General features: G+C 73.9%; 52 protein-coding genes (2 of these 52 running past the window's edge). 21 read left to right on the forward strand and 31 right to left on the reverse strand.

Annotation, left to right across the window (positions count from 1 at the left end; genetic code table 11):
- Positions 1–145: the 3' end of a nucleoside hydrolase gene (locus tag ACFYWL_RS04825; RefSeq protein WP_386967411.1), read on the forward strand. The gene continues 890 nt to the left of window position 1, outside the view; the window shows 145 of its 1,035 coding nt (coding positions 891–1,035); the start codon falls outside the window, past its left edge; the stop codon is at positions 143–145.
- A gap of 76 nt (positions 146–221) precedes the next feature.
- On the opposite strand, the gene ACFYWL_RS04830 is transcribed toward ACFYWL_RS04825, so the two are convergent.
- The 4 genes from ACFYWL_RS04830 to ACFYWL_RS04845 all read right to left on the reverse strand — a co-directional run bounded on the left by ACFYWL_RS04830 (position 222) and on the right by ACFYWL_RS04845 (position 3,345).
- A complete protein-coding gene (locus ACFYWL_RS04830) occupies positions 222–1,439 on the reverse strand; it encodes an NAD(P)/FAD-dependent oxidoreductase (protein ID WP_386967413.1) in 1,218 nt (405 codons plus the stop codon).
- On the reverse strand, positions 1,436–1,639 hold the full coding sequence (locus tag ACFYWL_RS04835) for a ferredoxin (RefSeq protein WP_386967415.1): 204 nt from the start codon (positions 1,637–1,639) through the stop codon (positions 1,436–1,438). Before ACFYWL_RS04835 ends, ACFYWL_RS04830 begins: the two co-directional genes overlap by 4 nt.
- Positions 1,636–2,331, reverse strand: a complete 696-nt coding sequence (locus ACFYWL_RS04840; RefSeq protein ID WP_386967417.1) for an MOSC domain-containing protein — start codon at positions 2,329–2,331, stop codon at positions 1,636–1,638. The genes ACFYWL_RS04835 and ACFYWL_RS04840 overlap by 4 nt, the downstream gene beginning before the upstream one ends.
- A 255-nt stretch (positions 2,332–2,586) precedes the next feature.
- On the reverse strand, positions 2,587–3,345 hold the full coding sequence (locus tag ACFYWL_RS04845) for an IclR family transcriptional regulator (RefSeq protein ID WP_386967420.1): 759 nt from the start codon (positions 3,343–3,345) through the stop codon (positions 2,587–2,589).
- A gap of 127 nt (positions 3,346–3,472) precedes the next feature.
- Between ACFYWL_RS04845 and ACFYWL_RS04850 the strand changes: the two genes are divergently transcribed.
- The 5 genes from ACFYWL_RS04850 to ACFYWL_RS04870 all read left to right on the forward strand — a co-directional run bounded on the left by ACFYWL_RS04850 (position 3,473) and on the right by ACFYWL_RS04870 (position 13,208).
- Complete coding sequence (locus ACFYWL_RS04850; RefSeq protein WP_386967423.1) at positions 3,473–4,360, forward strand: GNAT family N-acetyltransferase; 888 nt, start codon at positions 3,473–3,475, stop codon at positions 4,358–4,360.
- Positions 4,361–4,550: 190 nt separating this feature from the next.
- Positions 4,551–5,894 carry a LacI family DNA-binding transcriptional regulator gene (locus ACFYWL_RS04855; RefSeq protein WP_386967425.1) on the forward strand — a complete coding sequence of 448 codons (1,344 nt, stop codon included), beginning with the start codon at positions 4,551–4,553 and terminating at the stop codon, positions 5,892–5,894.
- 387 nt (positions 5,895–6,281) lie between these two features.
- Positions 6,282–7,289: a LacI family DNA-binding transcriptional regulator gene (locus tag ACFYWL_RS04860; protein WP_386967427.1), complete on the forward strand. Its 1,008-nt coding sequence runs from the start codon at positions 6,282–6,284 to the stop codon at positions 7,287–7,289.
- A 346-nt stretch (positions 7,290–7,635) separates the two neighbouring features.
- Positions 7,636–9,969, forward strand: coding sequence for a beta-L-arabinofuranosidase domain-containing protein (locus ACFYWL_RS04865; protein ID WP_386967430.1), 2,334 nt, complete (start codon positions 7,636–7,638; stop codon positions 9,967–9,969).
- A gap of 161 nt (positions 9,970–10,130) precedes the next feature.
- The gene (locus tag ACFYWL_RS04870) at positions 10,131–13,208 is read left to right on the forward strand and encodes a BTAD domain-containing putative transcriptional regulator (protein WP_386967792.1); all 3,078 of its coding nucleotides are present in this window, start codon (positions 10,131–10,133) and stop codon (positions 13,206–13,208) included.
- Here the strand turns inward: ACFYWL_RS04870 and ACFYWL_RS04875 are convergent.
- The 3 genes from ACFYWL_RS04875 to ACFYWL_RS04885 all read right to left on the reverse strand — a co-directional run bounded on the left by ACFYWL_RS04875 (position 13,174) and on the right by ACFYWL_RS04885 (position 17,812).
- The gene (locus ACFYWL_RS04875; protein WP_386967432.1) at positions 13,174–13,728 is read right to left on the reverse strand and encodes a dihydrofolate reductase family protein; all 555 of its coding nucleotides are present in this window, start codon (positions 13,726–13,728) and stop codon (positions 13,174–13,176) included. The genes ACFYWL_RS04870 and ACFYWL_RS04875 overlap by 35 nt on opposite strands.
- A gap of 143 nt (positions 13,729–13,871) precedes the next feature.
- Entirely contained in the window at positions 13,872–15,026 is a 1,155-nt protein-coding gene (locus ACFYWL_RS04880; RefSeq protein WP_386967435.1) for a hypothetical protein, read from the reverse strand.
- 356 nt (positions 15,027–15,382) lie between these two features.
- Positions 15,383–17,812 carry an ATP-binding protein gene (locus ACFYWL_RS04885; protein ID WP_386967438.1) on the reverse strand — a complete coding sequence of 810 codons (2,430 nt, stop codon included), beginning with the start codon at positions 17,810–17,812 and terminating at the stop codon, positions 15,383–15,385.
- Positions 17,813–18,032: 220 nt separating this feature from the next.
- Between ACFYWL_RS04885 and ACFYWL_RS04890 the strand changes: the two genes are divergently transcribed.
- A complete protein-coding gene (locus ACFYWL_RS04890) occupies positions 18,033–18,953 on the forward strand; it encodes a transporter substrate-binding domain-containing protein (protein ID WP_386967441.1) in 921 nt (306 codons plus the stop codon).
- Positions 18,938–19,975 carry a hypothetical protein gene (locus tag ACFYWL_RS04895; protein ID WP_386967443.1) on the forward strand — a complete coding sequence of 346 codons (1,038 nt, stop codon included), beginning with the start codon at positions 18,938–18,940 and terminating at the stop codon, positions 19,973–19,975. Before ACFYWL_RS04890 ends, ACFYWL_RS04895 begins: the two co-directional genes overlap by 16 nt.
- Before the next feature lie 111 nt (positions 19,976–20,086).
- On the opposite strand, the gene ACFYWL_RS04900 is transcribed toward ACFYWL_RS04895, so the two are convergent.
- Positions 20,087–21,028: a diacylglycerol kinase family protein gene (locus ACFYWL_RS04900; protein ID WP_386967445.1), complete on the reverse strand. Its 942-nt coding sequence runs from the start codon at positions 21,026–21,028 to the stop codon at positions 20,087–20,089.
- A 154-nt stretch (positions 21,029–21,182) separates the two neighbouring features.
- Between ACFYWL_RS04900 and ACFYWL_RS04905 the strand changes: the two genes are divergently transcribed.
- The 3 genes from ACFYWL_RS04905 to ACFYWL_RS04915 all read left to right on the forward strand — a co-directional run bounded on the left by ACFYWL_RS04905 (position 21,183) and on the right by ACFYWL_RS04915 (position 23,385).
- On the forward strand, positions 21,183–21,911 hold the full coding sequence (locus tag ACFYWL_RS04905) for a hypothetical protein (RefSeq protein ID WP_386967448.1): 729 nt from the start codon (positions 21,183–21,185) through the stop codon (positions 21,909–21,911).
- A gap of 281 nt (positions 21,912–22,192) precedes the next feature.
- Entirely contained in the window at positions 22,193–22,774 is a 582-nt protein-coding gene (locus ACFYWL_RS04910; RefSeq protein WP_386967795.1) for a DUF6529 family protein, read from the forward strand.
- A complete protein-coding gene (locus ACFYWL_RS04915) occupies positions 22,771–23,385 on the forward strand; it encodes a Rieske (2Fe-2S) protein (protein WP_386967450.1) in 615 nt (204 codons plus the stop codon). The genes ACFYWL_RS04910 and ACFYWL_RS04915 overlap by 4 nt, the downstream gene beginning before the upstream one ends.
- Positions 23,386–23,482: 97 nt before the next feature.
- On the opposite strand, the gene tatC is transcribed toward ACFYWL_RS04915, so the two are convergent.
- From tatC to ACFYWL_RS04940, 5 genes are all read right to left on the reverse strand, one after another.
- Positions 23,483–24,436: a twin-arginine translocase subunit TatC gene (gene tatC / locus ACFYWL_RS04920; protein ID WP_386967453.1), complete on the reverse strand. Its 954-nt coding sequence runs from the start codon at positions 24,434–24,436 to the stop codon at positions 23,483–23,485.
- An 18-nt stretch (positions 24,437–24,454) separates the two neighbouring features.
- Complete coding sequence (gene tatA, locus ACFYWL_RS04925) at positions 24,455–24,772, reverse strand: Sec-independent protein translocase subunit TatA (protein ID WP_074477176.1); 318 nt, start codon at positions 24,770–24,772, stop codon at positions 24,455–24,457.
- 219 nt (positions 24,773–24,991) lie between these two features.
- The gene (locus ACFYWL_RS04930; protein WP_386967457.1) at positions 24,992–25,240 is read right to left on the reverse strand and encodes a hypothetical protein; all 249 of its coding nucleotides are present in this window, start codon (positions 25,238–25,240) and stop codon (positions 24,992–24,994) included.
- Positions 25,241–25,250: 10 nt separating this feature from the next.
- The gene (locus ACFYWL_RS04935) at positions 25,251–26,303 is read right to left on the reverse strand and encodes a helix-turn-helix transcriptional regulator (protein WP_386967459.1); all 1,053 of its coding nucleotides are present in this window, start codon (positions 26,301–26,303) and stop codon (positions 25,251–25,253) included.
- Entirely contained in the window at positions 26,300–27,298 is a 999-nt protein-coding gene (locus ACFYWL_RS04940) for a helix-turn-helix transcriptional regulator (protein ID WP_386967461.1), read from the reverse strand. Before ACFYWL_RS04940 ends, ACFYWL_RS04935 begins: the two co-directional genes overlap by 4 nt.
- A 148-nt stretch (positions 27,299–27,446) precedes the next feature.
- Here ACFYWL_RS04940 and ACFYWL_RS04945 point away from each other — a divergent pair, with 148 nt between their 5' ends.
- Positions 27,447–28,424 (forward strand): cation diffusion facilitator family transporter, encoded by a 978-nt coding sequence (locus ACFYWL_RS04945; RefSeq protein WP_386967463.1) that lies wholly within the window; start codon positions 27,447–27,449, stop codon positions 28,422–28,424.
- A gap of 45 nt (positions 28,425–28,469) precedes the next feature.
- Positions 28,470–29,558: a DUF3866 family protein gene (locus ACFYWL_RS04950; protein ID WP_386967465.1), complete on the forward strand. Its 1,089-nt coding sequence runs from the start codon at positions 28,470–28,472 to the stop codon at positions 29,556–29,558.
- 77 nt (positions 29,559–29,635) lie between these two features.
- Here the strand turns inward: ACFYWL_RS04950 and ACFYWL_RS04955 are convergent, their stop codons facing one another.
- The 8 genes from ACFYWL_RS04955 to arc form a co-directional block, all read right to left on the reverse strand.
- A complete protein-coding gene (locus ACFYWL_RS04955) occupies positions 29,636–29,824 on the reverse strand; it encodes a hypothetical protein (protein WP_043968826.1) in 189 nt (62 codons plus the stop codon).
- Positions 29,825–29,892: 68 nt separating this feature from the next.
- Positions 29,893–31,251, reverse strand: a complete 1,359-nt coding sequence (pafA, locus tag ACFYWL_RS04960; RefSeq protein ID WP_074477170.1) for a Pup--protein ligase — start codon at positions 31,249–31,251, stop codon at positions 29,893–29,895.
- A gap of 136 nt (positions 31,252–31,387) precedes the next feature.
- Positions 31,388–32,200, reverse strand: coding sequence for a proteasome subunit alpha (gene prcA, locus ACFYWL_RS04965; RefSeq protein ID WP_043968824.1), 813 nt, complete (start codon positions 32,198–32,200; stop codon positions 31,388–31,390).
- A gap of 64 nt (positions 32,201–32,264) precedes the next feature.
- The gene (prcB, locus tag ACFYWL_RS04970) at positions 32,265–33,104 is read right to left on the reverse strand and encodes a proteasome subunit beta (RefSeq protein ID WP_386967468.1); all 840 of its coding nucleotides are present in this window, start codon (positions 33,102–33,104) and stop codon (positions 32,265–32,267) included.
- Entirely contained in the window at positions 33,023–33,709 is a 687-nt protein-coding gene (locus ACFYWL_RS04975) for an endonuclease VII domain-containing protein (RefSeq protein ID WP_386967470.1), read from the reverse strand. Before ACFYWL_RS04975 ends, prcB begins: the two co-directional genes overlap by 82 nt.
- 22 nt (positions 33,710–33,731) lie before the next feature.
- Positions 33,732–33,947, reverse strand: coding sequence for a ubiquitin-like protein Pup (locus tag ACFYWL_RS04980; protein ID WP_074477166.1), 216 nt, complete (start codon positions 33,945–33,947; stop codon positions 33,732–33,734).
- A 106-nt stretch (positions 33,948–34,053) separates the two neighbouring features.
- Positions 34,054–35,571, reverse strand: coding sequence for a depupylase/deamidase Dop (gene dop / locus ACFYWL_RS04985; RefSeq protein ID WP_386967473.1), 1,518 nt, complete (start codon positions 35,569–35,571; stop codon positions 34,054–34,056).
- Between the two features lie 172 nt (positions 35,572–35,743).
- Positions 35,744–37,525: a proteasome ATPase gene (gene arc / locus ACFYWL_RS04990; protein WP_386967476.1), complete on the reverse strand. Its 1,782-nt coding sequence runs from the start codon at positions 37,523–37,525 to the stop codon at positions 35,744–35,746.
- A 177-nt stretch (positions 37,526–37,702) separates the two neighbouring features.
- On the opposite strand from arc, the gene ACFYWL_RS04995 reads away from it, so the two are divergent.
- Positions 37,703–37,996: a ferredoxin gene (locus tag ACFYWL_RS04995; RefSeq protein ID WP_386967478.1), complete on the forward strand. Its 294-nt coding sequence runs from the start codon at positions 37,703–37,705 to the stop codon at positions 37,994–37,996.
- Between the two features lie 93 nt (positions 37,997–38,089).
- Here ACFYWL_RS04995 and ACFYWL_RS05000 read toward each other — a convergent pair whose 3' ends face one another.
- The 3 genes from ACFYWL_RS05000 to ACFYWL_RS05010 are packed head-to-tail and all read right to left on the reverse strand — an operon-like array spanning position 38,090 to position 40,874.
- On the reverse strand, positions 38,090–38,662 hold the full coding sequence (locus tag ACFYWL_RS05000) for a hypothetical protein (protein ID WP_386967481.1): 573 nt from the start codon (positions 38,660–38,662) through the stop codon (positions 38,090–38,092).
- Entirely contained in the window at positions 38,659–39,720 is a 1,062-nt protein-coding gene (locus ACFYWL_RS05005) for a tRNA (adenine-N1)-methyltransferase (protein WP_386967484.1), read from the reverse strand. The genes ACFYWL_RS05000 and ACFYWL_RS05005 overlap by 4 nt, the downstream gene beginning before the upstream one ends.
- Positions 39,717–40,874, reverse strand: a complete 1,158-nt coding sequence (locus tag ACFYWL_RS05010; protein WP_386967487.1) for a M50 family metallopeptidase — start codon at positions 40,872–40,874, stop codon at positions 39,717–39,719. The genes ACFYWL_RS05005 and ACFYWL_RS05010 overlap by 4 nt, the downstream gene beginning before the upstream one ends.
- Positions 40,875–40,961: 87 nt before the next feature.
- Here ACFYWL_RS05010 and ACFYWL_RS05015 point away from each other — a divergent pair, with 87 nt between their 5' ends.
- From ACFYWL_RS05015 to ACFYWL_RS05035, 5 genes are all read left to right on the forward strand, one after another.
- Positions 40,962–41,879, forward strand: coding sequence for a RecB family exonuclease (locus ACFYWL_RS05015; RefSeq protein WP_386967490.1), 918 nt, complete (start codon positions 40,962–40,964; stop codon positions 41,877–41,879).
- A 76-nt stretch (positions 41,880–41,955) separates the two neighbouring features.
- Positions 41,956–43,152 (forward strand): sensor histidine kinase, encoded by a 1,197-nt coding sequence (locus ACFYWL_RS05020; protein WP_386967492.1) that lies wholly within the window; start codon positions 41,956–41,958, stop codon positions 43,150–43,152.
- Between the two features lie 52 nt (positions 43,153–43,204).
- Positions 43,205–43,894, forward strand: coding sequence for a response regulator (locus ACFYWL_RS05025; protein ID WP_386967495.1), 690 nt, complete (start codon positions 43,205–43,207; stop codon positions 43,892–43,894).
- Positions 43,895–44,105: 211 nt separating this feature from the next.
- On the forward strand, positions 44,106–44,879 hold the full coding sequence (locus ACFYWL_RS05030; RefSeq protein ID WP_386967497.1) for an ABC transporter ATP-binding protein: 774 nt from the start codon (positions 44,106–44,108) through the stop codon (positions 44,877–44,879).
- Positions 44,879–47,437, forward strand: coding sequence for an ABC transporter permease (locus ACFYWL_RS05035; protein WP_386967500.1), 2,559 nt, complete (start codon positions 44,879–44,881; stop codon positions 47,435–47,437). Before ACFYWL_RS05030 ends, ACFYWL_RS05035 begins: the two co-directional genes overlap by 1 nt.
- A gap of 136 nt (positions 47,438–47,573) precedes the next feature.
- Here the strand turns inward: ACFYWL_RS05035 and ACFYWL_RS05040 are convergent, their stop codons facing one another.
- From ACFYWL_RS05040 to ACFYWL_RS05055, 4 genes are all read right to left on the reverse strand, one after another.
- Positions 47,574–48,752: a Cmx/CmrA family chloramphenicol efflux MFS transporter gene (locus tag ACFYWL_RS05040; protein WP_386967503.1), complete on the reverse strand. Its 1,179-nt coding sequence runs from the start codon at positions 48,750–48,752 to the stop codon at positions 47,574–47,576.
- Positions 48,753–49,068: 316 nt separating this feature from the next.
- Entirely contained in the window at positions 49,069–49,734 is a 666-nt protein-coding gene (locus tag ACFYWL_RS05045) for an HAD family hydrolase (RefSeq protein WP_386967505.1), read from the reverse strand.
- 154 nt (positions 49,735–49,888) lie between these two features.
- Positions 49,889–50,719 (reverse strand): neutral zinc metallopeptidase, encoded by an 831-nt coding sequence (locus ACFYWL_RS05050; protein ID WP_386967507.1) that lies wholly within the window; start codon positions 50,717–50,719, stop codon positions 49,889–49,891.
- Between the two features lie 85 nt (positions 50,720–50,804).
- Entirely contained in the window at positions 50,805–51,911 is a 1,107-nt protein-coding gene (locus ACFYWL_RS05055; RefSeq protein WP_386967510.1) for a calcium:proton antiporter, read from the reverse strand.
- A 252-nt stretch (positions 51,912–52,163) separates the two neighbouring features.
- On the opposite strand from ACFYWL_RS05055, the gene ACFYWL_RS05060 reads away from it, so the two are divergent.
- Positions 52,164–53,462, forward strand: a complete 1,299-nt coding sequence (locus ACFYWL_RS05060; RefSeq protein WP_386967512.1) for a glycosyltransferase — start codon at positions 52,164–52,166, stop codon at positions 53,460–53,462.
- Between the two features lie 65 nt (positions 53,463–53,527).
- Here ACFYWL_RS05060 and ACFYWL_RS05065 read toward each other — a convergent pair whose 3' ends face one another.
- Positions 53,528–54,370, reverse strand: coding sequence for a class I SAM-dependent methyltransferase (locus tag ACFYWL_RS05065; RefSeq protein WP_386967515.1), 843 nt, complete (start codon positions 54,368–54,370; stop codon positions 53,528–53,530).
- 104 nt (positions 54,371–54,474) lie between these two features.
- On the reverse strand, positions 54,475–55,074 hold the full coding sequence (locus ACFYWL_RS05070; protein ID WP_386967517.1) for a TetR/AcrR family transcriptional regulator: 600 nt from the start codon (positions 55,072–55,074) through the stop codon (positions 54,475–54,477).
- An 84-nt stretch (positions 55,075–55,158) separates the two neighbouring features.
- On the opposite strand from ACFYWL_RS05070, the gene ACFYWL_RS05075 reads away from it, so the two are divergent.
- Positions 55,159–56,112, forward strand: coding sequence for a ketopantoate reductase family protein (locus tag ACFYWL_RS05075; RefSeq protein ID WP_386967520.1), 954 nt, complete (start codon positions 55,159–55,161; stop codon positions 56,110–56,112).
- Here the strand turns inward: ACFYWL_RS05075 and metH are convergent.
- Positions 56,094–56,697: the 3' end of a methionine synthase gene (gene metH / locus ACFYWL_RS05080; RefSeq protein ID WP_386967522.1), read on the reverse strand. 2,912 nt of this gene lie beyond the right edge of the window; the window shows 604 of its 3,516 coding nt (coding positions 2,913–3,516); its start codon lies off the right edge, out of view; the stop codon is at positions 56,094–56,096. The genes ACFYWL_RS05075 and metH overlap by 19 nt on opposite strands.

Raw genomic sequence — 56,697 nt, forward strand, 5'->3', positions numbered from 1 at the left:
CGAGAACCTGCGGCTGCACGTCGGGCTCGACATCTCCCGGGCCAAACCCGTGCGGATCGTGAAGACGGTCGACAACGATCGGCTCCTGCGGACCATGCTCACGGCGTACCACGGCTGGTCGGAGCAGGTCGGGTCCCGGGCGTAGCGGTCACCGGCCCGGGCTCGACGGCGCTTGCGGTGCAAGGCCGTCGACCCCGGGCCGGCGCGCGTCGCGGGACGCCTCAGGCCGGCGCGGGCCGCAGCCCGCGGGCGACGGGAGCAGACGGCACGGCTGCCCGCTGCAGGGCCCGGCGCAGCTGCCCCGCGCCCCGGGGATCGTCCACGAAGAGCCCGCCCACCACCTCGCCCCGGTCGTCGAGGTAGAGGCAGTGCCGGCGGCCGTCCGTCGGGTGCCAGTTCTCCGACACGACCCGGCCCGGCCGGGCCGTGACCTCGCCGACGGTCTGGAGCTTGCGGCCGTACTGGTCGGACCACGCGTACGGCACGAAGACCCCGGGGTCGAAGGACGCCCCCTCGACCAGGACCCGGGCGACGGTCCTGGCCTGCTCGACGGCGTGCGACCAGTGCTCCGAGCGGCGGCGGCCCCGGCCGGCGGGGCCCGGCCAGGCCGCGACGTCGCCGAGGGCGAGGACCGCCGCGTCGGCCGTCTGCCCGTGCGGCGACACCGGGACCCCGTCGGGCCCGGCGAGGCCGCTGCCGGCCAGCCACTCGACGTTCGGGACCCCGCCGATCCCGACGACGACGACGTCGGCGTCCAGGACCGTCCCGTCGGCGAGGAGGACCGAGGCGGCGTCGTCACCGGCCGGCCCGACCGAGCGGACCTCCGCGCCGAGCACCAGCTCCACGCCGGCGTCGCGGTGCAGACAGGTCAGGTACGTGGAGACGTCCGGACCGAACTGGGGCAGGAGGGCGGGCTCGCGGGACACCAGGGTCACGGCGGTGCCCCTGGCCACGGCGGCGCAGGCGACCTCGCAGCCGATGAAGCCGGCGCCGATCATCACCAGGCGACGTCCCGGGCCGAGCCGCGCCGCGATCAGCCGGGCGTCGTCGAGGGTGCGCAGGGTGTGCACGTGGGGGCCGCCGTTCGGGGCGGGCAACGTGCGTGGCCGAGAACCGGTCGCGACGACGAGGAACTCGTACGGCACCGGGGTGCCGTCGGCGAGCGTGACGAGCTTGCGCTCGCGGTCCAGGCCCGTGGCCGCCGTGCCGAGCCGAACGTCCACCCGCAGCTCGGCGAGCTGCCCCTCGGTCACGAGGTGCGTACGGCTCGCGGGCCACTGCCCCAGCAGCACCTGCTTCGACAGCGGTGGGCGGTCGTACGGCAGGTGCGGCTCCGCGCCGATCAGCGTGACGGGGCCGGCGTAGCCGTGGGCCCGAAGGTGTTGCGCGGTCCGCAGCCCGGCCAGGGACGCGCCGACGATGACGGTTCCGCCCGTCACCGGTCGGTCCGCTCGAGTCGGATCGCGACCGCCGGGCAGGACTCGGCCGCCTCGCGCAGGTCGCCCTCGTCCGCATCGGGGAAGGTCTCCCGCAGCGCCACCGCCTTGCCGTTGGCGTCGAGATCGACGAGTTCCGGCGCGACCATCACGCAGTTGGCGAAGCCCTGACAGAGCTCCAGGTCGACGTGCACGCGGATCATGACAGCTCCTTGCGGTCGGTGGGTGCGGCGGCGATCCGGTCCCGGAGTTCGGCCTTCTTCGCCTCGGCGAGCGAGTCGACCCGCAGGAGGGCGCGGGCACCGTCGACGTCCCTGCGGTCGATGAGGATGCGGTTGGCATCGGCGATCGAGTAGCCGTGCGGCTCGCGGGCGACGAGCCGCATGGTGTCGCCGACGCGGACGGTGCCCTCTTGGAGCACCCGGTAGAGGATTCCCGTCCGGTGGCTGCGGGCGACCTCGATGGTGAACCTGGGCCGGCGGTGGCGGGCCGCCACCTTGTGGCAGGGGGACCGCGGCTGGGCCGCCTGGACGACGGCGTCGCCGACGGCGAAGACGTCACCCACGTGCACCTCGAACTCGGTCAGGCCCGTGGTGGTGAAGTTCTCCCCGAGGGCCGCGTACTCCGGGAAATCGAGCCCGAGCGTGCTGCGCCAGAACTCGTAGTGCTCGGTGGAGTAGCTCAGGACCACCCGGTCCGGGCCGCCGTGCGTCTCGTAGACCTGCTCGTCGCCAGGCAGCCCGGCACGGGACACCCGGACCTCGTCGACCGGGGTCTTGAGGTATCCCGTGCGGATCTCCTGGTCGCCGCTGCGCAGCAGGGACGCGCCGCCCACGCAGAGCCACACGATCCGTCCCGAGAGATCGCCCACCGGGGGGTCAGGACTGTCCGCCACCACGAGCCTCCTTCCATCTCATGGAAGGCATGTTTCCACAGCATCTCGCCCGCACGCCAGTAGTGATGAATCCCCTTCGCCCCGATCCCGCCCCACCTGTCGGCTGATCGGGGCTGTGTCGTCCGACACCGGCACCGACGACATGCCGGGCCGGTCCGGCCCGCGGCGGCGCGCAGAGCGGGACGGAACCGGGACGGCGGCGCACGAGCCTGCGCCACCGGCCACGACAGCCGGGACGCGGCGAGAGCGGCCGGACTATTCCCCCGGGGCCCAGCCGAGGTGCGCCGACATCCGGGCGGCGGCGTCGGTCACGCTCTGGATCGTGGCGGCCCGGCTGCCCTCGGCGGCGAACCGGCCGGACGAACCAGCGAGCGTCACGCTGGCGGTCGCCCGGCCGGTCGAGGTGAAGATCGGGGCGGCCACCGCCCAGACGCCCTCGTCCAGTTCGTCGGCGGCAATGTCGTAGCCGCGTTCCCGGATGACCGGCAGGCGCTCCAGGACGGCGTCGACGGTGTGTGGGCTCGACGGCGTGAACTCGCCGAGCGCGCTCGCGCCGAGCAGCTCCGCGGCGACCGTCGGCGGCAGGTACGCGAGGAGCACCCGGGCCGCCGCGGCGGCGTTCAGCGGCATGACCTGCCCCAGGCGCACGAAGAGCCGGAGCGGATAGGTGCCCTCCACCAACGAGACGCAGACGGCCTCGCTGCCGTGCAACTCGGTCAGGAAGACGGTTTCACCGGTAGCCTGGGACAGCTCGCGCACGACGTTCGTGAGCGACTGCATGCCACCGGCTTCGCTGACGTTCTTCTCGGTGAGATCGCGCACGGCCGGGCCGAGGAAGTAGCGCAGATCGATCGGCGACCGGCTGACGAACCGCTGCTCGCGCAGCACGGCAAGGATGCGGTGCATGCTCCCCAGGGGAATGTCGAGCGCCAGGTGAAGCTCCTGGAGGGTCAATCCGTCAGGCCGGTTGGAGAGCGCCTGGAGGACCTGGAGCGCGCGCACGACGGGTTGCATCCCTCCACCCTATGAAGCACTCCGCGGCGAGCCGTGCGGGGGTGGCGGGGTCCGCCGGCAGGCCGGGAGGCCCGCTTCGGTGGGCGCAGGCGAACCGCCCGACATTTACCTGACTAGAGTCAGGCACATGGACACGGAGCTTGTCGCGACGGTACGGCGGTTCAACCGGACGGTCACCCAACGGGTGGGCGCGCTGGACGACGCGTACATGGCGCGCGGGCGGCCCCTCGCCCAGGCGCGCCTGCTGTGGGAGATCGGCCCGGACGGCGCCGAGGTCGCGGCGCTGCGGAGCCGCCTCGGCCTCGACTCCGGGCACCTCAGCCGGCTCCTGCGTGCCCTGGAGGGCGACGGGCTCGTCACCGTCGCGCCGGCCGGCGGCGACGGCCGCGTCCGGCAGGCCACGCTCACCGACGCCGGCCGCTCCGAGTGGTCCGAGCTCGACAGGCGCTCCGACGCGTTCGCCTGGTCGATCCTCGCGCCGCTCAGCGGGCCACGCCGCAACCGGCTCGCCGCGGCGATGGCCGAGGTCGAGCGGCTGCTCGTCGCGTCGATGGTGACCATCGAGCCGTGCCCGCCCGGCGACCCGCGGGCGCGGGTGTGCGTACGGGCCTACGCCCGCGACGTCGGCCGGCGCTTCGAGGACGGTTTCGACCCGGCGCTGAGCAACCCGCTCGGCGACGACGAGCTGACCCCGCCCGCCGGGGTCTTCCTGCTGGCCACCCTCGACGCCGAGCCCGTCGGCTGCGCCGCGGTGAAGCTGCACCCCGGCGCGCCGGCCGAGATCAAGCGCGTGTGGGTCGCCGAGGCGGTGCGGGGCCTCGGCGTCGGCCGGCGGCTGCTCGACGAGCTGGAGCGGTACGCCGCCGCGCGCGGCTGGACCGCCGTCCGGCTGGACACCAACCGCAACCTCACCGAGGCCCTCGCCCTGTACCGCTCCGCCGGCTACCGGGAGATCGAGCCGTTCAACACCGAGCGCTACGCCCACCACTGGTTCGAGAAGCGCCTCGTCCCCTGACCTGTCCGGCCGACCGGTGGGGATCGGCGTACGGTGGGCGCGGGAACCGGCGGGTGATCCGCCGGAGAACGGGAGCGCGAAGACCGAGGGGAAGGACGCCTGCGCGGCGGCGGTCGAGTCGCGGGACGCCCGCGTGGAGCCGTGGAGCCAGAGCATCCGTCGTGGAGCCAACATGGCGTAGCCTGGCTCCATGCCGGACGAGCCCGGGCCGCGCCGGCGCGCGCGTGGCGAGATCGAGGAGCTGCCCAGCGGATCGCTGCGGGTCCGGGTGTATGCCGGGCTCGACCCCGAGTCGAGGCGACGCCGCTATCTCACCCGAACGATACCGGCCGGGCCGGGTGCGGCCGAGACGGCCGAGACGGTGCGGGCCGAACTGCTCGACACGGCGAGCCGGCAGCCCCGGCCGACCACCCGCGCGCAGGCCGGCCCGGCGGCGGGCGGTTCGACGGCGGCCCGCCCGCCGGCCGCCCCGCCCGCCCAGCAGCGCACGGGCGGCGCGGCGGGCGCCGAACGGCGCGGGCGCAGGCGCGGCGAACACACGCTCACCACCATCGCGCGCCTCGCGGACGTGTCGGTGCCGACGGTCTCGAAGGTGCTCAACGGGCGGTCGGGGGTCGCCGCCCAGACCCGGTCCCGGGTGGAGGCCCTGCTGCGGGAGCACGGCTACCGCCGGCCGGAGCTGGGCACCCCGAGCGCCATCGTGGAGGTGGTCTTCTACGGGATGCAGAGCAACCTGGCGGTGGCGATCATGCACGGCGTGGAGCAGGTCGCCGGGGAGCACCGGCTGGCCGTCGGCTTCACCGACGCCCGGCGGCAGCTGTCGCAGGGCCGCTTCTGGTCCCGCGACCTGCTGGCGCGGCGACCGACCGGGGTGGTCGCGGTGCACCTCGGCTTCACCTCCGAGCAGCACGCCCTGCTGCGGGCGAGCGCGATCCCGCTGGTGGTGCTGGATCCGACGGACGAGCTGCCGTTGCACACCGTTCCCTCGGTGACGGCGACGAACTGGAGCGGTGGCTTCGAGGCCGCCCGGCACCTGCTCGACCTGGGCCATCGCCGGATCGCCGTGATCACCGGCCCGACCGAGCGGCTCTGCGCCAGGGCCAGGCTGGACGGCGCCCGGGCGGCGATGGAGGCCGCCGGGGCCCCGCTGGAGCCGAGGCTGCTGCGCACCGGGGCCTGGTTCTCCTTCGAGGACGGCCTCAGGCTCGGCCAGGATCTGCTGCGCCTCAACCCGACCCCGACGGCGGTGCTGTGCGGCAACGACCTGCAGGCCCTGGGGGTCTACGAGGCCGCCCGGCTGACCGGCCGGAGCATTCCCCGGGATCTCAGCGTCGTGGGCTTCGACGACATCCCGCACACCAGGCTGTGTGGCCCGACGATGACGTCGGTGCAGCAGCCGCTGACGGAGATGGGGGCCACCGCGGCCCGGATGGTGTTGGCCCTGGCCACGAACCAGCGCCTCGCCCAGACCCGGGTCGAGCTGGCGACCACGCTCGTCGTACGGGACAGCACCGCCGCTCCCGCAGCCGGGTGACCGACGCCCCCGGCGGTCCTCCCGGAAACCTCTCCTTGTCGTCACCGACTCGTTTCGGTAGCATCCGACCTGATCGATACCACCCGTCCCACGCGCACGCGCCGCCGGCCACGGCGGCACGGTGAAGAAGGAAGGCGCCGCCGCAGGCCACCCTCGCCGCCGTCGATTCTGCGCCCGCCCGTGATCCGTAATGACGAACATCACGGTCGGCGGTCGCAGTCCGGCCGCTTCCTCCAGCCCAACCGACACCACCGCCGCGTAGACTCTCGCTGATTCGGCGTTGTCCACGGCGGCATGTCTGCGTGCCCCGAGGCCGATGCCTGGTCAGGCATCGGTCCGGCCATCCGGCACCAACGGGCCGCGAGGGCGCACGGAGAGGTGGGTGGGATGACCGCACGCGGTCCTGCGATGAGGGACGTGGCCCGCCTCGCCGGGGTGTCGCACCAGACCGTGTCACGCGTCCTCAACGGCCACCCCAACGTCCGGGAACAGACCCGGCTGCGGGTGCAGGCCGCCATCAGCCAGCTCGGCTACCGCCCGAACCGCGCGGCCCGCGCGTTGGTCACCGGGCGGTCACAGGTCCTGGGCGTGGTGGCGCTCAACACCACGCTCTACGGCCCGGCGTCCCTGCTGTCGGCCTTCGAGCTCGCCGCGGCCGAGGCGGGCTTCGCCGTCAGCGTGGGCAGCGTCCGCAACCTGGACCGCGACTCCATCACCGCCGTCGTCGAGCGACACCTGGCGCACCGGGTCGCCGGGATCGTGGTGATCGCGCCCGTGGAGTCCGCCGGCGAGGCGTTGGACTGCCTGCCCACCGACATTCCGCTGGTCACGGTCGACGGCGACCCCCGCCGCCCGGAGCCGCTGGTCACCATCGACCAGGTGGAGGGGGGCCGGCTGGCCACCCAGCACCTGCTCGACGCGGGCCACCGGACGGTCTGGCACGTCTCGGGCCCGGGCGACTGGTTCGACAGCGCCGGCCGGATCGCGGGGTGGCGGGAGACGTTGCGGGCGGCGGGGGCGGAGGCGCCCCCCGTGTTGCAGGCGGACTGGTCGGCGGCGTCGGGATACCGCTGCGGGCAGATGCTGGCGCGGACGCCGGGGGTGACCGCGATCTTCACCGCCAACGACGATCTCGCCCTGGGCGTCCTGCACGCGCTGCACGAGCACGGCCGGCGGGTGCCGGAGGAGGTCAGCGTGGTCGGCTTCGACGACGTGCCGGACGCGGCATACTTCATCCCGCCGCTGACCACCGTCCGCCCCGACTTCGACACGGTGGCGAAGGCCAGCCTCGCCCTGCTGCTGACACAGATCGAGACCGGCGCCGACCGCACGCTGCGGCACACCGTGTCCCCGACGCTGATCACGCGCAGCAGCGTCGCCCCGCCGCCCGAGTGACCCGACGCAGGCCGCGCCGCGCCGAGGGCCCCGGCCCCCGGTTGATAGCGATAACATTCCTGCCCTCCGACTGTCGACGCTCCGACGGGGCGACCCCAGCCCGTCGACGCGGCGGGCCAACGCCGTCGAGATGGCGTTTCACCGGTGCAAACGCGACCACCTTCCGCTCGTGAGAACCTCGATAGAATCATCGTCTTGAATCCGTACGGGATTCGAACGTAACATGCCGGTCATGAGATGTGAACGCTAACGCGACTCGTCTCGGCCGAGCCCGGCGGCGTGCCGGCCTCCGCAACCCGTCCCCGGGCCGCAGCCCCGTCACCGGCCCGTCCTCTTTGGAGGTCCGATGTCCCTGTCCATCAATCGACGACGGCTGTTGCAGGCCGCCGGCGCGACCGCGGTCGTCTCGGCGACCGGCACGACCCTCGCCGGAGCGCAGCCGGCCGCCGCGGCGCTGGTCGTCCCGCCGGCCCGACCGGACACCGGCGTCTCGGCGTACCCGTTCGAGCTGGGCCAGGTGCGGCTCACCTCCGGCCGCTGGCTGGACAACCAGAACCGCACGCTGAGCTACCTGCGCTTCGTCGACGTCGACCGGCTGCTCTACAACTTCCGCGCCAACCACCGGCTGTCCACCAACGGCGCCGCGTCCAACGGCGGCTGGGACGCCCCGTCGTTCCCGTTCCGCACCCACATGCAGGGGCACTTCCTCACCGCCTGGGCCCAGGCGTACGCGGTCCTCGGCGACACCACCTGCCGCGACAAGGCGAACTACATGGTCGCCGAGCTGGCCAAGTGCCAGGCGAACAACGGCGCGGCCGGGTTCACCGCGGGCTACCTGTCCGGGTTCCCCGAGTCGGACTTCGCGGCGCTGGAGGCGCGCACGCTGTCCAACGGCAACGTGCCCTACTACTGCATCCACAAGACCCTCATCGGGCTGCTGGACGTCTGGCGCTACATCGGCAACACCCAGGCCCGCACGGTGCTGCTGGCGCTGGCCGGCTGGGTCGACACCCGCACGTCCCGGCTGAGCTCCAGCCAGATGCAGGCGATGCTGGGCACCGAGTTCGGCGGCATGAACGAGGCGCTGGCCGACCTCTACCAGTACACCGGCGACGGCCGCTGGCTCACCGTCGCCCAGCGCTTCGACCACGCCGCCGTGTTCAACCCGCTCGCCAGCAACTCCGACCAGCTCAACGGGCTGCACGCCAACACCCAGGTGCCCAAGTGGATCGGCGCGGCGCGCGAGTTCAAGGCGACCGGCACCACGCGGTACCGCGACATCGCCAGCAACGCGTGGAACATGACCGTGAACGCGCACACGTACGTCATCGGCGGCAACAGCCAGGCCGAGCACTTCCGCCCGCCCAACGCGATCTCCGGCTATCTCACCAACGACACCTGCGAGCACTGCAACACGGTCAACATGTTGAAGCTGACCCGGGAGCTGTGGCTGATCGACCCGAACCGGGCGGCATACTTCGACTTCTACGAGCGGGCCCTGGCCAACCACGTGATCGGCGCCCAGAACCCGGCCGACGGCCACGGCCACGTCACGTACTTCACCCCGCTCAAGCCGGGCGGCCGGCGGGGCGTGGGCCCCGCCTGGGGCGGCGGCACCTGGAGCACCGACTACAACTCGTTCTGGTGCTGCCAGGGCACCGGCCTGGAGGTCAACACCAGGCTGGTGGACTCGATCTACTTCTACAACGGCACCACGCTCACCGTGAACCTGTTCGCGCCGTCGACGCTGAACTGGTCCCAGCGCGGCATCACGGTCACCCAGACCACCACCTACCCGGTCGGCGACACCACCACCCTGACCCTGTCCGGCACCATGAGCGGCTCGTGGAGCATCCGGGTGCGCATCCCGGCGTGGGCCACCGGCGCGACGATCGCCGTCAACGGCGCGACGCAGAGCGTGGACACCACCCCCGGCGGCTACGCCACGGTCACCCGCGCCTGGGCCGCGGGCGACACCGTGACCGTGCGGCTGCCGATGCGGGTCGTGCTCTCGCCCGCCAACGACAACGCCGCCGTCGCCGCCGTCACCTACGGCCCGATGGTGCTGGCCGGCAACTACGGCAACACGACCCTGAACGCCCTGCCGTCGCTCAACGCCACGTCGGTCACCCGGACCAGCACCAGCACGCTCGCGTTCACCGCGACCGCGAACGGCGCGACGGTGAACCTCGCGCCGTTCCAGGACGCGCACGGCTACAACTACACCGTCTACTGGAGCGTCAGCGGCGGCACCGGCACCACCACCCACAAGCTGGTCAACGTCGGCAGCGGCCTGGTGCTCGGCATCCAGAACATGTCCACCGCCGACGGCGGGCTCGCCCTCCAGTGGGGCGACACCGGCACCGCCGACCACAACTGGGTGATCGTGACCGAGGGCGGCAACGTCAAGTTCCGCAACGTCAACAGCGGCAAGGTCCTCGGCGTCGAGAACATGTCCACCGCCGACAACGCCCGCGTCCTGCAGTGGGCCGACAACGGCACCGCCGACCACCTCTGGACCCTGCTGAGCCAGGGCGACGGCACCTACAAGATCCGCAACGTCAACAGCGGCAAGCTGCTCGGCATCCTCAACAACTCCACCGCCCAGGGCGCGCAGGCCGTACAGGATTCCGACAACGGCAGCGCCGACAACCGCTGGCGGCTCGTCGCCAACGGCTAGGTCCCATCCCGCGGAGCACGAGCGGGTCGCGCCGGTGTCGCTGTCGCCGGCGCGGCCCGTTTCCCCGCGCGGTGCGGGTTGGTCGGACCTCGCTGGCCCGACGATGCGCCCCGGCGCTCACGGCCCGCTTCCTGTCGGCTCGCGTCGCTAGGATGGCCGCCGTGCAGTTCGGGGTGCTCGGGCCGCTCGCCGTCAGCACCGACGCCGGCGAGCCGGTCCGCGTTCCCGGCGCGAAGGTCCGGGCGCTGCTGGCCGTCCTGCTGACCAACCGCAACCGGGTGGTGTCGGCGGACCGCCTGATCGACGACGTCTGGGGCGCCGCCGCGCCGGCCAACCCGGGCGGCGCGCTGCAGGTGCGGGTGTCCCAGTTGCGCCGGGCGCTCGACGACGCCGAGCCGGGCGCCCGCGACCTGGTCGAGTCCCGCCCGCCCGGCTACCTCCTGCGCACCCGGGCGGTCGACGCCGACCGGTTCGCCGAGCTGGCCGGGTCGACCGACGTCGAACGGCTGACGGCCGCGCTCGCGCTGTGGCGCGGCGACGCGTACGCCGACGTGGCCGACGCGGGGTTCGTGCACGCCGAGGCGACCCGGCTGGCCGAGCAGCGCCTCGCCGTGCACGAGCGGCTCGCCGCCGCCCGCCTGGCCCGGGGCGAGCACGACCTCGTCGCCGCCGACCTCGCGGAGCTGGTGACCCGGCACCCGCTGCGCGAGGGCCTGCGGGCGTTGCAGCTGCGCGCGTTGTACGCGGCGGGCCGCCAGTCCGAGGCCCTGGACAGCTACGCCGACCTGCGCGACCGCCTCGCCACCGAACTGGGGCTCGACCCGGGGCCGGAGCTGGTCGCCCTGCACCGCCGGATCCTCGCCCAGGATGCCGGGCTGAGCGCGCCGCCGCGCGCCGCGATCGTGCGCGACGGCCTGCCGGCGCGGCTCGACGAGCTGGTCGGGCGGGCCGAGGCCCTGGCGGAGCTGCGCGCCCTGCTGCCGGGGCGACGCCTGGTCACGCTCGTCGGGCCGGGTGGCGTCGGCAAGACCCGGCTGGCCGTCGAGGTGGCCCGCGAGCGGGCCGTGCCCGACGGCGTCTGCCTGGTCGAGCTGGCCCGGCTGCCGCCCGGTGACCCACGCGTCGCCGACCGGGTGCTCGACGCGCTGGGCCTGCGGGAGCCGGCCGGCGCCGCCGTCCCGGCCGCCGACCGGCTCTGCGCCGCCCTGCGGCACCGGCGGGCGCTGCTCGTGCTCGACAACTGTGAGCACGTGGTCGACTCGGTCGCCGCGCTGGTCGCCCGGCTGCTGCGGGACGCGCCCGCGGTCACCGTGCTGGCCACCAGCCGGGCACCGCTCGGCCTGACCGGCGAGCTGCTGTGGGAGGTGCCGCCGCTGGCCCTGCCCGAGGACGGCGGCGACGTCGACGCGGTGCGGCGCTCGGCCGCGGCCCGGCTGTTCGCCGTCCGGGCCGCCGCACAGCAGCGCGGATTCCGCCTCGACGAGCGGACCGCGCCCGCCGTGGCCCAGCTCTGCCGTCGGCTGGACGGCCTGCCGTTGGCCCTCGAACTGGCCGCGACCCGGGTGCGCGCGCTCGGCCTGTGGGGCATCGTGGACCGCCTCGACGACCGGTTCCGGCTGCTCACCACGCAGCAGCGCGACGTGCCGGCGCGGCAGCGCACGCTGACGGCGGTGATTGGCTGGAGCTGGGACCTGCTGGCCGAGGCCGACCGGCGCGTGCTGGCCCGGCTCGTCGTGTTCCGCGACGGCTGCCCGGCGGAGGCCGCCGAACGGGTGTGCGGGGCCGACGTCGACGTGCTGACCCGGCTGGTGGACCGTTCGTTGGTGGTGCTGGACGAGACGCCCGACGGCCCGCGCTACCGGCTGCTCGAGTCGGTCGCCGCGTTCTGCGCCGAGCGGCTGGCAGACGCCGACGACGTCCGGGCGCGACACGCGGCGTACCACACGGAGCTGGCCGAACGCGCGGACCCGCAGCTGCGCGGCGCCGACCAGCGGAGGTGGCTGTCCCGGCTGGACGCGGAGGCGGGGAACCTGGGCGCGGCGCTGACGCACGGCGGCGGGCTGCGCCTGGCCACGGCCCTGAGCTGGTACTGGTTCCTGCGGGGCAGGCTCACCGAGGCGCGGCGGGCGCTGGCGGCGCGCGGCGGGCCGGCGGAGGAGGCCCGCGCCGCCCCGTGGCGGGTCGGCTTCGCGCTGTTGCAGGGCGAGCCGATCGTGCCGGGCGAGATCCGCGCCGCGCTGGCCGGCGAGGTCGACGGCCGGGCGGCGTGGTTCGTCGCGCACGCGCTGATCGACCGCAGCGAGCTGGCGCTGGCCGCGGAGCTGCTGCCCGCCGCCTGCGGCGACCCCTGGGTCGAGGCGGCGGTGCTCTGCTCCCGGGCCAAGCTGGCGCACGCCACCGGCGAGCTCGCCGCGCTGGAGCACGCCGGCAGCCGCAGCGCCGCGCTGTTCGCCGCGCTCGGCGACCGGTGGGGCCGGTTGCAGGCCACCGACTGGGTGGGCGGCCTGGCCGAGATGCGCGGCGAGCACGAGCGCGCCGCCGCCCTGCACCGGGAGGGGCTGCGCTGGGCCGAGGAGCTGTCCCTGCGGCCGGAGGTGGGCAGCAAGCTCTCCTGGCTGGCCTGGCTGGCGGCGCAGACCGGCGACCACGGGCGCGCCCGCGAGCTGGCCGGGCGGGCGTACGCGCTGGCGGTGGAGCAGGACGCCCCGGGCGCGCTGGTCTTCGCGGAGACCAGCCTCGGCGTCGCCGCCCGCCGGGCGGGCGAACTCGACGTGGCCACCGGCCACCTGACGCGCGTCGCCGAGCGGGGTCGCCGCGAGGCGCGGCCCGCGCTCTACCTGCCGATGGTCCTCGTCGAGCTGGGCTACGCCGCCGAGCAGGGCGGCGACCCGGCCGCCGGGCTGGCCCTGCACCTGGAGGCGTTCGACGCCGCGCGGGCGATGGGTTCGCCACGGGATGCCGCCGCCGCCCTGGCGGGGATGGCGTCGGCGGTGGGCCCGCCCGAGGTCGCCTGCCGGCTGCTGGGGGCCGCCGCCGCTGCCCGGCTGGCCGCGCAGGCCCCGGCCGCGCCGGCGGAGCGCGCCGAGACCGACCGGGTGACCGGCCGCCTGGTCGCCGCGCTCGGGCGGGACCGCTTCGACGCGCTGTTCGCCGAGGGCGGGCGTCTGGGCCCGGGCGAGGCCCGGGTCGAGGCCGGGCTGGCCGTCACCCGACCGGCAGCGGCCGGTACGAGGCGATGATCACGCCGCTCTTCATGACCAAGGTGTCGACCAGCTCGAACGACGCCTTGAAGTCCGCCAGGGGCGTCGTCAGGCTGGCGCCGCCCTCGATGACGGGGTGGATCCAGAGCCGCACCTCGTCCACCAGGCCCGCCCGGAGCAGCTGCGCGGTGACCGAGCCGAAGCCGTACTGGATGATGTCCCCGCCCTCCTGGGCCTTGAGCTTGCGGACCTCCGCCACCAGGTCGCCGCCGAGCACGCGGGTGTTGTTCCAGGTGGGGTCGGTCAGCGTGGTCGAGGCGACATACTTGCGGACGTTGTTGAAGTAGGCCGCGCCCGTGGTCGGGTCGTTCTCGTCCTGGGCCGGCCAGGCGACGGACATGCCGTCGTACGTGACGCGGCCCATCAGCACTGCGTCGGCGGCGTCGGTCTGCGCCCCGGCGAAGGCGCTGGCCTCGTCGTCGAAGTACGGCATGGTCCACATGGGATTCTCGATCACGCCGTCGAGGGTGACGTAGGTCGAGTTGATCAGCTTGCGCATCGGGGCTCCCGTGTCGGTGACGCTCGTGGTGACACCGACACCCTGCCGGATCGCGCTTACGGTTCGCTTCAGGTCCCCTGCGCGCGTCCGGGGCGCACCGGCGGGGTTCCCGCCGCCCGTCGCGGGCGGCGGGAACCAGCGGACTACCGGTAGAGGGTCACGGCGACCTCGGTGGCGTACTGGATCGGGTTGCCGATGGGAAGGGTGAACGTGTCGCCGTACCACGGCGGGGGCGGCGGCGGGGGCCAACGCCACCACCAGTGCAGCCACCACCACAGGCCGTTGCCGCACCAGGCCGAGTAGACGAAGTCGTCGACGGCCACGAGCGCCAGCGGGCTGCCCGGCCGGGCCACCCCGGGCGGCGTGGTCGCCGACTCCACCCAGCTGCCGGTCTGGTCGGTCACCACCCGGACCGCGCCGTCCGCGCCGGCGAAGAACACGTTCGACGGGCCGTTGACGAACCGCGCCGCCGCGAGGCGCGCGCCGGCCGGCACCACGCCGGCCCCCGAGATGGCCACCGGAGTCCACGGAACAGGGAACGGGCCACTCGTGAACCCGACCTGCCAGAGCTTCCCGTCCAGTCCGGCATAGTACGCCTGCACTCCGGCGGTGGAGGCCGCGGCGACCCCGCCGCCCGGCGTCGCCACGCCGGCCGGTCCGGCCGGGACCGTCGCCCAGGCGCCGGCCGAGTTGCGCCACACGGAGTTCAGCCCGCCGTCGGCGCCGACGAAGACGGCCCCGGGCAGCCCGGACTGCCAGGCCGCGGCGACGGTCGCGCCGGGCGGCACGACGCCGGTCGCCGAGACCCGTCTCGGGCCGATACCGGGCCGCACGGCACCCGTGTAGGAGGTGCTGTAGACCGCCCCGTCGTGGCCGACGAAGAAGACGTGCACCGCCGACCCGACGGTGACCGCGCTCAGTCGGGCGCCGGGCGGGGCGAGGTTGTTCGCGCCGTCGTGGTACACGGTCACGGCGGAGGTGGCCGAGCTGGTGACGGCGACGACGAGTCCGCCCTGCGTGCCGACGGTGAACACGGCCACGTTTCCGTCGGACTGCCGGACGGCGCTGACGGCCGCACCGGGGGGCGCGACCACCGCGCTGGTGTAGGGCGCGACGCCGGCGGTCGTCGCCCGGTAGAGGCGGCCGTCCTGACCGACGGCGAAGCCGACGAGCTGGGAGGCCGCGGCCTGCTGCGCGGCGTGCGCGGGTGGTGGCGCGGTCGGGGTGAGGGCCAGTGCCAGGGCGATCCCGGCCGCCAGCGCGACGCGGAACCCCCGTAGGCGCAAGGGTCTAGACATGTCCTCTCCATCCACTGGGAACCGAGACCACAGAATGTCCGCGCCGAACCCGTGGACGCCACTTCGGAACAGAACTCGGAGCCATCAGTGAATTGCCGCGAATCGCATTGACTAACACCACTGCCGAAGGTGGCCCGAAGGCAACCAACAGCGGATATCCCCAGTTCAGGTGGCGTTCGGGCGCGACCGGGCGCCCGCGCGGGCGGGTTCTCCCGGAAGCGCCCGGACGCCGTGTCGTCGATTCCCGGCCGCGACGTGCAAACGGTTTGCCGATGATGGTTCCGCCTTTCCGGGAAATCGCCGGACAGCCGCCGGACGGTCATGCTGGAGTGCGGCGCGAACCGGGCGACGCGGGGTCAGCGGGCGCTGCCGGGGCCGAGCTTCGCCCGGACCTGCTCGGCGTCGGGATGACCGAGCTGGTCGAGGATGTCCAGCGCCTGGCACCAGGCGGCGCGGGCCGCCGCCGGGGCGTCCGCGGCGTGCCGGGTGTCGCCGAGGTGCGTCAGCGTGGCGGCCTCAAAGTAGCGTTCGCCGGCCTCCCGCCAGAGCGTGAGCGCGCGTTCGTAGCAGTCGACGGCCTGCGCCGGCTCGCCGAGGTGGTGGTGGACGCAGCCGAGGCTGTCCCAGGTGTGGGCCTCCCAGTACCGGTTGCCGACGCGCTGTTGCAGGGTGAGGGCCTCCCGGCAGCAGTCGAGCGCCCGCCGGTGGTCGCCGAGCTGGATGTGGTACCAGCCGATGTTGTTGAGCGCGTTGGCCTGACCGGAGCCGTGGCCGGCGGCCCCGAACAGGTCGAAGGCCCGCTGGGCGTGCGCCAGCGCCTGCCGGTGACGCCCCTGGCGCTCGGCCAGGATGCCGAGGTTGAGGTGGGTACGGGCGCACCCGACGTGGTCGCCGAGCGCGTCGTGCAGGCCGAGGGCCTGGTCCAGGTGCGCGCGGGCATCGTCGTACTCGCCCAGCCGCAGGCACGCCACGGCCCGGTTGCGATGGGCCAGGGCCTGGCCAATGCGGTCGCCGTCCCCGACGGCCGCGCGCAGCGCCAGCCGCTGCGCGGTGGCCTGGTCCTGCCAGGCGCCCAGCCGGTCGAGGTAGGTGTTGATGCTCCACGCAAGTTGCCAGGCGTGGGTGCCGAAGCCGCTGCGCGCGGCCAGGGCGATCGTGGCGAGCAGGGTGCGGTGCTCGGCGGTGAGCCACGTCCACGCCGCCGCCTTGTCGGGCAGTTCGGGCGTCACCGCGCCGGGGCGCGCCACCGGCAGGTCGATGGGGTCGCGGTGCCGGTGCAGCAGCAGGTCCGCGGCGTGCGCGGTGCGCAGGAAGTGGTCGAGCATCCGGCCCAGCGCGGCGCGGCGGCCGGCCTCGTCGTCGGTGGCGTGGGTCAGCTCGACCGCGTAGGCGCGCAGCAGGTCGTGCAGGGCGTACCGGCCCGGGGCGTGCTCGGTGAGGAGGTTGGCCCGGGTGAGGGCCGCCAGCGGCCGGCGCACCTCGGCTTCGGTGGCCGCTACGAGGCTGGCCGCGGCGGCGGCGGAGAGGTCCGGGCCGGGGTGCAGCCCGAGCAGCCGGAACAGCGTGGCCGCCGCCGGGTCCAGGCAGCGGTAGGACCAGGACAGGACCGCCCGGACGTCGATGTCGGCCTCTCCCGCGCAGAACCCGTCGAGGCCGCCCCGCGTGTCGTCCAGCTCGTCGGCGAGCCGGGCCAGGGGAAACTCGGGCTGGATGGCGGCCCGCGCGGCCACGACGGACAGCGCGAGCGGCAGCCCCGACGACGCGGCCACGATCCGCCGCACGGCGGCCGGCTCGCGGGCCACCCGTTGCGCGCCGAGTCGCCGGGACAACAGGTGACGGGCCTCCGCCGGGGACAGCAGCCCCAGGGCGAGGGGGTGGGCGCCTTCCGCGGCCACCAGGCCCGGTAGCTGGTGCCGGCTCGTCACCACCACGAGGCAGCCCGGTGAGCCGGGAAGCAGCGGCCTGACCTGCTCGGCGTCGCGGGCGTTGTCCAACAGCAGGAGCATCCGGCGGCCCGCCAGCAGGCTGCGGAAGAGGGCCGCCTGCGCGTCGAGCCCGGCCGGGATCCGGGCGGGCGGCACCGCCAGCGCCTCCAGGAAGCCGCCCAGCGCCTCGGCCGGGCTCATCGGCGCGTCCGGGTCGAATCCGCGCAGGTTGACGTAGAGCTGCCCGTCCGGGTATCGGTCGGCCACCTGGTGCGCCCAGTGCAGGGCGAGGGCGGTCTTGCCGACCCCGGCCGTCCCGCCGATCGCCGAGATCAGCACCGTCCCCGGCGCGGCCGGGTCCGTCGACAGGGCGGTCAGGGCGGCGAGCTGGGCCGTCCGCCCCACGAAGTGCCGCGCGGCCGTCGGCAACTGCCGGGGCACCACCCACTCCCCCGCCGGGCGGTGTCGCGCGGTGGGCTCCACCGTCCGCGCGGTCGCGGCGGCCCGGCCCAGCTCGGCCCGGGCCGCCGCGCCGAGCCGCTGGCCGGGCCGCGCGGCGTCGGCCGCCCGCAGCAGCCGCCAGTGCGCGGCCTCCCAGCGGGCCAGGTCCGTCGCCTCCGCCGGCAGCCGGACGCCGGCCCGCTCGGCGTGCGCGACGCAGGCGCCCACGTACGCGACGACGAAGTCCCAGTCGGGCAGCGACTTGGCGTTGAGCTTGTCGCTGAGGGTGGACCGGGCCAGCGGCTGTCGGGCCTGCGCGGCGGCGACCAGCATGTTCAGCGACGGCCCACCGGCGAGCTGGCGCAACCGCCGCAGCTCGCCGACGAACCGGAGAAGCTCCTCCCTGCCGTCCTCCCCCACGTCGCACCACCTGAAATCCCGACGAGCTCGGCTGGCTGGAAGGGTAGCGATCGGCGGCCCGCCGCAGGCGGAACCGTCGAGATTGCCGGAATTGGCTGATAGCGGAATGCGATGCCGGCCGGACCCTGCGTGACCCCGCCGCTCCCGATACTACCCACTGTCCACTGTGATCGAAGGGGCTGGTGAGTGGGTGGAGCGGGGGCAAGGGTGGTTCGGCGTCGTGCGACTGACCGCGGTGGTGGCGCTCCTGGTCGCGGTCGTCCTGGTGGCGTACGCGGTCGTCGTCCGCGCCGGCCCGCCGTCGGAGGAGGACCTCCGGCGGGCGGCCGGCCTGCTGGGCAAGCAGGAGCTGCTGATCGGCGTGCACGACGACAACCCCGAGATCAGCCTGCTCGACCCGCGCACCGGGACCTTCTCCGGGTTCGACATCGACATCGCCTACCTGGTGGCCGCCGACCTCGGCTTCCGCCCCACCGAGGTGCGGTTCCTGGCCATCGAGAGCGAGGACCGGGGCAAGATGCAGGCCCGGACCGCCGACGGCAGCGGGTTCGTCACCGTCGACCTGGTGGTGGCCAGCTACAGCATCACCGAGGAGCGCGAGGCCTCGCCCGACGTGACGTTCTCCGCACCGTACCTGCGCACCGACCAGTCGGTGGTGACCCGCCGCGGCCACCCCCGGGTGAGCACCTTCGACGACCTGCGCGGACGCCGGGTGTGCAGCATCTCGACCTCGACCTCCGAGGGGCCGGCCAAACAAGCTGGTGTGGTGCAGGCCAACCGGCTGCGCACCAGCGAGTGCATCGAGGACCTGCTCGCCGGCCGGGTCGAGGCGGTGACGAACGACGCCGCGCTGCTGTGCGGCTTCGTGGCCCGGGACGCGAAGCGGTTGATGGCGCACGACATCGGGCAGTCCGACGAGGAACGCTGGGGCATCAACACGGGCGGCAACACCGCCCTGCGCGACCTGGTCAACCTGTCCCTGTACGACTCCCTGCACGATCCCGCCGACCGGCGCTGGGAGGACGCGTTCGACAAGCATCTACGCCCGACCCAGCCGGAGTGCCTGCCGCAGCCGGTAGCCGTGGACCAGCAGCCGACGAACGTCGCGCAGGTCGATGTCCGCCGGTGGCCCTGGGAGTGACCGGCGCCGGGGACATGGACGATCAGGCCACCGCGCCGGTACGCGCGCAGCAGCAGTGGCTGCTCACCCTCCTGCCCGCCTTCCCGCTCGCGCTGCTGGTGCTGCGGGTGTGGTATCTGAGCCGGCAGAACCTGTCCACGATGCTGCTGGTGGTGCAGTACATCAGCCCCCTCGGGTTGATCAGTGGCCTGTTCGTCGCACTGGTGTGGGCGATACCGGCGGCGATCCTCGTGCTCCGGGCGCTGGGCGCCCTGCTCGCGGTGAGCACCGACACCGACGAGAGCGGCTCGCTGCTGGCCCGGACCACCCGACGGATGCCGGACTGGGTGGTGGTCCTGGCCGTCGGGTCGGCCGCGCTCACCTGGCAACTGCGCTTCCTGCCCACCCTGCTGATGCTCACCGTGGCGATCGTCGGCCTGGTGGCCCGTCAGCGGCATCCGGGCAATCGCCCGCTCCTGGTGGCCACCGGCGTCGCGCTGCCCGTCGGGGCAGCCGTGCTGGCGTACACCTGGCTGGCACCCGGCATCGACGCCGCGCTCGCCGCGGGCGAAACCGTCACGGCGTCGCTGTTGCTCCTGCCGCCCGCGTCCGCCGTGCTCCTCACCGGCCCGGTGCCGTCCTGGTCGGCGCGGGCGGTCACGCACTGGACGGCGCTCGGCGGCGCGCTGTTGGCGCCACTCGTGCTGGGCGCGATCTTCCTCCGCGCCCCGATCCTGCCCGTCCAGGCCGTCGAGGTGGACGCCGAGCCCTGGGCGGACAACCAGCCGGTGCTGCTGGGGCACCTCATCGCCGTCGACGACCGGATGACCACCCTGCTGGACCGACACGGACGGGTCCACTTCGTGCCCAACGACCAGGTGGTCTCCAGGGCACTGTGCCCGGAGCCGAAGCAGGTCCCCGCCAGCCGGGTCGACATCCGGGGGTGGCAGGTCGAGCGGACGGCGTTGGAGTGGCTCGCACCGACCGAGGGCGTGGTGACCACGGATCCCCGGTGCCAGGGCCGACCGGCCCGGGCGCCGTGACGGGGCGCGGAGCCGGGGCGACGGCTCGACCCGGCGGCTCCGCGCCGGCGGCGCGTGGCACGACGTCCCCACCGAGGCACCGGCCTGTCCCACACCCGCGCCCACGTCCGTTCAGCGCAGCAGGCGCACCGCGCCTGGCACGGCGGTCACCGTCACCGGCAGGTCGAGGCACCGCTCCCCGTCGGCGTACGTGGTGATCCCCTCGGCGGCCAGCTCCACCGTGCGGGCCCGGTGGCTGCTCACCAGCGGGTGCCGCACGTGGGTGCCCCGGTAGATGCGCGGCTTCACCCGGACCAGGGTGCGCCGGTCGAACCGGCCGCCGACCACCACGTCCAGCAGGCCGTCCGTCGGGTCCGCGTCGGGGCAGATCCGCATGCCGCCGCCGTAGCTGGCGCAGTTGCCGACCGCCACCAGCACCGCGTCGCACTCCAACAGCTCGCCGTCGAGGCGCAGGGTGTAGCGGCGCGGGCGCAGCCGGGCCAGCTCCACCAGGATCGCCAGGTCGTAGCGGCGGGGGCCGCGCGGGCGGCGCATCCGGTTGGCCCGCTCGTTGACGATCGCGTCGAAGCCGGCGGCGAGCACCGCCCCGTACCACCGGGCGGCGCCGTCGGGGCCGGTCAGCCGGGCCAGGTCCACCGGCCGGGTCCGGCCCTCGCGCAACGCCGCGGCGACGGTCTCGACGGCGGCGATCGGGTCGGCGGGGAAACCGGTGTCGGCGGCGAAGTCGTTGCCGGTGCCGGCCGGCACCGGAGCGAACGGCACGCCCGTGCCGGCCACCGCCTGCAGGCCCCGGTGCACGGTGCCGTCGCCGCCGACGGTGACCAGGGCGGCGGCCCCGTCGGCGACGGCGGCCCGGCACGCCGCCTCGGCCTGCGCGCCCGTGCCCGCCTCCAGCAGCCGCACCGGCCGGCCGGCCGTCGCGAGCCGGTCCAGCAGGCGCGGCAACAGGCCCCGGTGCCGCCCGCGCCCGGCGGTGGGGTTGGCGAGCACGGCGACGGGACCGTCGGGGCGCGGCCCGGGGGCGGGGTGGTCGGCTGCGGTCACGGCGAGCACCGTACCGCCTGCTCGCTCGCCCCGGCACCAGCCTGCCGGCCCGTCCAGGCCGGCCCTCGCGTCGGGCCGGCATGACTCGTCGCCGAAGCAATCTGCCGTCGCGTTGAACGACCGGCGGGCCCGCACCGTACGGTTCGGTGAAGGGAGCTGCCCCATGAAGCGCATGACCCCGCTGCTGACGCTGGTGACCGGAGCCGGAATGGCGGCCGTGCTGTTCGCGATGAGCGCGCAGGCGGCACCGACGGCCGCACCGCCGAAGGCGGACGCCGCGCCCCCGGCCAGCGCCGCCGACGCGCCGCCGACGCCGTCCGCCAGCCAACCGCCCGAGCTGTCGCCGGGTGCCTCGGCACCGCCGGCGGCGGCCCCCGGCGCGACGGACGTCCCGGCCGCCGGCACGCCCGAACAGAAGGTGGACGCGAGCTGGACCGGCCGCCTGAACAACGGCGCCACCATCGCCATCACCTCCCGCGACGGCGCCGCCGAGGCGTACGTGTGCGACGGCAAGGACATGGAGCTGTGGCTGCGCGGCACGGCCGCCGACGGCAAGCTCGCACTCGACGGCAAGGACGCCACGCTCACCGGGACGTTCGACGGCGCCGAGGCCACCGGCAAGCTGACCATCGGCGGCGACACGACCACGTTCACCGCGAAGGCCGCGGCGGGAACCGCCCCCGTGGTCTACCGGGCCACCCCGCAGTTGCGGGACGCCGGGGTCGACGGCGGCTGGATCCTGCGGCCCGACGGCACCCAGATCGGCGTGCTCACCTGGAACGGCCGGCCGATGCCGGCGCCGCCGCTGGACCCCGCGTTCGGCACCACGATCGTCGAGGGGCTGACCGTCACCGCCCGACCGGTGATCCCCGAGCCGGGGCCCCGCCGGTGACCAGCGGCGACCGGCGCGCCGGCACGGACGTCGCCCCGGCCGGCGACGCCTGGGACAGCGGCACGAAGGCACCGCCCCGCGTCGACTGGGACACCCCGCCGCAGGTCGACGTGTGGGGCACCGGGACCGGTGCGCGCCCGGGTGGCGACCGGTGGGACGCCGGCCGCAAGGCCCGGCCCGAGGTCGACACCTGGCGCGCCGGCCGCGACGGCGGGCCGGACGCCGGCCGGCCGCGCGACGACCGGGGCCCCGGCGCCGACGACGACGGGCGGGGCCTGCGGGTGCTGCCCGATCCCGCCGCGTTCGCGGCCCGGCTCGCCGCCGAGACCGAACCGGCCCGCACGGCCTCGCTGCTGCTGCCGATGCTCGCCGGCGCGGCGGTCGCCGTGGCCACCGGCGTGTACGCCAAACTGCACCAGCCCACCGGCGTCGCCGTCAACGTCGCCGGTTTCACCGGCCCGATGCAGGTCAAGGTGTGGCTGGGCAGCGCAGCGATGGCGCTCGCCGTGGTGCAGGTGCTGTCGGCGTTGGCGATGTGGGGGCGGCTCGGCGGCTTCCGCCCGTCCTGGGCGGGCGTCGCCCACCGCTGGTCCGGCCGGGTGGCGTTCCTGCTCGCCGTGCCCGTGGCCGTGCACTGCCTCTACGCGCTCGGGTTCGCCGCCTACGACCTGCGCACCCTGGCCCACTCCCTGTTCGGCTGCTTCTTCTTCGGCGTGTTCACCACGAAGATGCTGGCCCTGCCGAAGCCGGGGCTGGCCGGCTGGGTCCTGCCCGTGACCGGCGGGGCGGTCTTCGTCGCCCTCACGGCGATCTGGCTGACCTCGTCGCTGTGGTACTTCACCACCTTCGGGATCACCCGGTGACGCCGCCCGGCACCGCCAGCAGGCCACCCGCCGGCACCGACCACACGCCACCCGTCGGCACCGACCGCACGCCGCAGGTCGGCACCGACCGCAGCGAGGAGAGCAGCGCGATGACCGAGGAGCACCGGCCCTGCCCGTCCCGCCGGGCCGTCCTGTGCGCCACCGGCGCGGCGGGCGTCACCGCCCTGCTGACCGGCTGCCAGACGTACGGGCAGCCCGTCGCCGCGCCGCCCGCGGCCGAACCGCCCGCCAGCGGGGACCCGGTGGCCGAACCCGCCGCCAGTGGCGACCCCGCCGACGCCGACGCTCCCGCCGGTGGGCAGGCGGCGGCGCTGGCCGCCGTGGCCGACCTGCCCGTCGGCGGCGGCCGGATCCTCGCCGACCGGGGCGTGGTGCTGACCCGGCCGACGCAGGAGACCGTCAAGGCGTACTCCGCCACCTGCACCCACGCCGGCTGCACCGTCACCCGCGTCGCCGCCGGCACCATCGTCTGCGGCTGCCACAACAGCGTCTTCGACATCGCCGACGGTTCGGTGCGCGGCGGGCCGGCCGGCTCACCGCTGCCGCCGGTCGCGGTGTCGGTGCGCGACGGTCAGGTCCTGCTCGCCTGACGGCCGCCAGGCTGCCACCCCCGGCACGACGAACACCCCGGCACGACGGAGGCCCGCCCCGAGAAGTTCGGGGCGGGCCTCCGCGTCGTCGGCGTCGTCAGGTCATGTCGTCGTAGCGGCGGTCGATCGGCGCCGGCGCGGCCACCGGCTCCGGCGCCCCGATCGGGGCCGATGCTTCGATCCGCTGGCTGGGCGGCATCCGGTCGTCGTTGAGCTCCAGCGGCGACACCTCGTCGTCGGCGATGCCGGCGTAGATCTCCTTGCCCCGCCCGCGCCGCTTGTCGTTGAGGAACGCGACACCCACGGCAGCGAAGTACAGGGCGGACAGGCAGACTGCCAGGGCCGTCATGCCGAACGGATCCGGCGTTGGGGTGACCACCGCTGAGAAGGCGAAGAACACGAAGATCGCGACCCGCCACCAGCTGAGCAGCCGCTTCGCGCTCGCCAGCCCCACAAAGTTGAGCATCAGCACGATCAGCGGGAACTCGAATGCTACCCCGAACAACAGGATCAGGTTGGTGACGAACGAGATGTAGCGGGTCACCTCGAGGTTGGTCGAGATGTCGTCACCGGAGACGTTGAGCAGGAACTCCAGCCCCTTGGTGGTGACGAAGAAGGCCAGTACCGCGCCTGCGGCGAACAGCGGTGCCGCCAGCGACGTGAAGACGTAGGCGTACCGCCGCTCGTGCCGGTGCAGACCCGGCGCGATGAACGCCCACAGCTGGTATAGCCAGACCGGGGCGGCGATGACCAACCCGACCCAGAGGCCGATCTTCAGGTTGAGCAGGAAAACGTCGGCGACACCGAGCTGAACGAAGTTGCACTTGCCCGTGTCTGGGTCAATCGAGGCCGGCAGGTCGCAGTACGGCTTCGACAACAGCAGCCGCACCGGGGTCGCCAGCCAGATGCCGAAGCCGAAGCCGACCACGATCGCCAGCGACGCCCGGAACAGCCGGGAGCGCAGCTCGCGGATGTGGTCCATGAGCGTCATGGAGCCGTCGGCGGCCTGCTCGAACTTGCTCGGTCCGCGTTTACGAAGGGCGAAGGCCACGGTGGTCGGGCCCCTCGGTCAGTGGTCGCGGACGCGCTGCACCGGGTCGATGACCGGCTGCTGCGGAGCCTGCGGCGGGGCGTACGGCTGCTGCTGCGGCTGCGCGTACGACTGCTGCGGCTGCGCGGCGTTCGGGGGCAGCGGCTGGTAGCCGGCCTGGGCGTCGGCCTTCTCGGCCAGATCGCGGTCGTCGTCGTGCAGGCTCTTCGTCTCGGCCTTGATGATCCGCAGCGAACGGCCCAGCGAGCGGGCCGCGTCGGGGAGCCGCTTCGCGCCGAAGAGCAGGATCATCACGACCACGAGTACGGCGATGTGCCACGGCTTGAGGGCACCCATGGGAAGCTCCAGTCGCTCTGTGTCGTCGTGGGGTGTTACCGGAGCCCATCGTACGTCCGTCGAGGGCCGTTGCCACCCGCCGGACGCTGGTGGTTTCGGCCGGCCGGTGAAGTGTTGACCAACTCCGCGCGTCCCGTCAACCACTTGAACCCGGATCCCACCTGCGGGTACCCGCCCCGCGCCGGACGTCGGGCGCTCGCCGCAGCGACCCGGGTCGATCTAGTGGCCGCGCTTGGCCTTGATCACGGCCAGGCGGCGCTGGGTGAGCTCCACCCGCCCCTGGAGCGCCTCCGCGCGCTCCTGCAACGCCTCGGCCGACACCCGCAGCGCCTCCGCCTCCGCCTGGCGGCCCTGCAACGCCACCGCCGCCCGCCGCAGCCGGGGCAGCCGGGCCAGCACCGGCCGCACGGCCAGCGCCAGCACCACGAACGCGAACAGCACCACCGCGACCACGATCCACTTCACCACGGCGGCCAGCCTACCGGGACGACACGGACCCCGCCGGGTCACCCGACGGCGCGCCGTCGGGGCTGGCGTACGCCTCCAGCGCGGCGACCGCCTGCGCCCGGACCTGCTCGGCCAGCTCCGCCGGGGCCACCACGGCCACCCCCGGCCCCAGCCCCAGCACGAACCGGCGGGCCCAGCCCAGGTCGGTCACCCGCAGCGACACCAACCACTGGTCGCCGTCGCCGCGCTCGACCCGCTCGCACGGGTAGTATTCCGTGATCCACCGCTCGCCCCGACCGATCCGCAACGTGATCAACGGCAGGTCCGGCGACGGACGGAACACCCCCTCGGTGAGGTCGTGCGGGCGCGCCTGCGGCGGCACCACCGCCGGCTCGTCCAGCTCGACGACCGCGTCGATCCGGTCGGCCCGGAACAACCGGACCTCCTCCGCGCGGCGGCACCACGCCTCCACGTACGCCCGGCCGCCCACCATCAGCATCCGCAGCGGGTCGATGACCCGCTCGGTCGTCTCGTCCCGGGCCGCCGTGTAGTAGGTGATCCGCAGCGCCCGGCCCCGCCCCACGGCGGCCCGCAGCTCCTCCACCCGCCGGCCGTCCGCCTGCAGCCGCACCTCCACCGGGGCGCCGACCAGGTCGCCCGCCGCGTTCTCGATCTTCGCGAGGGCCCGCTCCACCGCCTCCCGGTTGGCCACCCCCGGCGTCTCGGCGAGCATCCGCAACGCCACCACCAGCGCCAGCGCCTCGTCGGGGGTCAGCCGCAGCGGCCGGTCGATCCCCGCGTCGTAGGTGATGGTCACCCGGTCGCCGTCGAACGCCATGTCGATCAGGTCGCCCGGGCCGTAACCGGGCAGCCCGCACACCCACAGCAGCTCCAGGTCCTCCCGCAGCTGCCGCTCGGTCACCCCCAGGTCGCCGGCGGCCTCGGCGATCTCGATCCCCGGCCGGGCCAGCAGGTAGGGCACCAGGTTGAGCAGCCGGGCCAGCCGGTCGGCCGAGGCCCGGTTGCCGGCGGCGCGGGGGCCGGTCGGGCGGGCGGCGGCGGGGCGGGTCGCCGGGCGGGTCATCGGGCACCTCCGGCAACGGTCAGCTCGTCGTGCCGGGCGGCGATCTCCTTGAGCCGCTGGATGACCGCCTCGCGCACCTCCGGCGGGTCGAGCACCCGCACGTCCGGGCCATACCCGACCAACTTGGCCGCCAGGGACTCCGCGTCGGCGTACGGCAGGACCAGCCGGTCCCCCGCCGGCCCGGAGCCGCTGTCCACCGCCCAACGGCGCAGCCCCGCCGCCCGGCCCGGACGGACCAGGACCGTGGCCCGGCCCGTGCGCTCCACCGGCCCCGACCAGCGCGCCACATGGCTGATCAGATCCAGCCCCGGCGGCGGCTCGTAGCCGCCCGGGGCGCCGGCCACCCGGACCGCGCCCACCACCCGCGACAGCCGGAAACAGCGCGTCGCCGCCCGGTCCAGGTCGTGACCCACCACATACCACCGGCCCCGCCAGCAGACCACGCCCCACGGCTGCACCCGGCGGCGGGTCGGGTCGTCGCGGTCGGGCACCCGGTAGTCGAAGCTCACCTCGCGGCGGTCCCGCGCGGCGGCCGTCAACGGCGCGAACGCCGGATCGACCGTCACCATCGGCTCCAGGCCCAGGGTGGCCTGCGGGTCCACGTCCACCCCGGCGGCGCGCAGCTTCGCCAGCCCCGACGACGCGGCGGCCGCCAGCCCGGCGTGCTGCCACAACCGGGCGGCGATGCCGACCGCCGCGGCCTCGTCCGGCTCCAGCGGGATGTCCGGCAGCGCGTACTCCCGGTGGGCGATGCGGTAACCCGGCTCCGAGTCGAAGACGCTCGCCGTCCCCGTCTCCAGCGGCACCCCCAGCTCACGCAGCTCGGCCTTGTCCCGCTCGAACTTGCGCTGGAACGCTTCGTGATCCTTCGCGTCGTCCGGATCGTGCTCGTAACCGGGCACGGTCGCGGCGATCTGCGCGGCGGTCAGGAACCGTCGCGTCGACAACAGGCAGATCACCAGGTTGACCAGGCGTTCGGTGCGGCTCCGCGACACGTGTGCACGCTAGCAGCCCGCGCGGCGCGGGCGTGCACCCAATCCGGGCGCGTCGCGGCAACGCCGCAACACTCACCCTGAGTAGCCAGAAGGGCACCGCGACGGTCGACGCCGGGCGGCGGACGCCCAGCGGTCATAGGGTGACCCCATGCCCAAAGCGGACGCCAAGACCGAGAGCGTGGGCACCGTCGTCGTGGCCGGCGCGGCGAACCTCGCCATCGCCGTGGCCAAGCTCGTCGCCGGGCTGATCTCCGGCTCCGCGGCGATGCTCTCCGAGGCCGCGCACTCCGTCGCCGACACCACCACCGAGGCGCTGCTCTACCTGGCGCTGCGCCGCGGCGCGCGGCCCGCCGACGTGCGCCACCCCTTCGGCTACGGCAAGGAGAGCTACGTCTGGGCGTTCCTCGCCGCGCTGTTCACCTTCGTCGCCGGGGCCGGCTTCGCCATCACCCACGGCGTCACCACCATCCTCGTGCACGAACACAGCGGCAACTACCTCGTCGCGTACGTCGTGCTGGCCGTGTCGTTCGCCGTCGAGTCGGTCTCCCTGGCCCGGGCGTCCCGGCAGATCCGCGCCGAGTCACGCCGCTGGCGCACCACACCGAAGCGGTTCCTGAAGCTCACCGCCGACACCACCGTCAAGGCCGTCTTCCTGGAGGACAGCGCCGCCCTCATCGGCCTGCTGCTCGCCGCCGTCGGCCTCGGCCTGTCCCACCTCACCGGCGACGAACTCTACGACGGCCTCGCCTCCATCGCCATCGGCCTGCTGCTGCTGTTCGTCGCGATCACCCTCGCCGAGGCCAACATCTCGCTGCTCGTCGGGCGCTCCGTGCCCGAACGGCTGCGCCACGAGATCGCGGCGGAACTCGACGGGCTGCCCGCCGTCGAACGCATCGACACCCTGCTCACCATGCAGCTCGGCCCCGAGGACATGCTGGTCGCCGCCAAGGTCGACTTCCGCGACGACGCCACCGGCGCCGACATCGAGGCCGCCGCCGACGAGGCCGAGCGCCGCCTCACCGCCCGCTACCCCGAGATCGGGTACGTCTTCCTCGACCCCACCCCGTCGCGCCCCGAGACCCGCAACCGGCGCACCCGGCACATCCAGGACGAGCCGCCACGCTGACCCCGCCGCCGCGCCCCGCGCCCGGCAACCGCTAGCGTGCACCGCATGGTGCGATGGCGGGCGGGAACCGTGACGGCGCTGCGGCGGGAATGGACCGGCGCGATCGAGCTGGACGTCACACTCGCCGACGGCACCACCATGCGGGCCCTGGCCTATCCGCAGCTCGTCGGCCGCCCCGCCCCCGGAGACCGGGTGCTGCTCAACGCCGGGGCGCTGCTCATGGGCCTCGGCACCGGCGGATACGCCCTCGTCGTGGCCCTGCCCGACCGGCTGCCGCCCGACCCCCCGCAGGCCGGCGACACCCGCGACGCCGGACACCTCGTCAAGGCCCGCTACACGCCCCTGCAACCCATCCTGCTCGGCGTCGACGAGGAAGCCAGCCCCCACCACGAGACGCTGGCCGCCGCCGAGGACGTCGCCGGCCTGCCCGTCGTCACCGCCGACCTGCACTCCGCCCTGCCCGCCATCCTCGCCGGCATCCACGCCGACGCGCCCGACGCCCGCGTCGCGTACCTGCTCACCGACGGCGGCGCGCTGCCCGCCTGGTTCTCCCGCGCCCTCGACGGGCTGCGCAGCCGGCTCGCCGGCACGATCAGCGTCGGGCAGGCGTTCGGCGGCGACCTGGAAGCCACCACCGTGCACAGCGGCCTGCTCGCCGCCCGGCACGTGCTCGCCGCCGACGTGGTGATCTGCGCCCAGGGCCCCGGCAACCTCGGCACCGGCACCCGGTGGGGCTACTCCGGCGTCGCCGTCGGCGAGGCCGTCAACGCCGTCGCCGCCCTCGGCGGGCACGCGATCGGCTCCCTGCGCATCTCCGACGCCGACCCCCGCCCCCGGCACCGGGGCGTGTCCCACCACAGCATCACCGCGTACGGCCGGGTCGCCCTCGCCCCGGCCGACCTCGTCGTGCCCGACGGCCTGCCCCCCGCCCTGGCCCGCGACGTCGACGCCGCGCTCGCCCCCCTCGCCGGGCGGCACCGCATCGTCCGGGTCCCTGCCGACGGGCTCGACGCCGCCCTGCGCGCCAGCCCCGTGGCCCTGTCCACCATGGGCCGCGGCCTCGACGCCGACCACGCCTACTTCCTCGCCGCCGCAGCCGCCGGCCGGCACGCCGCCGCAGCCGTGGCCCACTGAACCGCAGCCGCACCCCGGTCACGGCCGGGCGGTGCAGCGGCATGCGCCCGCATGCGGCGGTTCGCGGCAAAGATCCCTCAGGCCAGGAAGATCAACGCAAGCCAGCCGCCGACGATCACCACCAGCGCCACGGCCAGCACCCACGTCGGCACCGTGTACTCGCCACGCCGGTTCCGCTCCACCTCCGCGCGGATCTTCTCGCGGCGGCGGTCGATCCAGTTCAACTTCTCGGCGCCGCGCTCGCGCCCCGGAGGTTCAGACATCATGGCAGCGCCAGCCTACCCGTAAGGCCCCCTCCCGCCGCGACCAGCGCCGCGCGAGGGGGCCCGCCGGATCACATGCTGGCGATCAACCGCTCCACCCGCTCGTCGTACGCCCGGAACGGGTCCTTGCACAGCACGGTGCGCTGCGCCTGGTCGTTGAGCTTCAGATGCACCCAGTCGACCGTGAAGTCACGCCGCTTCTCCTGCGCGTGGCGGATGAACTCCCCCCGCAGCCGCGCCCGCGTCGTCTGCGGCGGCGTCTCCTTCGCCTCGAAGATCTCCGGGTCCGTCGCCACCCGGTCCACCTCCCCGCGCCGCTCCAGCAGCCCGTACAGGCCCCGCCCACGCCGCAGGTCGTGGTACGCCAGGTCCATCTGCGCCACCCGGGGATGCGACAACGGCAGGTCGTGCTTGCGCTGGTACCGCTCGATCAGCCGCAGCTTCGACACCCAGTCGATCTCCCGCGACACCGGCTCCAGATCACCGGTCTCCACCGCCCGCAACACCCGGCCCCACAGCTCCACCACCCGCTTGGCCGTCTGGTCCCCGCCCCGGCGCTCCACGAACTCCGTCGCCTTCGCCAGGTATTCCTGCTGGATCTCCAGCGCGCTGACCTCCTTGCCGGAGGCCAGCCGCACCTTCCGCCGGCCGGTGATGTCGTGCGACACCTCGCGGATCGCCCGGATCGGGTTCTCCAACGACAGGTCCCGCATCACCACCCCCGCCTCGATCATCCGCAGCACGATGTCCGCGGAACCGACCTTCAGCAGCGTGGTGACCTCGTTCATGTTCGAGTCACCCACGATGACGTGCAGCCGCCGGTACCGCTCCGCGTCCGCGTGCGGCTCGTCGCGGGTGTTGATGATCGGCCGGCTCCGGGTCGTCGCCGACGACACCCCCTCCCAGATGTGCTCCGCCCGCTGCGACAGGCAGTAGACCGCGCCCCGGGGCGTCTGCAACACCTTGCCCGCCCCGCAGATCAACTGCCGGGTCACCAGGAACGGGATCAGCACGTCCGCCAGCCGGCCGAACTCGCCGTGCCGGGAGACCAGGTAGTTCTCGTGGCAGCCGTACGAGTTGCCCGCCGAGTCGGTGTTGTTCTTGAACAGGTAGATCTCACCCGCGATGCCCTCGTCGTGCAGCCGCTTCTCCGCGTCGACGAGCAGCCCCTCCAGGATCCGCTCCCCCGCCCGGTCGTGGGCCACCAGGTCCACCACCGAGTCGCACTCCGGCGTCGCGTACTCCGGGTGGGAACCCACGTCCAGGTAGAGCCGGGCGCCGTTGCGCAGGAACACGTTGCTCGACCGGCCCCACGACACCACCCGACGGAACAGGTACCGCGCGACCTCGTCGGGGGACAGCCGCCGCTGCCCACGGTAGGTACAGGTGACGCCGTACTCGGTCTCAAGGCCGAAGATTCGCCGCTCCATGAGTTGACATTAGTCCTCTCCGGCCCCGAATGGGCAGGGCTGACCACCCGGACACACGCGACCGGCCACCCATGCGGGTGGCCGGCCAGGTGATCACTCCCGCCGAACGGTCACGCCCGGGCGTGTCGGACCCGCGCTACCCCTCCAGGTCCGCCGAGCCGGCCGACGTCGTCGGCTTCCCCGCCTCCTGCGTCGGCGTCGCCGGGGTCTCCGGACGCTCCTCGGTCGCCGGCTCCTTCGACTCCTCCGCCTCGGCGTCCAGCAGCGCGGTCAGCGCCGCGCCGGTGATCCGCCGGAACGTCCGACCCTTGCGGTGCCGGTCCAGGACCGCCACCTCCAACTGGTTCGCCGCGATCGTCCGCGCCGCCCCGCCCTCACCGCCGACGCTGCCCAACGCCGCCACGGCCACCCGGACCGCCTCGCCGAGCGACATGTCCGGCCGGTGCTGCGACTTGAGCACACCGGAAATCGCCTCGGCCTGCCCGCCCATCGCCATCCGGCCCGGCTCGTCGTTGACCGAACCGTCGTACGTCAACCGGTAGAGCGCGTCGGCCTCCGGCGTCGCGCCCACCTCCGCCACGCAGATCTCCACCTCGAACGGCTTCGACTGCTCGGTGAAGATCGCGCCGAGGGTCTGGGCGTACGCGTTGGCCAACGCCAGACCCGTCACGTCCCGCCGGTCGTAGCTCAGGCCGTTGAGGTCGGCCATCCGGACCCCGGCGCGACGCAGATTCTCGAACTCGTTGTACCGGCCCACGGCGGCGAAGCCGATCCGGTCGTAGATCTCGCTGACCTTGTGCAGGGTGCTGGAGAGGTTCTCCGCGACGAAGAGCACCCCGCCGGAGTAGCTCACGACCACCGCGCTGCGGCCCCGGGCGATGCCCTTGCGGGCCAGCTCGGAGCGGTCGCGCATGATCTGCTCGGGCGAGGCGTAGAACTGCATGGCCACGGCGGCGGTTCTCCTTTTGGGCGCTGTGCTGACGACGACTGCTGACTGGGGGTGGAGGCGGGACTCAGCCGCCCGGGTTCTCCATCCGGCCGGCCACCACGGCCTCGGCGATCGCGGCCGTCTCGGCGTCGGTGAGCCGGTGGGTGCCCTCCGCCGTCGCCGTCATCACCACCGGGTAGATCCGCCGGGTCAGGTCCGGGCCACCGGTGGCCGTGTCGTCGTCGGCCGCGTCGTAGAGCGCCTCCACCGCGAGCCGCACCGCGTCGTCGATCGACAGGCCCGCCCGGAACCGCTTCTTCAACGCCGACCGGGCGAAGATCGAACCGGAGCCGATCGCGTCGTAGCCGGTCTCCTCGTAGGGGCCGCCGGTGACGTCGAAGCTGAAGATGCGCCCCGCCCGCGCCGGATCGGCGGCGGCCAGGTCGAACCCGGCGAACAGCGGGATCACCGCCAGGCCCTGCATGGCCGCGCCCAGGTTGCCCCGGATCATCGACGCCAGCCGGTTGGCCTTGCCGTCGAGCGAGAGCATCGCGCCCTCGATCTTCTCGTAGTGCTCCAGCTCCACCTGGAACAGTCGCATCAGCTCGATGCCGATGCCCGCGGTGCCCGCGATGCCGACCAGCGAGTACGCGTCGGCCGGGTGCACCTTCTCGATGTCCCGCTGGGCGATCAGGTTGCCCATGGTGGCCCGCCGGTCGCCCGCCATCACCACGCCCCCGTCGGCCGAGATGGCCACGATGGTGGTCGCGTGCGGCGCCAGGTCGGCGGCCATGCCGGGCGGCAACGGCCGACGACCGGGCAGCATCTCGGGGGCCACCCTGCTCAGGAAAGACGTGAAGGAGGACGTCCCCGCGTTGGTGAACACATCTGGTAGACGCCCGGATGGATCAAAACCCGCTGCCACGTGGTTCCCTTCAGGTACGTGATCGCCCTGGCCAGCCTCGTAGGGCTGTCACGGAACTGGCCAAGACCACCATTACAGTTGAAGCAGAGTATCCCGCGCACCCAACCGGTGCGATGATCGTGGTCCAGATGTTGCGGGGCCGCGCCGCCACAGATCGCGCAGACCCCGCCCTGCTCGGCCAGGAGCTCGTCGAACTCCTTCTGACCCACCCCGTAGCGTTGGCGCAGGTGGTATTCGCGGTTCCCGCCGTAGAGCCGCTGCTTGGTCTCGCGGGTACGGGTGTTGTGACAGGGCTTGCAGTAACTGGCGTAGCCGGTGCTGTCGGACCTGTTCCGAGGGAAGTCCGTTACGGGCTTGGCGGTGCCACAGTCCGGGCAGAAGCGGTGCCCGTCGGGCACTTGCGGCGACTGCTTGACCTCTCGACCGCGAGTTTCCTTCAGCCGCTTCGCATAGCTTGCGCGCGAGCGGACGTTGAAGCACGCCCTGCAGTAGCTGCCGCGACCGGAAGGGCGCTTGGTGCTCGCGCAGAACTCTTCGAGCGCCTTCCACTCGCCGCAGTCGCGGCAGCGGCGCAGCCCGTCTCGATCGTCAAGCGACAGAGGCATGTCCGTTTTGCCCTACTATGCCCTACTGACCTCCTTTTTGTACGTATCCCCTCACGAACTCTTCTGCGTTTTCCTCCAGGACGGAGTCGATCTCGTCGAGCAGGTCGTCGACGTCCTCGGTGATCTCGGCGTGCCGCTCGGCGACCTCCGGGTTCGCCTCGGTGGTGACGTCCTCGATCTCCTCGCCCTGCCGGGCCTTGCCCGACTGCGACTGCCCGCCGCTGTCACGAGTGGCCATTGCTGCCTCCTCCACGATCGTCTCCGACGAACTTACCTCGCGGAGACGACGAAAAGCCCGCCGCGCGCCGGGTTCCCGGCGCGCGGCGGGCCGCGTCGACGGCGGGTCAGCCGCCGGTCAGCGTCTCCAGCAGGTCCTTCGCGCTGACGCACCGGTCGAACAGCGCGCCGACGTGTTTGCGGGTGCCCCGCTCCGGCTCCATCATCGGCACCCGCACCAGCGACTCCCGGCCCACGTCGAAGATCACCGAGTCCCAGCTCGCGGCGACCACCTCCGAGGCGTACTGGGCCAGGCAGCGGCCCCGGAAGTAGGCCCGGGTGTCCTCCGGCGGCTCGGTCATCGCCGTGCGGGTCTGCTCGTCGGTCAGCAGCGTCTTCATCGACCCGCGCTGCACGAGGCGGTGGTAGAGGCCCTTCTCCGGCCGCACGTCGGAGTACTGGAGGTCGACCAGTTGGAGCTTGTGCGAGCCCCAGCCGAGCTTCTCCCGCTCCCGGTAGCCCTCCAGCACCCGCAGCTTCGCGACCCAGTCCAGCTCGTCGGCGCATTCGAACGCGTCGCGGCCGAGCCGGTCGAGGACGCTCTCCCAGCGGTCGAGCACGTCGGCGGTCTGCTCGTCGACGTCGGCGCCGTACCGGTCGTCCACGAAGGAGCTGACCCGCTCGAAGTAGGCCCACTGCACGTCCAGGGCGGTCAGTCGCCGCCCGTCGCGCAGCCGCATCCGGTGCTTCAGCGACGGGTCGTGGCTGACGGCGCGCAGCTCGCCCACCGGGTCGGCGATGCCCAGGTCCGGCCCGAGCGCCTTTTCCTCGATCATGGTGAGGATCAGGGCGGTGGTGCCGACCTTCAGGTACGTGGAGATCTCCGACAGGTTGGCGTCGCCGATGATGACGTGCAGCCGGCGGTATTTGTCGGCGTCGGCGTGCGGCTCGTCGCGGGTGTTGATGATGGGCCGCTTGAGCGTCGTCTCCAGGCCGACCTCGACCTCGAAGAAGTCGGCGCGCTGGGAGATCTGGAAGCCGCTGGCGCCGCCGTCCTGGCCGATGCCGACGCGGCCGGCGCCGCAGACGATCTGCCGGGTGACGAAGAACGGCGTCAGGTACGCGACGATGTCGGCGAACGGCGTCTGCCGGCGCATCAGGTAGTTTTCGTGCGCGCCGTAGCTGGCGCCCTTGTTGTCGGTGTTGTTCTTGTAGAGGTGGATGGGCTGGGTGCCCGGGATGGTGGCGGCCCGGCGGGCCGCCTCGGCCATCACCCGCTCGCCGGCCTTGTCCCACCGGACCACGTCGAGGGGGTTGGTGACCTCGGGGGTGGAGTATTCGGGGTGGGCGTGGTCGACGTAGAGGCGGGCGCCGTTGGTCAGTATGACGTTGGCCAGCCCGAGGTCCTCGTCGGCGAGTGCCTCGGCGGGGTCGTACGCGGCGCCGGAGTAGGTGAAGCCGCGGGCGTCGCGCAGCGGCGACTCCTCCTCGTAGTCCCAGCGGGCCCGGCCGCCCCGGTTGAGTTCGGGGCGCGCCCCGTAGGCGTTGACCACCTGGGAGGAGGTGACCATCGGGTTGGCCCCCGCCTGGCCGGGCACGGAGATGCCGTACTCGACCTCGGTGCCCATGATCCGTCTTACGCTCATCAACCTACCCGCTTCGCTCGCCGACCCGGTCCCCCGTCACGTCGAGCGTAGTCCGCGCCGCGCGGTGCGGGGGCGCGGCGGGCGGGCCACGCCGGGGCGGGTCGGGGTGGGTGCGGGGACGCGACGGGGCCCGCGACGTCGCTGTCGCGGGCCCCGGTCTTGTTGTCGGGGGTTACAGGTACTGGCCGGTGTTGCTGGCGGTCTCGATCGACCGGCCGGCCTCGGTGCCCTTGCCGCCGGAGACGAGCGTGCGGATGTAGACGATCCGTTCGCCCTTCTTGCCGGAGATGCGGGCCCAGTCGTCGGGGTTGGTGGTGTTGGGCAGGTCCTCGTTCTCGCGGAACTCGTCGACGCAGGCGTCGAGGAGGTGCTGCAGGCGCAGGCCCTTGCGGCCGGAGGTGAGGAACTCCTTGATCGCCATCTTCTTGCCCCGGTCGACGATGTTCTGGATCATCGCGCCGGAGTTGAAGTCCTTGAAGTAGAGGACTTCCTTGTCGCCGTTGGCGTAGGTCACCTCGAGGAAGCGGTTCTCCTCGGTCTCGGAGTACATCCGCAGGACCACCGCGTCGATCATGGCGGCGACGGTGGCCTGGGCGTCGCCGCCGTGTTCGGCCAGGTCGTCGGCGTGCAGCGGCAGGCCGGAGAGGATGTACTTGGAGAAGATGTCCTTGGCCGCCTCGGCGTCCGGCCGCTCGATCTTGATCTTCACGTCGAGCCGGCCGGGGCGCAGGATGGCCGGGTCGATCATGTCCTCCCGGTTGGAGGCGCCGATGACGATGACGTTCTCCAGCCCCTCCACGCCGTCGATCTCGCTGAGCAGCTGGGGGACGATCGTGTTCTCCACGTCGGAGGAGACGCCGGAGCCGCGGGTGCGGAAGATGGAGTCCATCTCGTCGAAGAACACGATCACGGGCGTGCCCTCGCCGGCCTTCTCCCGGGCCCGCTGGAAGATCAACCGGATGTGCCGCTCGGTCTCGCCGACGTACTTGTTGAGCAGCTCGGGGCCCTTGATGTTGAGGAAGAAGCTGGTGTGCCTCTCCTTGCCCAGCCGCTCGGCGATCTTCTTGGCCAGCGAGTTGGCCACCGCCTTGGCGATGAGCGTCTTGCCGCAGCCGGGCGGGCCGTAGAGCAGGATGCCCTTGGGCGGGCGGAGCTGGTGCTCACGGAACAGGTCCGCGTGCAGGAAGGGCAGCTCCACCGCGTCGCGGATCTGCTCGATCTGCGACTGGAGGCCGCCGATGTCGGTGTAGTCGACGTCGGGCACCTCCTCCAGGACCAGCTCCTCGACCTCGCTCTTCGGGATCCGCTCGTACGCGTACGCCGAGCGGGGCTCGATCATGAGCGAGTCGCCGGCCCGGATCGGCGAGCCGATCAGGGTCTCGGCGAGGTGCACGATGCGCTCCTCGTCGGAGTGCGAGACCACCAGCGCCCGGTCGCCCGGAGCGCCGTCGGGACCCGCGAGGATCTCCTTGAGCATCACCACCTCGCCGACCCGCTCGAAACCGAACGCGTCGACGATGTTGAGCGCGTCGTTGAGCAGGACCTCCTGGCCACGTCGCAGCTCCGCGACGTCCAGCGAGGGTGAGACGGCCACCCGGAGCTTGCGCCCGCCGGTGAACACGTCCACCGTGCCGTCCTCGTGCGCTGCCAGGAAGACACCGTAGCCACTCGGCGGTTGCGCGAGGCGGTCGATCTCCTCCTTGAGCGTCACGATCTGCGCCCGGGCCTCCTTGAGAGTGCTCACGAGCCGTTCGTTGTTCTCGGTCAGCCGCGCCAACTGTGCCTGGGTGGCCGCCAGCCGCTCTTCGAGCTGCCGGACGTGTCGGGGGCTTTCGGTCAACTTGCGCCGCACCAGAGCGAGTTCCTCTTGAAGGAACGCGACCTGCGTGGAGAGATCGTGGGCCTCCTTCTCCCACCGTGCGGCGCGCGAGTCCGCGTCGTCGCTGCGTGCCACGTCCCACCTCCCCGGGGGGCTTGAACGTTCTGCCCTAACACTAGCCGCTATGAGGCCGATTCGGTCCCACGCAACGCCCTCGTCACTGAACCTTGATCGCCAAGGGTGGCCGCGGGGGCAGGTCGGGGCGTTCGGGTACCGTCGTGTCGTGGGACGGGAAAACATGGGGGTGCGCCGGTGAGCGAGGTCGCGACCGACCAGTTGCAGGTCTGGGTGGACCAGGATCTGTGCACGGGCGACGGCCTGTGCGTGCAGTACGCGCCGGAGGTCTTCGAGTTCGACGTCGACGGGCTGGCCTACGTCAAGGACGCCGACGGCGAGCTGCGGCTCGCCCCGGGCAGCCGGGTGGGGGTGCCCGAGCACCTGCGCCTGGAGGTGATCGACTCGGCGAAGGAGTGCCCGGGCGAGTGCATCCACGTGGTGCGGGGCGACGGCGTCGAGGTCGCCGGCCCGGACGCCGAGGACGACTGAGCCGGGACGCCGGGGACGACTGAGCACAGACCGGTCGCCCGTCCGGGCCGCCCAGGACGGGGCGACCCGGGCGGCGGCGCCCGGGGGCCGGGCTCAGAGCAGCGGCCGGCCCACCACGGAGGCGACCGTCCGGGCGAACTCCTCCAGCCGGGCGATCTGCCCCGCCCCGCCGTCGTCGAGGGTCTTGCCGAAGCGCAGCGCGTCGTGCCGGGGCACCCCGCCGATCTCGTCGCCGGGCGGCGCCTCGTCGAGCGAGGTGAGCAGCAGGTAGACGTCGATGCTGTCGACCCGGATCCGGCCGTCGTCGGTGCGGGTGAGCCGCCGCCGGCAGCCGACCTCGGTGACGGTGGAGACCGGCACCACCCGCAGCGACGAGGTCATCGAGCCGGGCGGCCCCTCCCCCGGCGGCACGTCCTCGCCGTGCCAGAGCACGAGGCGGCTGCCGTCGCAGACCACCACCTCCTGCCACACCCCGTTGACCTCGTTGACGAACCGTTCGAGGGTGAAACCGAGCACGGACGCGCCGCGCAGCACCCCGCCCAGGGCCTCCAGGGCGACGTCCGGGTCCCGCAGGTAGGCCCGCGCCGCCGATTCGAGGTCGGGGTAGGGCGACCAGTCGGGGAAGACCGCCGGCACGTCCTGACCGCCGAAGCCCGGCTGGCTCATCCGGCCACCCCACGCTCCTCCGCCGTGTCGGGCAGCGCCCCGGCGGCCTGGGCGGCGGCGGCCTGGCGGGCCTCGGCGGCCGCGCGCAGCGCCTGCTTGCGTTCGGCGTACGCCTCGGCGCCCTTGCTGGGTTTGCGCCGCCGCGGCGGGGCGGTGACGCCGGGGGCGAGCCGGCGGGCGGAGACGAGGAACGCGGTGTGCGCGATCATCCGGTGGTCGGGGCGCACGGCGAGCCCTTCGGCGTGCCAGTCGCGCACCAGGGACTCCCAGGCGCGCGGCTCGGTCCAGCCACCGCGCTCGCGCAGCGCCTCGACCAGCTCCGAGAGCTGGGGGGTGGTGGCCACGTAGCCGATGAACACCCCGCCGGGCAGGAGGGCCCGCTCGACCATGTCGAGGGCCTCCCAGGGGGTGAGCATGTCCAGGATGATCCGGTCGAAGCCGGTCTCCGCGCAGGCGGCGACGTCGCCGACGTGCAGCCGCCACGCCGGGTGCGGGCCCTGGAAGAACGCCTCGACGTTGCGGCGGGCGATCTGGGCGAAGTCGTCGCGCAGCTCGTAGGAGTGCAGTTCGCCGGTGGTGCCGACGGCCCGCAGCAGGGAGCAGCTCAGCGCGCCGGAGCCGGCGCCGGCCTCGAGGACCTTCGCCCCGGGGAAGATGTCGCCCATGGCGACGATCTGCGCCGAGTCCTTCGGGTAGATCACCTGGGCGCCGCGCGGCATGGACAGGACGTAGTCCGACAGCAGGGGGCGCAGCGCGAGGAACGCGGTGCCGCCGCCGGAGGTGGTGACCACGCTGCCGTCGGGCAGCCCGATCAGCGCGTCGTGGGCGAGGATCCCGCGGTGGGTGTGGAACTCCTTGCCGGGCTCCAGGGTGACCGTGTGCATCCGCCCCTTCGGGTCGGTCAGCTGCACCCGGTCGCCGGGGCGGAACGGCCCCCTGGCGTGGCGGAGGCCCGGCGCGTCGCTGCCGTGGGCCGCCGGCACGGGCGGCGACGCCGGGGTGTCGGCGGACGCCGGCGCGTCGGGGTCGGCCGGGAGGGTGGGGGGATGTGCGGTCACGTGTTCATCTTCCGTTTGGGTTCCAAAAGCTGCGCCAGGTCCGCGATGTGCAGAACGCCGACGACATCTTCGCCTGCCGTCACGACGTACTGTGCGCCCGGGTGGGTCCGCACGGCCTCCATCACCCGTTCCCCGTCGAGGCCGGCCGGCAGGACGGGCAGGCCGGTCAGGGCGCGGGCGACGGCGTCGACGGCGATCCAGGGCCGGCGGGCCGGCGGCACGGCGTCGGCGGCGACGGGGTCGACGAGCGCGACCGGCCGGCCGGCGCCGTCGGTGACGGCGAGCGCGGCGTCGGGGCGGTCGCCCTCGGCGCGGCGGCGCTGCGCCTCGGCCAGCGGCGTGCCGGTGGGTACGGCGAGGACGGGGCGGGCCAGCCGGCGCAGGTCGATCAGCGGGAACCGGCGGCTGATCCGGGCCAGCCGGATGGACTGGCCCGCCCCGCGCCACAGGGTGACGGCGACGAGCAGCATCAGCGGCAGGGCCAGGGGCGCCAGCAGCCGGTTGACGGTCAGCGCGAGCGTCGCCGCGACGGTGCCGACGGCGACGGCCCGGCCGACCCAGCCGGCGACCTCGGTGCCGGTGTGCCGGTCGCGGGTGAGCGCCCACACGGCGGCCCGCAGGGCCCGGCCGCCGTCGAGCGGCAGCCCGGGCAGCAGGTTGAACAGCGCGACGATGACGTTGCTGACCGCGAGCTGGAAGGCGAGCTGGTTGGTCAGGGTGCCGTCGGGCAGCGCCAGGGTGGCGGCGACGGCGGCGACGCCGAGCACCGCGGACACGGCCGGGCCGGCCAGCGACACCAGCAGGTCGACGCGGGGGCTGGGGGCGTCGCGGTCCATCTCCGTGTATCCGCCGAGCAGCTCCAGGGTGATGCCACGCACGCCGATGCCGTAGCGGCGGGCGGTGAGGGCGTGGCCGAGCTCGTGCAGCAGCACCGAGCCGAGCAGCGACACGACGAACCCGACGCCGATCAGGTACGCGCCGAGCTGGGACAGGTCGAGCTGGCGGCGGGCGAACTCGGCGTACGTCACGGTGACCAGCAGGGCCAGCAGCAGCATCGACCCGTTGAGGTGCAGGGGCACGCCGAGGACCCGGCCGACGGTGAGGCCGGGGCGGGTGGGGCGGCGCGGGGGTCGGTCGGTCTGCGGCTGCTCCATCGCCCCGATGCTACGGACCCGACGCCGACGATCACCTGTCGGAGCGGCGCGGTGGGCTTGTCGGACCGGTGGCCTAACCTTCCGGGCATGACGGCGGAACCGGTGATCGACCAGCAGCAGGCGCGGGCCACGGTGGAGGTGCCGGCGACGGTCCGGGCGTCGCTGTCGCCGTCGCGGGCGGCCGACTTCAAGACGTGTCCGCTGCTCTACCGGTTCCGCAGCATCGACCGGCTGCCCGAGCGGCCGAGCGTGGAGCAGGCCCGGGGCACGCTGGTGCACGCGGTGCTGGAGCGGCTGTTCGACCTGCCGGCGGTCGGGCGCACCCCGGAGGCTGCCGGTGACCTGGTGGCCCCGCAGTGGGACCGGCTGGTCACCGAGCAGCCGGAGCTGGCGGCCCTGTTCGACGCCGACGACCCCGACGGCACGGCGGAGTTCCTGCGGTCGGCGTCCGGGCTGCTGGGGGGCTACTTCGCGGTGGAGGACCCGCGCCGGTTGGAGCCGGCCGAGCGGGAGGCGTTGATCTCGGCGGTGGTCGACGACGAGCTGCTGATCCGGGGCTATCTCGACCGCCTGGACGTGGCCCCCGACGGGGCGCTGCGGGTGGTCGACTACAAGACCGGCGGCGCGCCCCGGGAGGCGTTCGAGGCGCGGGCGCTGTTCCAGCTCAAGTTCTACGCGCTGGTGCTGTGGCGCACCCGCGGGGTGGTGCCGCGGGTGTTGCGGCTGCTCTACCTCAAGGACGCGGAGGTCTGCGACTACGCCCCCGACGCGGAGGAGCTGGCGCGGTTCGAGCGCACCGTGGTGGCGTTGTGGCAGGCGATCGAGGCGGCGACGGCCCGGCAGGACTTCCGGCCCCGGCCGAGCCGGCTGTGCGACTGGTGCAACCACCAGGCGCTGTGCCCGAGTTTCGGCGGCACCCCGCCGCCGTTCCCGGCGGCGGCCGCCTCGGCGGATCCGCTGGTCGACGCCCGGTCGCGGCCCAGCCCGCCCGGGGCGGACGAGTGAGGCTCATCCGTGAGGAGGAGGCCGGGTTCACCGTCGGCGACGACTGATCCCGTGTGGGGACGGCTAGCGTTCCCGTATGACCGCAGGGTTGAGGGCGTGGCTGCGCCGCCGCCCGCTGGCCGCCGACGCGCTGCTCGCCGTCGCCCTGGTGCTGGTGGACGCCGTCTTCGTCCTGCTCACCCCGGTCGACTTCCGGCCCGGCCCGCTGCCGGCGGCGCTGGGCTGGAGTGTGCTGTGCGCCGCCCCGGTGGCGCTGCGTCGGGCGGCGCCGTGGCCGGCGGTGGCCGCCGCCGTGGCGACCCTGGCGGTGCCGGTGGTGTTCGGGCACGCCCCGAACACGCAGAGCGCCACCTTCGTGGCGTTGACGTACACGATGGCGGCGCGCCGCCGGGCGCGCCCGGCGGCGCTGGCCGCCGTGGCGTTGTGGGTGCCGGTGGCGGCGATCAACGTCCTCGCCCCGCTCGACGACCCGGTCTTCGAGGTGGGTCCGGTCTATGTGGTGCTCAACAACCTGCTCGTCGCCGTGGTGGCGTACGCGGTGGGCCGGGCGGTGCACGCCCGCCGCGCCTCCACGGAGGCGCTGCGGGAGCGGGCGCGGGTGGCCGAGCAGAACCAGCGGTCCCTGGCCGAGCAGGCGGTCGCCGACGAGCGGCGGCGCATCGCCCGGGAGCTGCACGACGTGGTGGCCCACCACGTGAGCGTGATGGGGGTCCTCGCCACCGGGGCCCGGCGGGTGCTGCGCCGCGACCCGGACGCCGCCGACGAGGCGATCGCCACGATCGAGGACACCGGCCGGGCGACGCTGCGGGAGCTGCGCCGGCTGTTGGACGTGCTGCGCACCGACGCCGAGCCGGCGGCCGACCTGGCGCCGCAGCCGGGGCTGGCGGGCATCGAGCCGCTGGTGGAGCAGGTGCGCGAGGCCGGGCTGCCGGTGACGTTGCGGGTCGAGGGCGCGCCGGGGCCGTTGGAGGAGGGGGTGGCGTTGACGGTCTACCGGATCGTGCAGGAGGCGCTGACCAACGCCCTCAAGCACGCCGGGGAGGCGACGGCGGTGGTGCGGTTGACGTTCGGCGCGGCGTACCTGTCGGTGGAGGTCACCGACACCGGTCGGGGGCCGACGCCGGGCGCGGTCCGGGTCGGGCACGGGCTGGTGGGCATGCGGGAGCGGGTGGGCCTCTACGGTGGGACGCTGCGCGCCGGGGCCCGGCCCGGCGGCGGCTACCGGGTGTACGCGAGGATTCCGGTGGAGCAGCTCGGGGCGGTGCCGGTGTGACCGGGCCGCGCCACGACCAGCCGGCGGGGCCGGCGCGACGGGGGGACCCCAGATGACCGAAGAGGGCGCGCCGCCGCCGCGGCCGGTGCGGATCCTGCTCGCCGACGACCAGCCGCTGCTGCGCACCGGCTTCCGGATGGTGCTGGGCTCCGAGGAGGGGCTGGACATCGTGGCGGAGGCCGGCGACGGCGTGGAGGCGGTGGAGCTGTCGCGCCGGCTGCTGCCGGACGTGGTGCTGATGGACATCCGGATGCCCCGGATGGACGGGGTGGCGGCGACGCGGGCCATCGTCGAGGCCCGGCTGCCGGTGCGGGTGCTGATCCTGACGACGTTCGACCTCGACGAGTACGTGGTGGGGGCGCTGCGCGCCGGGGCCAGCGGTTTCCTGGCCAAGGACGTGCCGGCGGAGGACCTGGTGACCGCGATCCGCACCGTGGCCGCCGGGGAGGCGGTGGTCGCCCCGCGGATCCTCAAGCGGCTGCTGGACCGCTTCGCCGACTCGCTGCCCGACCCGGCGGCGACGCCGCCGAGGGCGCTCAGCACGCTCACCGAGCGCGAGCGGGAGGTGCTGGTGCAGGTGGCGCGGGGGCTGTCCAACGCGGAGATCGCCCGGGAGCTGACGGTCAGCGAGACGACCGTGAAGACCCACGTGGGGCACGTGCTGACGAAGCTGGGGCTGCGCGACCGGGTGCAGGCCGTGGTGCTCGCGTACGAGTCGGGCCTGGTGCGGCCCCGGGCGTAGCCGGACCGTCGTCGGGGGGGCCGGCGCGCGCGGCGCGTAGCGGTCAGGGGCAACCCTGAGCCGGCATCGGGGCCCACCCGCAGCGGGAAATCCGCCACCACTCCGCCCGAAGTCGGAGGGTCCGGCGGCGTCGGGGGCCGAGGATGGGCACATGCCCACACCGGGCCAGCGGGGGCCGGTGCGGCCCAGCCCGACGGAAGAGGTAGATGACGTGACCGCGACGACAGGCCGGCAGGCGCAGGCCGCGGCCCGCGCAAGCGACGTGTGGAAGGTGTACGGCAGCGGCGAGGCGCAGGTCGTCGCGCTGCGGGGGGTGAGCGCCGAGTTCGAACGGGGCAGGTTCACCGCGATCATGGGCCCGTCGGGGTCGGGCAAGTCGACGCTGATGCACTGCCTGGCGGGCCTGGACGCGGTGACCCGGGGCACGGTGGCGATCGGCGACACCACCGTGACGGGGCTCGGCGACGCCGGGCTGACGAAGCTGCGCCGCGACAAGGTGGGTTTCATCTTCCAGCAGTTCAACCTGCTGCCGACGCTGACGGCGAAGGAGAACATCCTGCTGCCGTTGTCGATCGCCGGGCGCAAGCCGGATCCGGCCTGGTACGACGTGGTGATCGGCACGGTGGGGTTGCGCGACCGGCTCGACCACCGCCCGGCGCAGCTCTCCGGCGGCCAGCAGCAGCGGGTGGCGTGCGCGCGGGCGCTGGTCGCCCGCCCCGAGGTGATCTTCGCCGACGAGCCGACGGGCAACCTGGACTCCCGGTCCGGCGCGGAGGTGCTGAGTTTCCTGCGCAACTCGGTGCGCGAGCACGGCCAGACGATCGTCATGGTGACCCACGACCCGACGGCCGCCGCGTACGCCGACCGGGTGGTGTTCCTCGCCGACGGGGAGATCGTGTCGGAGCTGATCGAGCCGACGGCCGACACGGTGCTGGACACGATGAAGAAGCTGGACGTCCCCGCCGCGACCGAGGTGGGCAACTGATGTTCCGGGCGACCATGAAGAGCCTGCTGGCGCGGAAGGTGCGCCTGGTCCTGTCCGGCCTGGCGGTGGTGCTCGGCGTCATGTTCGTCTCCGGCGCGTTCGTGCTCACCGACACCCTCGGCCGGTCCTTCGACGCGGTGTTCGCCGACGCGTTCGCCGGCGTCGACGTCAACGTGGCCGCGAAGCCGAAGCTGGAGGTGGGCGAGGGCGAGGGCGAGCAGGTGTCCCCGCCGTTCGCCGCGGACGTGGTGGACCGGGTGCGGGCGGTGCCCGGGGTGGCGTCGGCCACGGGCCTGGTCAACGCCGACGGGGCCCGGCTGATCGGCAGCAACGGCAAGGTGGTCACCTCGTTCGGTCCGCCGCAGCTCGGCGTGAACTGGACCGGCGAGTCCGACCTGGTGCGGCTGCGGGAGGGGCGCGGCCCGCAGGCCGACGACGAGATCGCGGTGAACGCGGCCCTCGCGGAGGCCGCGAAGGTGAAGGTGGGTGACCGGGTCGGCGCGCTGACGGCGTTCGAGTCGAAGCGGCGCGAGTTCACCCTGGTCGGGGTCTTCGGCTACAGCAGCGGCCGGGACACCATCGGCGGGGCGAACGAGGTCGCGTTCACCACGCCCGCCGCCCAGCGGCTGATGCTCGGCGCGCCCGGCACGTTCAACAACGTGACCGTGCGGGCCGCCGACGGGGTACGCCCGGAGACGGTGCGCGACGACGTGGCCCGCACGCTGGGCGCCGGCTTTGACGTGAAGACCGGCGAGGAGCTCTCCGCCGCCTCGTCGGCCAGCCTGAAGGAGGGGCTGTCGTTCTTCAACAAGGTGCTGCTCGGCTTCGCCGCGGTGGCGCTGCTGGTGGGCACGTTCCTGATCCTCAACACGTTCTCGATCATCGTGGCGCAGCGGACCCGGGAGCTGGCGCTGATGCGCGCGATCGGCGCGAGCGGGCGGCAGATCATCGGTTCGGTGGTGCTGGAGGCCCTCGCGATCGGCCTGGTCGCCTCGGTGCTCGGACTGGGCGCGGGCGTCGGGGTGGGCGCGCTGCTGGCCTGGGCGTTCGGCAGGTTCGCCGGGGGGCTGGAGCTGGCCGGGATCGGGGTGCCCCCGCAGGCGGTGGTCGGCGCGTTCGCCGTCGGCATGCTGATCACGGTGGTCGCGGCGCTGCTGCCGGCGCTGCGGGCGGCGCGCATTCCGCCGATCGCGGCGATGCAGGACGTGGCCACCCCGGACCGGCCGCTGACGAAGGTCACGGTGTCCGGGGCGGCGGTCACCGCCCTCGGCGGCGGGCTGCTGGCCGTCGGGCTGACCGGCAACGCGGGCGGGGCCACGCTGACGGTGATCCTGGCCGGGGTGCTGTTCACGTTCATCGGGGTGGCGCTGCTGACCCCGCTGATCAGCCGCCCGGTGGTGTCGCTGCTCGGGGCGTTGTTCGCCTGGTCGGTGCCGGGCCGGCTGGGCCGGTTGAACTCGGGGCGCAACCCGCGCCGCACGGCGATCACCGCCGCCGCGCTGATGGTCGGCATCGCCCTGGTGACCGGGGTGACGGTGATCCTGGACTCGGCGAAGTCGAGCATCTCCGCCTCGGCGGAGCGCATCGTCGACGCGCAGTTGGTGATCTCCGGGGCGCAGACGGGGCCCCGCCCGCCCACGTTCGACGTGTCGGTGGTGGACAAGGCGGCCGCCCTGCCGGGGGTCGACGCGGCGCTGGGCGTCTACAACGACAACGCGATCGTCGACGGCGACCGGACGTACGTGGTGGCGCTGACCGACCTGGCCGCGATGGCCCGCATCTACGGCACCGTGCCGCAGTCGGGCACGGCCGCCACCCTCAAGCCGGACCAGGTGGCGCTGAGCGTGTCCGGCGCGAAGGAGCTGGGCAAGTCGGTGGGTGACCGGCTGACCGCGCAGTTCGCCCGGGGCGCGGGGCCGCACACGTACACGGTGGCGGCGGTGTTGCCCGACGAGCGGTCCATCGGGTCGATCATCCTGCCCCGGCAGGCGGGGCCGGAGTTCACCAACCCGGAGCCGTTCTCGGCCCTGGTGCGGCTGGCCCCGGGCACGCCGGTGTCGCAGGTGCAGCCGCAGCTCGACGCGCTGGTCGCCGACAACCCGGAGGTGTCGGTGGCCGACCGGGCCAGCTACATCGAGCAGCAGACCAGCGGTTTCGACACCCTGCTCACCATGATCCAGATCCTGCTGGCGCTGGCCATCGTGATCGCCGTGCTGGGCATCGTCAACACCCTGGCGCTGTCGGTGCTGGAACGCACCCGGGAGCTGGGGCTGCTGCGGGCGATCGGGCTGCGCCGGGCGCAGACCATGCGGATGATCACCGTGGAGGCCGTGGTGATCTCCGTGTTCGGCGCGCTGCTCGGCGTCGCGGTCGGCACCGGCCTCGGCGCGGCGGTGGTGCGGGCGCTGCGGGACGAGGGGATCACCGACCTGGTGCTGCCGTGGTCGCAGATGGGGATCTTCCTCGGCCTGGCCGCGCTGATCGGGGTGGTCGCGGCGGCGCTGCCGGCGGTCCGCGCCGCCCGGATCAACGTCCTGGGCGCGATCGCCCACGACTGAGGCGCAAGGAAGGGCCCCCTGTTAACGCTTTCGGCATAGCAGGGGGCCCTTCTTAACGCCGGTCGCCGGGTCGGGTCGACCACGGCGGGCGGCTCGCCGGACCCGCGCGGGTTACCAGCCCGGGTCCGTCGCCGGGCTACGACGGGATCGGCTGGTCGGGGGCGTCCGCCCGGGACCGGCGCCCGGCCGCAGGGGCCAGTCCCACCGTGAGGGCCAGTGCCACCAGCAACGCGCTGACCCACAGCGGCGACCGGTAGCCGAGGCCCGCGCCGATCGCGACGCCGCCCAGCAGGGGGCCGACGGCCGCGCCCACGTTGAGGGCGGCGGTCGCGAAGGAGCCACCCAGTGACGGCGCATCGGCGGCCCGGTAGAGCACCAGCGTGATCAGTGTGGCCCCGACGGCGAACGACAGCGTCCCCTGCACGAGAACGAGCAGCATCGCCACCGGGGCGATGGCGGCGGTCGCCGCGAACAGCAGCCAGCCGACGAGCAGGGCCAGACCGCCGGGCACCAGGATCCGCGTCGGCCGGGTGTCCGACAGCCGGCCGGCGATGGTGACGCCGACGAAGGATCCCAGGCCGAAGACCGCGAGCAGCGCCGGCACCCACACCCTGTCGTACCCGCTGACGTCGGTGGCCAGCGGGGCCAGGTAGGTGAAGGTGCAGAAGGTCGCGCCGTTGACCAGCGCGGCCAGGGCCAGGGTCACGGCCAGTCGGGGGCGGCGCAGCGCGCGCAGTTCCCGCCGCGCGTCGGGCACGGACGCGCCCGGCGCCATGGGCGGCACGCAGCGCAGGATCGCGAAGGCGGCGGGCACCGAGACGGCGGCCACCGCCCAGAAGGCCGACCGCCAGCCCCACAGGTTTCCGAGCACGGCACCGGCGGGCACCCCCACGACGCAGGCGAGGGTGACGCCGCCGAGCAGCACGGAGGCGGCCCGGCCCTTGGCGTGGGGCCCGGCCAGGCCGACCGCCGTGGCGAGCCCCACGGCCAGGAACCCGGCGTTGGCCACGGCACCGACGACGCGGGTGGCCAACAGGATGCCGAAGCTGCCGGTGACCGCCCCGACCACGTGGGCGGCGATGAAGGCGGTCAGGAAGGCCAGCAACGCCCACCGTCGGGGCCAGCGCAGGCTGAGCACGGCCATCAGCGGCGCCCCGATGATCATTGCGGCGGCGAAGGCAGAGGTGAGCGTGCCGGCCGCCGGGACGGAGACCCGCAGGTCGGCGGCGATGTCCGGGATCAGGCCGGCCAGCATGAACTCGGAGGTTCCCTGGGCGAAGACGGCGAGCCCGAGGATGTAGATCACAATTGGCATGACGACTCCACAACCGCGTCGTGGGTGGATGGCGGGGACGCGGCGGGCCACGGGACGGCGGATTCGGCGAGCCGGCCGTACGGGTGCCACCGCGAGAGGACTTCCGGGCAGGCGGGCACCCGCCACTGCGTGGCGGAGGGCAGGCGCCCCGGGAAACCGTGGAGTCGGTGGCGAGGCGGCGACGGGCGTGCCGCCTCAGCGTGGGCTGAGGCTCAGCGCGACATCATCAGGGGCCAGCCACCGGACAGCGGTGGCTGGCGTCTGGACGCCTCGGGGCCGGACACGCAGCGAAGGCTAGCCGCCGCGCGCAGCAGCGTCAATCGCGGCGCGGGGCGTCGGCGGCGGGCCCGCCGAGGAGGGCGGCGAGCAGCTCCAGGTCCGCGCCGGTCAGGCTGTCGAGCTGGTGTACGCCGTCGGCCGGCGCGATCGGCACCTCCACCGGCACCGCCAGCACGGCCGCGCCCGCGGCGAGGGCGCTGGCCACCCCGGTCGGGGAGTCCTCGATCGCCACGCAGCGGGCGATCGGCACGCCGAGCAGCCGGGCGGCGGTCAGGTACGGCTCGGGGTGCGGCTTCGCCGCGCCCACCTCGTCGCCGCAGACCACCGCGTCGAAGCTGTCCCGGCCCAGGGTGTCCAGCGCCACCTCCACCAGCGGCCGGCCGCTGGAGGTGACCAGGGCGGTGGGGATGCCCGCCGCGCGGACCGCGCGCAGCAGCGCCAGCGCGCCGGGCCGCCAGCGCAGCCCGGTGCGGAACAACTCCAGGATCCGGGCGTCGATCCACGCCGCGCTGACCAGCGGGTCACGGTGCGGCTGGCCGAGGTCGTCGTGCAGGATCCGCATCGCGTCGGCCATGCTGGTGCCGATGAGCGCCTTGCGGCCGGCGTCGGAGAGGGTGGCGCCGTACTCGGCGGCGAGCTCGCGCAGCGCGACGTCCCACAGCTTCTCGCTGTCGACCAGGGTGCCGTCCATGTCGAAGAGCACGGCGGCCGGATGGTGGCTGCTCAGGGGGTCCTCCAGGCGTCGCGGGGTCGACCCGATCCTTGCAGCCGGCCCGCCCCGGCCGGGACCCGGTCCCCGCCCCGTCCACGCCCGGCGGTCCCTCCACCGCCCGTCGGCCGGCCCGCCGCGCCCGCCGTCAGCCCAGGTTGCAGGCCGCGAGGCCCTGCTCGTATCCCCGGAAGAAGTGGTCGGTGCGCTGCTCGGCGGTGCCGTGCGCCCCCTCGGCGAACCACGGCTGGTCGGGGTCGTCGCCGACGGCGAGCAGCCCCTCCCGGAACTCGTCGAGGTCGCCGTCCTCCAGCCGAAGCTGACCGGCCTCGATCGAGCCGCCGATGTACGCCCCGGCCATGCAGTCGGCCTGCAGCTCCTGCTGGATGGTGAACTGGGCGCGCAGGCCGAGGCGCGCCTGGATGCCGTGGGCGTACTCGTGGCCGAGCAGGTAGTACAGGAACGCGTCGCCGACCTGCCGGAAGGCCGCGACAGACCAGCGGACGTCGTAGGCGATGAAGTCGCCCGCCGAGCAGTACACGGCGTTGTTGCGGGGCAGGGCCTGCCCGGCGCAGGAGACCTCGCCCTCCCGCTGGTAGGGCACGACCCTCCGGATCGGCTGGAACCGCCGGCCCGACGCCCGGAACTGCGCGGTCCAGTAGATCTCGGCCTTGTCCACCGCGACGGCCATGTCCTCGGTGAACTCGGCCACGCTGGTGGTGCCGTCCGCGCGGGTCTGCGCCGCCTGCGGCGAGCTGGGCTGGCGGGTCGACCGGGGCAGGGGTTGCTGCGGCTCGTCCTCGTTCACCCCGCCGACCACGCAGCCGCTGGCCAGCACCAGCGCGGCCAGCAGACCGGCCAGCGGGCCGCCGGGCCGACGTCCCGACCGTGCCGTCACAGTGCGCCTCCCCGGCTCGCCCCACCGGTCCACTACCCCGGCTCCCCGTCGATCATGCCCGGCCGGCGACACGGTGACCATCCCCGATCGCGGCCGACCGCGGGCCGTACCGGAGGCGACGCCCCGGCCCGCTGGGTGACGCCCGTCAGGGGCCCGCGGCAAGGAATCAGGGGCTCGCGGCAAGGAAGACGAACGCGGCCAGCAGGACGAGGTGCACGCCGCCCTGCAACAGGGTGGCCCGGCCCGGCACCACGGTCAGCACGCCGGTGACGACGGTCAGCGCCAGCAGGGTCAACTGGGTGCCGCCGAGCCCGAGCAGCAGCGGCCCGTCGAGCCAGATCGAGGCGATCGCGATGGCGGGGATGGTCAGGCCGATGCTGGCCATGGCCGAGCCGAGGGCCAGGTTGAGGCTGATCTGCACCCGGTCGCGGCGCGCGGCGCGGGCCGCCGCGAGGGTCTCCGGCAGCAGCACCAGCAGCGCGATCACCACACCGACGAACGCCTGCGGCAGGTTCGCCGCCGACACCCCGGCCTCGATCGCCGGGGACACCATCTTCGCCAGGCCCACCACGGCGATCAGCGCCACCAGGAGCATGACCAGGCTGGCCAGGGCGGCGCCGGCCGACGGCGGGTCGGCGTGCCCGTCGCCGTCGGCGTCGGCGACGGTCCCGTCGGAGGTGACCGGCAGGAAGTAGTCGCGGTGCCGGCCGGTCTGCACCAGCACGAACAGCCCGTACAGGGCGAGCGACGCCACGGCGGCGAAGACGAGCTGCGGCGGGGAGAACTCGGGGCCGGGCCGGCTGGTGGTGAAGGTCGGCACCACCAGGCTGAGGGTGGCCAGGGTGGCCACGGTGGCCAGGGCCCCGCCGGTGCCCTCGGGGTTGAACACCGCCACCCGGCGGCGCAGCGCCGCGAGCAGCAGGGACAGGCCGAGGATGCCGTTGCAGGTGATCATGACGGCGGCGAAGACCGTGTCCCGGGCCAGCGAGACGGTCTTGTCCCCGCCGCTGATCATCAGGGTGACGATCAGGGCCACCTCGATCACCGTGACCGCGACGGCGAGGACCAGCGAGCCGAACGGCTCCCCCACCTTGTGGGCGACCACCTCCGCGTGGTGCACGGCCGCGAGCACCGCCCCGGCGAGGAACGTCGCGACCACCCCCACGACCAGCGGGGGCAGCTCCCTGCCCCAGGTCAGAGCCAGGATCACCACGGCCAGCACGGGCACGGTGAGGGTCCAGTCGGTGACACGGGAGCGCAGGAGGGCCAGCATGGTGTCAACCCTGCCAGAAATCACGATCATCGCCCACAGTTCGGGACGCGACCCCGACCCGTGGCCCCTCGTCGCGGCTGGGCCGTTTCGGTCACGGCGGACACCCGACCATGATGCCCGACAATACGGGAACGCCTCTCGGGCAAGCTCTTCCCGCACTCCGGAAGCAGGAAATGAACAAGCCTCACGACTGATGCGCGACTCAGTCACCGGTCGATACGTTGTGACGCCCCCGAGTACCGGAGTCACACCATGTCATCTGGCGCCGCAACGCCCCTGATCTCCGTCATCGTCCCCACCTACAACCGTTCACCCCTGCTGCACGGCACCCTGACCGCGCTCGCCGGCCAACGGATGCCCACCGAGCGGTACGAGGTCGTCGTCGCCGACGACGGTTCCACCGACGACACCCGCCAGACCGTCGACGCGTTCGCCGACCGGTTACGCCTGCGCTACCACTTCCAGCCTGACCTCGGCTTCCGCGCCGCCGCCGCCCGCAACGCCGGCGCGCGGCTGGCCACCGGCGGCGTCCTCGCGTTCGTCGACACCGGCGTGCTGCCCGGCCCCGACTTCCTGGCCGCCCACCTCGCCGCCCACGCCCGCCCCGGGCCGCCCCGCGCCGTCCTCGGCTACACCTTCGGCTACCAGCCCGGCGATCCCCTCCCCGGGCTGGAGGCCGCGACCCGCGACCGCACCCCCGAGGAGATCGTCCGCGCGTTCGGCGCGCTGCCCTCCTTCCAGGACGGCCGGCACGCCACCTTCGCCAGCACCGCCTTCGACCTGTCCCGCGTCCCCCTGGCCTGGCAGCTGTTCTGGTCGCTCAACTGCTCCGTGCCGGCGGCGGACTTCCACGCCGTCGGCGGCTTCGACGAGGACTTCCGCTCCTGGGGCGGCGAGGACATCGAGCTGGGCCTGCGCCTGGACCGCCACGGGCTCGCCTTCGAGGTCAGCCGCGAGGCGTGGGCGGTGGACAGCCCGCACCCCCGGGAGGCCACCGCCGACACCGGCGACGACCCCAGCAACGTCCTGACCATCCTGCGCAAGCACCCCGAGCCGGTGCTGGAGCTGCTCTGGGCCTGGTTCGCCCGGCACCTGCCCCAACTGGAGGACAACCGCGCCTGGCACCTGCGCCAGGAGCTGCCCGCCATCCGCCGCGCCGTCAACCGGGTCCGCGCCCTCGACGTCACCGCCGAACTGGCCCGGCTGCGCGACACCGTGCCGCCCGGCGCCCGGATCGCCGTGTTCGGTTGCGGCGGCGAACTGCCGCCCGGATTCCCGCCCGCCCACCTGTTCGACTACGACGAGACGCTGCTCGCCAAGCTCCGCGACGACCCGGCGCGCCACGCCCGCCACGCCCTCGGCATCCGCACCGTCCTGGCCGACGACGCCGTCGACGTCGTCTGGCTGACCTCCCGGATGACCCCGCTGTGGCGGCGCTGGCGCGCCCACCTCCTCGCCGAGGCCCGCCGCATCGGCGGCTCGGTGCAGGGCCCACTGGTGCAGGGGCCGCTGGCGCAGGTGGCCGCCGCCGCGTCCATCGCGGCCGGCTGACCGGCCCGTACCACTGCGTGCCGCCGGCCGGCCGACCCCGCGCCGGCCGGCGACACCCCCGGCTGTCAGCTCCGGGCCCGAGGCGTACGCCAGATCCGCAGCTCCGTGTCGGGCGCCCGCTCGGCGAACCATCCCCCGGACGACGATGCGAGAAGCAGGGCCCGCAGGTCGGCGTCGAACTCCGCCAGCCGCGACCCGAACAGGTGCGGCGCCCCGTCCGAGCGCGAGTGCACCCACGCCACCACGTCGTCGACCGACCGCCGCGCCACCGCACCGGAGGACACCCGCAGCCGCGTGGGGCCCACGAACCCCGCCCCGGCCAGGACCCGCTCCTCGCCGCCCGGCGTCCCATGGGGCAGGAACCCCCGACCGGCCCGCCGCACCGGCCCGAGCCAGCGGCGCACCAGGTCGGCGACCGCCTCGTACGGGGGCGCCGGATGCGGCAGCCCTTCCGTCGACAGCGGCTCCTTGACCTCGGCGACGTGCGCGAACGCCCCGCCCGGCGGCAGCATCCCCCGCACCGTCGCGGCGACGGCGGCCTGCGCCATCCAGTGGAACGACTGCGCGAACACCGCCACCCGGAACACGCCCAGCCCGGCCGGCAGGTCCTCGGCCCGCGCCCGTACCCACCGGATGTTGCCCACGCCGTCGCGGGCGGCCCGCAGCCGCGCCCGGGCCAGCATCCCGGCGTCGGGGTCCACGCCCACCGCCTCGGCGAAGCAGCCCGCCAGCGGCACGGTCACCGTTCCCGGGCCGCAGCCCACGTCCAGCAGCCGCCCCGACCCGTCCAGCCCCAGCTCGTCGGCCAGCGCCGCCACGAGCCCCTTCGCGTAGGGCAGCCGGCCCCGCTCGTAGTGTGCGGCGGTCCCCTCGAACAGCGACTCGTCCCACGTCCACCGGTCCGTCACGGCCGCACCCTCACCCGCGGTCACCATGTCGGCGACATAGCGGCATCCCGGCCTGCTGATACCGCCATGTCGCCGACATGGCGCAGGCGCGGGGCGGGCGTCGCTCATGGCGCGGGTGCCGGGCGGGACGTCGCTCTTGGCGCGGGGTGGCGGAGGCCCGCGAGGACGAGGGTCACGACCTGGTCCGCGTCGGCGCGGAAGTCCGGGTGGTCGTACGCCGCGCAGATGCCCTGGAGGGCCATCATGACGGCACCGGCGCTCACGTCGTCGCGGATGGTCCCCGCCTCGGCGGCGGAGGCCAGGAGGTCGGCGACGACCTGCTGCAGGGCCTGGGCGCCCTCGGCCATCACGTCCGAGCGGGTGGCCATGAGCGCCGCGAGGGTGCGGGCGATGCCCTGGTGGGCGTGCAGGTGGGCGACGAGGCCACGCAGGAAGGACTCCAGCGCCTCGTCGGCGGGGAGGGTGGCGAGCAGGGTGCGGGCGCGGTCGCACAGCGCGGCGAGTTCTTCGCGGTAGACCGCTTCGGCCAGCGCCTCCCGGGTGGGGAAGTGGCGGTACAGCGTGCCGGTGCCCACGCCGGCCAGCTTGGCGAAGTCGTCGAAGCGCAGGTCAAAGCAGTTGTTGGCGAAGAGTTCACGCGCCTTGGCGATCAAGGCGTCACGGTTGCGGCGGGCGTCGGCGCGCAGCGGCTTGGCATCGGTCACGTGTGGCCCCATGTTGACAAGTGGAGACTGTCTCCATATTTTGGAAGTGGAGATGGTCTCCAATTGTAGCTTGCGGGGTGGCGCGTGAAGATCTTGATGTTCGGCCGGGGCGTCATCAGCGCCGTCTACGGGTGGGCCCTGGAACGGGCCGGGCACCATGTCGAGTTCTACGTCCGGCCGGGGCGGGCGGCGGCGTACGGGGACGCGATCGACCTCGATCTGCTCGACGCGCGACGGCTGCCCTGGGGGAAGCGCGTCACCGAGAAGTGGCCGGTGCGCTACCGCGAGTCCCTGGAGCCGGACCACGACTTCGACCTGATCGTGCTCAGCGTGCAGCACTACGGCTTCGCGGAGGCCACGGCCTTCCTGGGTCCACGGGTGGGCGGGGCCACGGTGCTCGTCTTCAACAACCTGTGGGTCGAGCCGCTGACCGCCATCGAACATCTCCCCACCGAGCAGGTGGCCTGGGGCTTCCCCGGGGCCGGCGGCGGTTTCGGCGACGACGGTGTGCTGCGCGCGGCGCTGCTGCCCGTCGTCTTCCTCGGCACGCTGGGCCAACCACCGACCGAGCGCGAGCGGGCCGTACGCGAGCTGTTTCGCGCAGCGGGGTTCACGTTCCGGGAGGACCCCGACTTCCGGGGCTGGCTGGCGATCCACTTCATTCAGAACGCGGGCCTGCACACGCAGAGCCTGAGGCGAGGGTCCCTGTCCACGCTGACGCGCCGCGACGTACGCGAGGCGATCCTCGCCGTCCGCGAGCTGCTGCCACTGGTCGAGGCTCGCGGCGTCGAGCTGCGGCGGCATCGGGGCGACCTGCTGCCGTTCACCGCACCCGTCTGGCTGGCCGCACCGGCAGTCGCCTGGCTGCTCGCCCGCTTCCCGCCGATGCGCAGGGTGACGACGGCGCACGCCAACCCCGAGGAACTGCGGGCGGTCTGCCGCGACGCCCTGGCGGAAGCCCGCAGGCTGGGGGTGAAGGTGCCCCGGCTGGAGGCAGCCGAGCCCTACTTCACCGACGGTCACCTGGCATTGAAGTAGTGCGCCTCCGGGTGGTGCACCACGATCGCGTCCGTCGCCTGCTCCGGCACGAGCTGGAACTCCTCCGACAACTCCACCCCGATCCGCTGCGCGCCCAGCAGGTCCACGATCTTCGCCCGGTCCTCCAGGTCCGGGCAGGCCGGGTAGCCGAACGCGTACCGGCAGCCCCGGTAGTCGGCGCGCAGCAGGCCCGCCAGGTCCGCCGGGTCGTCGTCGGCCACCGTACGGCCGCCCGGCAGCGCCAGCTCCGCGCGGATCCGCCGGTGCCAGTACTCCGCCAGGGCCTCGGTGAGCTGCACCGACAGGCCGTGCACCTCCAGGTAGTCGCGGTAGGAGTTGCCGGCGAACATCTTCGCCGTGTAGTCGCTGATCGGCTGCCCGACGGTCACGAGCTGCAACGCCACCACGTCGAGCCCGTCGCCGCGCGGCCGGAAGAAGTCGGCCAGGCACAGCCGCCGCTCCTGCCGCTGCCTCGGAAACGAGAACCGGGCCCGCTCGGTGCGCCCGTCCCCGTCGAGCACCACCAGGTCGTTGCCCTCCGAATACGCCGGAAAGTACCCGTACACCACGGCCGCCTCCAGGACC

It is taken from the genome of Micromonospora sp. NPDC002575 (genome assembly GCF_042889525.1).
GTDB lineage: Bacteria > Actinomycetota > Actinomycetes > Mycobacteriales > Micromonosporaceae > Micromonospora > Micromonospora carbonacea.

Excerpts from the sequence above, each read along its gene's own strand:
- ACFYWL_RS04835 (WP_386967415.1), bottom strand. The coding sequence starts at position 1,639 with ATGATCCGCGTGCACGTCGACCTGGAGCTCTGTCAGGGCTTCGCCAAC.
- ACFYWL_RS04845 (WP_386967420.1), bottom strand. The coding sequence starts at position 3,345 with ATGCAACCCGTCGTGCGCGCGCTCCAGGTCCTCCAGGCGCTCTCCAAC.
- ACFYWL_RS04850 (WP_386967423.1), top strand. The coding sequence starts at position 3,473 with ATGGACACGGAGCTTGTCGCGACGGTACGGCGGTTCAACCGGACGGTC.
- ACFYWL_RS04855 (WP_386967425.1), top strand. The coding sequence starts at position 4,551 with ATGCCGGACGAGCCCGGGCCGCGCCGGCGCGCGCGTGGCGAGATCGAG.
- ACFYWL_RS04860 (WP_386967427.1), top strand. The coding sequence starts at position 6,282 with ATGACCGCACGCGGTCCTGCGATGAGGGACGTGGCCCGCCTCGCCGGG.
- ACFYWL_RS04865 (WP_386967430.1), top strand. The coding sequence starts at position 7,636 with ATGTCCCTGTCCATCAATCGACGACGGCTGTTGCAGGCCGCCGGCGCG.
- ACFYWL_RS04875 (WP_386967432.1), bottom strand. The coding sequence starts at position 13,728 with ATGCGCAAGCTGATCAACTCGACCTACGTCACCCTCGACGGCGTGATC.
- ACFYWL_RS04880 (WP_386967435.1), bottom strand. The coding sequence starts at position 15,026 with ATGTCTAGACCCTTGCGCCTACGGGGGTTCCGCGTCGCGCTGGCGGCC.
- ACFYWL_RS04905 (WP_386967448.1), top strand. The coding sequence starts at position 21,183 with ATGAAGCGCATGACCCCGCTGCTGACGCTGGTGACCGGAGCCGGAATG.
- tatA (WP_074477176.1), bottom strand. The coding sequence starts at position 24,772 with ATGGGTGCCCTCAAGCCGTGGCACATCGCCGTACTCGTGGTCGTGATG.
- ACFYWL_RS04935 (WP_386967459.1), bottom strand. The coding sequence starts at position 26,303 with ATGACCCGCCCGGCGACCCGCCCCGCCGCCGCCCGCCCGACCGGCCCC.
- ACFYWL_RS04945 (WP_386967463.1), top strand. The coding sequence starts at position 27,447 with ATGCCCAAAGCGGACGCCAAGACCGAGAGCGTGGGCACCGTCGTCGTG.
- ACFYWL_RS04950 (WP_386967465.1), top strand. The coding sequence starts at position 28,470 with ATGGTGCGATGGCGGGCGGGAACCGTGACGGCGCTGCGGCGGGAATGG.
- ACFYWL_RS04955 (WP_043968826.1), bottom strand. The coding sequence starts at position 29,824 with ATGATGTCTGAACCTCCGGGGCGCGAGCGCGGCGCCGAGAAGTTGAAC.
- pafA (WP_074477170.1), bottom strand. The coding sequence starts at position 31,251 with ATGGAGCGGCGAATCTTCGGCCTTGAGACCGAGTACGGCGTCACCTGT.
- ACFYWL_RS04975 (WP_386967470.1), bottom strand. The coding sequence starts at position 33,709 with ATGCCTCTGTCGCTTGACGATCGAGACGGGCTGCGCCGCTGCCGCGAC.
- ACFYWL_RS04980 (WP_074477166.1), bottom strand. The coding sequence starts at position 33,947 with ATGGCCACTCGTGACAGCGGCGGGCAGTCGCAGTCGGGCAAGGCCCGG.
- dop (WP_386967473.1), bottom strand. The coding sequence starts at position 35,571 with ATGAGCGTAAGACGGATCATGGGCACCGAGGTCGAGTACGGCATCTCC.
- ACFYWL_RS05000 (WP_386967481.1), bottom strand. The coding sequence starts at position 38,662 with ATGAGCCAGCCGGGCTTCGGCGGTCAGGACGTGCCGGCGGTCTTCCCC.
- ACFYWL_RS05010 (WP_386967487.1), bottom strand. The coding sequence starts at position 40,874 with ATGGAGCAGCCGCAGACCGACCGACCCCCGCGCCGCCCCACCCGCCCC.
- ACFYWL_RS05015 (WP_386967490.1), top strand. The coding sequence starts at position 40,962 with ATGACGGCGGAACCGGTGATCGACCAGCAGCAGGCGCGGGCCACGGTG.
- ACFYWL_RS05020 (WP_386967492.1), top strand. The coding sequence starts at position 41,956 with ATGACCGCAGGGTTGAGGGCGTGGCTGCGCCGCCGCCCGCTGGCCGCC.
- ACFYWL_RS05025 (WP_386967495.1), top strand. The coding sequence starts at position 43,205 with ATGACCGAAGAGGGCGCGCCGCCGCCGCGGCCGGTGCGGATCCTGCTC.
- ACFYWL_RS05035 (WP_386967500.1), top strand. The coding sequence starts at position 44,879 with ATGTTCCGGGCGACCATGAAGAGCCTGCTGGCGCGGAAGGTGCGCCTG.
- ACFYWL_RS05040 (WP_386967503.1), bottom strand. The coding sequence starts at position 48,752 with ATGCCAATTGTGATCTACATCCTCGGGCTCGCCGTCTTCGCCCAGGGA.
- ACFYWL_RS05050 (WP_386967507.1), bottom strand. The coding sequence starts at position 50,719 with ATGGTCACCGTGTCGCCGGCCGGGCATGATCGACGGGGAGCCGGGGTA.
- ACFYWL_RS05055 (WP_386967510.1), bottom strand. The coding sequence starts at position 51,911 with ATGCTGGCCCTCCTGCGCTCCCGTGTCACCGACTGGACCCTCACCGTG.
- ACFYWL_RS05060 (WP_386967512.1), top strand. The coding sequence starts at position 52,164 with ATGTCATCTGGCGCCGCAACGCCCCTGATCTCCGTCATCGTCCCCACC.